52 protein-coding genes and 1 other annotated feature (2 of these 53 running past the window's edge) are annotated in these 57671 nt (G+C 49.9%); of the genes, 40 read left to right on the plus strand and 12 right to left on the minus strand.

Annotated elements, in window-relative coordinates:
• Nucleotides 1-2306, minus strand: the 5' portion of a protein-coding gene (locus HED65_RS05575; RefSeq protein ID WP_114977822.1) for a diguanylate cyclase. The gene continues 1024 nt to the left of window position 1, outside the view; the window shows 2306 of its 3330 coding nt (coding positions 1-2306); its start codon is at nt 2304-2306; its stop codon lies beyond the left edge, outside the window.
• Nucleotides 2307-2649: 343 nt separating this feature from the next.
• Here HED65_RS05575 and udk point away from each other — a divergent pair, with 343 nt between their 5' ends.
• The 3 genes from udk to asmA all read left to right on the plus strand — a co-directional run bounded on the left by udk (nt 2650) and on the right by asmA (nt 5838).
• Nucleotides 2650-3291 carry a uridine kinase gene (udk, locus tag HED65_RS05580; protein ID WP_008500855.1) on the plus strand — a complete coding sequence of 214 codons (642 nt, stop codon included), beginning with the start codon at nt 2650-2652 and terminating at the stop codon, nt 3289-3291.
• Between the two features lie 91 nt (nt 3292-3382).
• Nucleotides 3383-3964, plus strand: coding sequence for a dCTP deaminase (gene dcd / locus HED65_RS05585; protein ID WP_114977763.1), 582 nt, complete (start codon nt 3383-3385; stop codon nt 3962-3964).
• A 23-nt stretch (nt 3965-3987) separates the two neighbouring features.
• A complete protein-coding gene (gene asmA, locus HED65_RS05590; protein ID WP_114977764.1) occupies nt 3988-5838 on the plus strand; it encodes an outer membrane assembly protein AsmA in 1851 nt (616 codons plus the stop codon).
• Between the two features lie 42 nt (nt 5839-5880).
• Here asmA and HED65_RS05595 read toward each other — a convergent pair whose 3' ends face one another.
• The gene (locus HED65_RS05595) at nt 5881-7464 is read right to left on the minus strand and encodes a TerC family protein (RefSeq protein ID WP_114977765.1); all 1584 of its coding nucleotides are present in this window, start codon (nt 7462-7464) and stop codon (nt 5881-5883) included.
• Between the two features lie 692 nt (nt 7465-8156).
• Between HED65_RS05595 and HED65_RS05600 the strand changes: the two genes are divergently transcribed.
• The 34 genes from HED65_RS05600 to ugd all read left to right on the plus strand — a co-directional run bounded on the left by HED65_RS05600 (nt 8157) and on the right by ugd (nt 46597).
• Nucleotides 8157-9296 carry a polysaccharide export protein gene (locus HED65_RS05600; RefSeq protein WP_028016366.1) on the plus strand — a complete coding sequence of 380 codons (1140 nt, stop codon included), beginning with the start codon at nt 8157-8159 and terminating at the stop codon, nt 9294-9296.
• Nucleotides 9297-9302: 6 nt separating this feature from the next.
• Nucleotides 9303-9746: a low molecular weight protein-tyrosine-phosphatase Wzb gene (wzb, locus tag HED65_RS05605; RefSeq protein ID WP_114977766.1), complete on the plus strand. Its 444-nt coding sequence runs from the start codon at nt 9303-9305 to the stop codon at nt 9744-9746.
• A 2-nt stretch (nt 9747-9748) separates the two neighbouring features.
• The gene (gene wzc / locus HED65_RS05610) at nt 9749-11911 is read left to right on the plus strand and encodes a tyrosine-protein kinase Wzc (protein ID WP_114977767.1); all 2163 of its coding nucleotides are present in this window, start codon (nt 9749-9751) and stop codon (nt 11909-11911) included.
• Between the two features lie 63 nt (nt 11912-11974).
• Nucleotides 11975-12817: a colanic acid biosynthesis glycosyltransferase WcaA gene (gene wcaA, locus HED65_RS05615; protein WP_114977768.1), complete on the plus strand. Its 843-nt coding sequence runs from the start codon at nt 11975-11977 to the stop codon at nt 12815-12817.
• Nucleotides 12817-13308, plus strand: a complete 492-nt coding sequence (gene wcaB, locus HED65_RS05620; protein ID WP_023312402.1) for a colanic acid biosynthesis acetyltransferase WcaB — start codon at nt 12817-12819, stop codon at nt 13306-13308. Before wcaA ends, wcaB begins: the two co-directional genes overlap by 1 nt.
• Nucleotides 13305-14522, plus strand: coding sequence for a colanic acid biosynthesis glycosyltransferase WcaC (gene wcaC / locus HED65_RS05625; RefSeq protein ID WP_114977769.1), 1218 nt, complete (start codon nt 13305-13307; stop codon nt 14520-14522). The genes wcaB and wcaC overlap by 4 nt, the downstream gene beginning before the upstream one ends.
• Nucleotides 14497-15717 (plus strand): colanic acid polymerase WcaD, encoded by a 1221-nt coding sequence (gene wcaD, locus HED65_RS05630; RefSeq protein ID WP_028016371.1) that lies wholly within the window; start codon nt 14497-14499, stop codon nt 15715-15717. Before wcaC ends, wcaD begins: the two co-directional genes overlap by 26 nt.
• A 12-nt stretch (nt 15718-15729) precedes the next feature.
• Complete coding sequence (gene wcaE / locus HED65_RS05635) at nt 15730-16476, plus strand: colanic acid biosynthesis glycosyltransferase WcaE (RefSeq protein ID WP_114977770.1); 747 nt, start codon at nt 15730-15732, stop codon at nt 16474-16476.
• 16 nt (nt 16477-16492) lie between these two features.
• Nucleotides 16493-17041 (plus strand): colanic acid biosynthesis acetyltransferase WcaF, encoded by a 549-nt coding sequence (gene wcaF, locus HED65_RS05640; RefSeq protein ID WP_114977771.1) that lies wholly within the window; start codon nt 16493-16495, stop codon nt 17039-17041.
• Nucleotides 17042-17065: 24 nt separating this feature from the next.
• Complete coding sequence (gene gmd, locus HED65_RS05645; protein WP_028016374.1) at nt 17066-18187, plus strand: GDP-mannose 4,6-dehydratase; 1122 nt, start codon at nt 17066-17068, stop codon at nt 18185-18187.
• A gap of 2 nt (nt 18188-18189) precedes the next feature.
• The gene (fcl, locus tag HED65_RS05650) at nt 18190-19155 is read left to right on the plus strand and encodes a GDP-L-fucose synthase (RefSeq protein WP_028016375.1); all 966 of its coding nucleotides are present in this window, start codon (nt 18190-18192) and stop codon (nt 19153-19155) included.
• Nucleotides 19156-19157: 2 nt separating this feature from the next.
• On the plus strand, nt 19158-19637 hold the full coding sequence (locus HED65_RS05655; RefSeq protein WP_114977772.1) for a GDP-mannose mannosyl hydrolase: 480 nt from the start codon (nt 19158-19160) through the stop codon (nt 19635-19637).
• Nucleotides 19634-20857 carry a colanic acid biosynthesis fucosyltransferase WcaI gene (gene wcaI, locus HED65_RS05660; RefSeq protein WP_114977773.1) on the plus strand — a complete coding sequence of 408 codons (1224 nt, stop codon included), beginning with the start codon at nt 19634-19636 and terminating at the stop codon, nt 20855-20857. The genes HED65_RS05655 and wcaI overlap by 4 nt, the downstream gene beginning before the upstream one ends.
• A 3-nt stretch (nt 20858-20860) precedes the next feature.
• A complete protein-coding gene (gene cpsB / locus HED65_RS05665) occupies nt 20861-22297 on the plus strand; it encodes a mannose-1-phosphate guanyltransferase (RefSeq protein WP_028016378.1) in 1437 nt (478 codons plus the stop codon).
• 109 nt (nt 22298-22406) lie between these two features.
• Entirely contained in the window at nt 22407-23777 is a 1371-nt protein-coding gene (gene cpsG, locus HED65_RS05670; RefSeq protein WP_114977774.1) for a colanic acid biosynthesis phosphomannomutase CpsG, read from the plus strand.
• Between the two features lie 46 nt (nt 23778-23823).
• The gene (gene wcaJ, locus HED65_RS05675) at nt 23824-25218 is read left to right on the plus strand and encodes an undecaprenyl-phosphate glucose phosphotransferase (RefSeq protein WP_114977775.1); all 1395 of its coding nucleotides are present in this window, start codon (nt 23824-23826) and stop codon (nt 25216-25218) included.
• Nucleotide 25219: 1 nt separating this feature from the next.
• Nucleotides 25220-26698: a colanic acid undecaprenyl disphosphate flippase WzxC gene (gene wzxC, locus HED65_RS05680; protein ID WP_114977776.1), complete on the plus strand. Its 1479-nt coding sequence runs from the start codon at nt 25220-25222 to the stop codon at nt 26696-26698.
• A 17-nt stretch (nt 26699-26715) separates the two neighbouring features.
• The gene (gene wcaK, locus HED65_RS05685) at nt 26716-27996 is read left to right on the plus strand and encodes a colanic acid biosynthesis pyruvyl transferase WcaK (RefSeq protein ID WP_114977777.1); all 1281 of its coding nucleotides are present in this window, start codon (nt 26716-26718) and stop codon (nt 27994-27996) included.
• On the plus strand, nt 27993-29213 hold the full coding sequence (gene wcaL / locus HED65_RS05690; protein ID WP_114977778.1) for a colanic acid biosynthesis glycosyltransferase WcaL: 1221 nt from the start codon (nt 27993-27995) through the stop codon (nt 29211-29213). The genes wcaK and wcaL overlap by 4 nt, the downstream gene beginning before the upstream one ends.
• A gap of 12 nt (nt 29214-29225) precedes the next feature.
• The gene (gene wcaM, locus HED65_RS05695; RefSeq protein WP_114977779.1) at nt 29226-30617 is read left to right on the plus strand and encodes a colanic acid biosynthesis protein WcaM; all 1392 of its coding nucleotides are present in this window, start codon (nt 29226-29228) and stop codon (nt 30615-30617) included.
• A 176-nt stretch (nt 30618-30793) separates the two neighbouring features.
• The gene (galF, locus tag HED65_RS05700; protein ID WP_114977780.1) at nt 30794-31690 is read left to right on the plus strand and encodes a GalU regulator GalF; all 897 of its coding nucleotides are present in this window, start codon (nt 30794-30796) and stop codon (nt 31688-31690) included.
• A 352-nt stretch (nt 31691-32042) separates the two neighbouring features.
• Complete coding sequence (rfbB, locus tag HED65_RS05705; RefSeq protein ID WP_114977781.1) at nt 32043-33116, plus strand: dTDP-glucose 4,6-dehydratase; 1074 nt, start codon at nt 32043-32045, stop codon at nt 33114-33116.
• Nucleotides 33117-33983: a glucose-1-phosphate thymidylyltransferase RfbA gene (rfbA, locus tag HED65_RS05710; protein ID WP_114977782.1), complete on the plus strand. Its 867-nt coding sequence runs from the start codon at nt 33117-33119 to the stop codon at nt 33981-33983.
• Nucleotides 33984-33989: 6 nt separating this feature from the next.
• Complete coding sequence (locus HED65_RS05715; RefSeq protein WP_114977783.1) at nt 33990-35417, plus strand: lipopolysaccharide biosynthesis protein; 1428 nt, start codon at nt 33990-33992, stop codon at nt 35415-35417.
• A gap of 10 nt (nt 35418-35427) precedes the next feature.
• The gene (vioA, locus tag HED65_RS05720) at nt 35428-36528 is read left to right on the plus strand and encodes a dTDP-4-amino-4,6-dideoxy-D-glucose aminotransferase VioA (protein WP_114977784.1); all 1101 of its coding nucleotides are present in this window, start codon (nt 35428-35430) and stop codon (nt 36526-36528) included.
• A gap of 1 nt (nt 36529) precedes the next feature.
• Nucleotides 36530-37117, plus strand: a complete 588-nt coding sequence (locus HED65_RS05725; RefSeq protein ID WP_114977785.1) for an acyltransferase — start codon at nt 36530-36532, stop codon at nt 37115-37117.
• A 12-nt stretch (nt 37118-37129) separates the two neighbouring features.
• The gene (locus tag HED65_RS05730) at nt 37130-38089 is read left to right on the plus strand and encodes a glycosyltransferase family 2 protein (protein WP_114977786.1); all 960 of its coding nucleotides are present in this window, start codon (nt 37130-37132) and stop codon (nt 38087-38089) included.
• 11 nt (nt 38090-38100) lie between these two features.
• Nucleotides 38101-39261 (plus strand): EpsG family protein, encoded by a 1161-nt coding sequence (locus tag HED65_RS05735; protein ID WP_114977787.1) that lies wholly within the window; start codon nt 38101-38103, stop codon nt 39259-39261.
• 6 nt (nt 39262-39267) lie between these two features.
• Nucleotides 39268-40347, plus strand: a complete 1080-nt coding sequence (locus HED65_RS05740; protein ID WP_114977788.1) for a glycosyltransferase family 4 protein — start codon at nt 39268-39270, stop codon at nt 40345-40347.
• Nucleotides 40348-40356: 9 nt separating this feature from the next.
• Nucleotides 40357-41463 carry a glycosyltransferase gene (locus HED65_RS05745; RefSeq protein ID WP_114977789.1) on the plus strand — a complete coding sequence of 369 codons (1107 nt, stop codon included), beginning with the start codon at nt 40357-40359 and terminating at the stop codon, nt 41461-41463.
• Nucleotides 41453-42571, plus strand: a complete 1119-nt coding sequence (locus HED65_RS05750; protein WP_114977790.1) for a glycosyltransferase family 4 protein — start codon at nt 41453-41455, stop codon at nt 42569-42571. The genes HED65_RS05745 and HED65_RS05750 overlap by 11 nt, the downstream gene beginning before the upstream one ends.
• A gap of 25 nt (nt 42572-42596) precedes the next feature.
• Nucleotides 42597-43610 (plus strand): UDP-glucose 4-epimerase GalE, encoded by a 1014-nt coding sequence (galE, locus tag HED65_RS05755; RefSeq protein WP_114977791.1) that lies wholly within the window; start codon nt 42597-42599, stop codon nt 43608-43610.
• A gap of 160 nt (nt 43611-43770) precedes the next feature.
• Nucleotides 43771-45177, plus strand: coding sequence for an NADP-dependent phosphogluconate dehydrogenase (gene gnd, locus HED65_RS05760; RefSeq protein WP_114977792.1), 1407 nt, complete (start codon nt 43771-43773; stop codon nt 45175-45177).
• A 253-nt stretch (nt 45178-45430) separates the two neighbouring features.
• The gene (gene ugd, locus HED65_RS05765; RefSeq protein WP_114977793.1) at nt 45431-46597 is read left to right on the plus strand and encodes a UDP-glucose 6-dehydrogenase; all 1167 of its coding nucleotides are present in this window, start codon (nt 45431-45433) and stop codon (nt 46595-46597) included.
• Nucleotides 46598-46650: 53 nt separating this feature from the next.
• Here the strand turns inward: ugd and HED65_RS05770 are convergent, their stop codons facing one another.
• Nucleotides 46651-47655, minus strand: coding sequence for an NAD-dependent epimerase (locus HED65_RS05770; protein WP_114977794.1), 1005 nt, complete (start codon nt 47653-47655; stop codon nt 46651-46653).
• A gap of 192 nt (nt 47656-47847) precedes the next feature.
• On the opposite strand from HED65_RS05770, the gene wzzB reads away from it, so the two are divergent.
• Entirely contained in the window at nt 47848-48828 is a 981-nt protein-coding gene (gene wzzB / locus HED65_RS05775; RefSeq protein ID WP_114977795.1) for an LPS O-antigen chain length determinant protein WzzB, read from the plus strand.
• Between the two features lie 39 nt (nt 48829-48867).
• Here wzzB and hisIE read toward each other — a convergent pair whose 3' ends face one another.
• The 9 genes from hisIE to hisL all read right to left on the minus strand — a co-directional run bounded on the left by hisIE (nt 48868) and on the right by hisL (nt 56084).
• A complete protein-coding gene (gene hisIE / locus HED65_RS05780) occupies nt 48868-49479 on the minus strand; it encodes a bifunctional phosphoribosyl-AMP cyclohydrolase/phosphoribosyl-ATP diphosphatase HisIE (RefSeq protein ID WP_114977796.1) in 612 nt (203 codons plus the stop codon).
• On the minus strand, nt 49473-50249 hold the full coding sequence (gene hisF, locus HED65_RS05785) for an imidazole glycerol phosphate synthase subunit HisF (RefSeq protein WP_114977797.1): 777 nt from the start codon (nt 50247-50249) through the stop codon (nt 49473-49475). Before hisF ends, hisIE begins: the two co-directional genes overlap by 7 nt.
• The gene (gene hisA / locus HED65_RS05790) at nt 50231-50968 is read right to left on the minus strand and encodes a 1-(5-phosphoribosyl)-5-[(5-phosphoribosylamino)methylideneamino]imidazole-4-carboxamide isomerase (RefSeq protein WP_114977798.1); all 738 of its coding nucleotides are present in this window, start codon (nt 50966-50968) and stop codon (nt 50231-50233) included. The genes hisF and hisA overlap by 19 nt, the downstream gene beginning before the upstream one ends.
• Nucleotides 50968-51558, minus strand: coding sequence for an imidazole glycerol phosphate synthase subunit HisH (hisH, locus tag HED65_RS05795; protein WP_114977799.1), 591 nt, complete (start codon nt 51556-51558; stop codon nt 50968-50970). Before hisH ends, hisA begins: the two co-directional genes overlap by 1 nt.
• Complete coding sequence (gene hisB, locus HED65_RS05800) at nt 51558-52625, minus strand: bifunctional histidinol-phosphatase/imidazoleglycerol-phosphate dehydratase HisB (RefSeq protein WP_114977800.1); 1068 nt, start codon at nt 52623-52625, stop codon at nt 51558-51560. Before hisB ends, hisH begins: the two co-directional genes overlap by 1 nt.
• On the minus strand, nt 52622-53683 hold the full coding sequence (gene hisC, locus HED65_RS05805) for a histidinol-phosphate transaminase (protein WP_114977801.1): 1062 nt from the start codon (nt 53681-53683) through the stop codon (nt 52622-52624). Before hisC ends, hisB begins: the two co-directional genes overlap by 4 nt.
• Nucleotides 53680-54984: a histidinol dehydrogenase gene (gene hisD / locus HED65_RS05810; RefSeq protein ID WP_114977802.1), complete on the minus strand. Its 1305-nt coding sequence runs from the start codon at nt 54982-54984 to the stop codon at nt 53680-53682. Before hisD ends, hisC begins: the two co-directional genes overlap by 4 nt.
• Nucleotides 54985-54989: 5 nt before the next feature.
• Nucleotides 54990-55889, minus strand: coding sequence for an ATP phosphoribosyltransferase (gene hisG / locus HED65_RS05815; RefSeq protein WP_028018500.1), 900 nt, complete (start codon nt 55887-55889; stop codon nt 54990-54992).
• Nucleotides 55890-55934: 45 nt separating this feature from the next.
• Nucleotides 55935-56058, minus strand: a sequence feature (His leader region).
• Nucleotides 56034-56084 (minus strand): his operon leader peptide, encoded by a 51-nt coding sequence (gene hisL / locus HED65_RS05820; RefSeq protein ID WP_001364200.1) that lies wholly within the window; start codon nt 56082-56084, stop codon nt 56034-56036. It overlaps the preceding feature by 25 nt.
• A 175-nt stretch (nt 56085-56259) precedes the next feature.
• On the opposite strand from hisL, the gene HED65_RS05825 reads away from it, so the two are divergent.
• Both HED65_RS05825 and HED65_RS05830 read left to right on the plus strand, forming a co-directional pair.
• The gene (locus HED65_RS05825; RefSeq protein WP_114977803.1) at nt 56260-57084 is read left to right on the plus strand and encodes an SDR family oxidoreductase; all 825 of its coding nucleotides are present in this window, start codon (nt 56260-56262) and stop codon (nt 57082-57084) included.
• A gap of 41 nt (nt 57085-57125) precedes the next feature.
• Nucleotides 57126-57671, plus strand: partial view of a LysR substrate-binding domain-containing protein gene (locus tag HED65_RS05830; RefSeq protein WP_114977804.1) — the 5' portion only. 384 nt of this gene lie beyond the right edge of the window; only the first 546 of its 930 coding nucleotides appear in the window; its start codon is at nt 57126-57128; its stop codon lies beyond the right edge, outside the window.

Raw genomic sequence — 57671 nt, forward strand, 5'->3', positions numbered from 1 at the left:
AACAGCAAACCGAATTCGTCCCCGCCCAGACGCGCCAGTACATCGCTGGAGCGGAGCATGGTCAACATTAATGAAGAGAGCTCCCGGAGCAGGGCATCACCTGCGGCATGGCCTGCCGTATCGTTGACCGCTTTGAAACGATCAAGATCGATAAAGACCAGCGCATGACGCTGGCGCGTTTCGCGAACGGTCTGCAAGAGCCGTTTGAGATGATTTTCGAAGCTGACCCGGTTTGCCAGGTGGGTCAGGGCATCGTGGGAAGCGCTGTAACTCAACTGACGCAGCATTTTGCGCGACTCAGTCACATCCTGAATCACGATAACCGAGCCAATGTTTTGTCCGTCCAGTGTGCTGAGCGGCGTAATGCTGTAATGAATATCAAAATAACCGCCGGTGCGGCAGTTCAGGACCACGTCCTGATCGATATCGGAACGGGACATATCACCGCTATGAATGTTCTCCATCAGCGGCCCTTTTTCACCAAAGGTAATATGCAGCACCCGCAGGATGGGCTGACCGATAGCTTCGGTCTGCAGCCAGCCGCTCATTTTCTCGGCAACCGGGTTCATGAAGGTGACATTCATGTTGATATCGGTGCACAGCACCGCTTCGCCGATGGAGTCGAGGGTTATGTGCAGACGCTCTTTTTCCTGGAACAGGGCCTCGTTGAGTTGCTTAACTTCGGTCATGTCCATGTTGATACCGAGCAGGCGTTCGACTTCGCCCTGCTTGTTCAGCACCCGGTTCGCCAGAGAGCGGATATGTCTCACGCCTTCCTTCACGCGGATGCGGAATTCAAGCTTAAACGGCAGACGGGAAATCAGGGAGTCCCGCAGCACCTTTTCTGCATGCGCGCGATCTTCAGGCAGCATCGTTTCGTGCCAGAGTTGCCAGGTGGGCTTGATGTGCGGCGGTATTTCATACAGCTCGAACATCCGCTTATCCCAGCTGATAATGTCAGGCTCCAGATCCCACTCCCAGATGCCGATACCCCCCGCTTCGTTGGCAAGCGTAATACGCTCCATCAGGCGTCTGTTGACCCATTCGGTCTGTTTCAGGTCGTTAATATCTTCGATCTGGGCGATAAAATAGAGGGGTGAACCGTCGGTATGGCGCACGACAGAGACAGCAAGAAGCGCCCAGACCACCTCTCCATTGCGCGTGTAATAGCGTTTCTCAAGGGTGTAGGTATTAATCTCACCGTTGACCAGTTGCTCCAGTTGTTCCAGGTCGGTATGTAAATCTTCCGGCCAGGTTAACTGCTGGAAGGTGAGCGACTGGAGTTCCGTCTGGCTGTAACCGAGAAAGTTGCACAGAGCCTTGTTAGCCTGAAGCCATTTGCCCTCAATGCTGACCAGCGCCATACCGATGGCGGAATACTCCATCGCGTTACGAAAACGCTCCTCGCTCTCGGTAATATGTTTGCGTTCTGCACGGAAAGCATACATCACCATAGTCATCACGTTGGCAGGCAGGAGCAGCATCAGGAACGGTAGCCACGGCGCATTCAACATGGCGTTAGTATGCTGAGTGGTCAGCGCCACAGGGTTACGGGCGATCATCAGGGAAACTACCATGACGGTGACCAGAAACACCATGAACGCTTCCATTCGCGGCAGGCGCACGGCACTCCACATGAGCAGAACGATAACGCAGGTAAAGGGCCACGGCAGCCAGGTGATCGCTGCCCAACTGAGGACTAACGTCACTGCCATGGTGGTCAGCGTTTCCAGCAGCAATTTCGGGTCACGATGTCGCAGCAGATAATGCGGTTTAAACAGCAACCCTAATGGCACCAGCGCCAGCGCACCAATGGCTTCAGACAAGACCCAGACGAGGAAATTACGCAGTGGTTCTGGAGTGGGGGCCAGAAAATAGACCAGAACACCACCCACCAGTGGTGGCACCAGCGCGCTGCCAATGGCCAGACGGATCCAGTCATTCAGATTTTGCAGCGGGTTATACCACGGGAGCAATTTGCGCAGTAATAACGCACCAATGACAGCCTCAATAACGTTGATTAAGGGGTAGATGAAGCTTGTCGCCCCCCACGAAAACAGCATCCATGAAGCCAGAATATTGCCAAACGAACAGGCCAGGGCTATCCCCGGCCACATTTTTCCGGCGTGGCGGTAAAACGCCACCATCATGATGGCGGTGGGAAACCAGAGCGGCGCCAGCAGAGTACCGAAGCGAGTAAGCTCCAGCGAAAATAAGGTAAAGATAAAGGTGACCAGGCCCAGACAGACAAGTCGTAATAAAGGATGTGGGGTGGTAACCAAAACCCGCTGGTATTGTTTATTCATTACCGCTTTATCCAGAGACGCCATGCCGTCAGGAAAGAAGTCCGGACGAGTGAATTTGATAATTTGGTTTATGCTAGTACAAACAATTTACAATTCATATGGTGACTGCTCATAATTTGACATCATAGACTTATTAAATAGTTACTCTTTATAAAATTCATATTGATTGCTGAAAAAGTGTCCGTTTAAATTTCACTAAAGGAATAATACGTCACTTTTCAGGCTGTCTCGCAGAACCTGCGCTTTCGACTGGTATCACGCCCCCGAAATCCCTATAATTGCCGCGTTTGACGCTCCGGCGTCGTCCTTCCTTAACATCCAGGTTAATCAGGTCGCTAAATTTATGACTGATAAGTCTCATCAGTGCGTCATTATAGGCATCGCCGGCGCATCGGCTTCAGGTAAAAGTCTAATTGCCAGTACGCTTTATCGCGAACTGCGTGAACAAGTAGGTGATGAGCACATCGGCGTCATTCCCGAAGACAGCTATTACAAAGATCAATCCCATCTGTCGATGGAAGAGCGCGTAAAAACCAACTATGACCACCCAAATGCAATGGATCACAGTTTACTGTTCCAGCATCTGGAAGCACTTAAGAGTGGTCAGGCGATTGAACTGCCCGTTTACAGTTATGTAGAACATACCCGCACTCAGGAAACCATCCGCATCGAGCCGAAGAAGGTCATCATCCTTGAAGGTATTCTGCTCCTGACGGATGCCCGTCTGCGTGAATCCATGAACTTCTCGATTTTCGTCGATACCCCGCTGGATATCTGCCTGATGCGCCGCATCAAACGTGACGTTAATGAGCGCGGTCGTTCAATGGACTCCGTCATGGCGCAATACCAGAAAACAGTCCGTCCAATGTTCCTGCAATTCATTGAACCGTCCAAGCAATACGCCGATATCATCGTGCCACGTGGGGGCAAAAACCGCATTGCTATTGATATCTTAAAAGCGAAAATCAGCCAGTTTTTTGAATAAGCCGCGTGAATTGTGTACCGTTCAGCGATAACCTGGTTTTACCCTGAGTGTTTACCGCCTCAGGGTACGATGCATGAAAGGAGAAAGTGCCATGCGTCTTTGTGATCGCGATATTGAAGCCTGGCTGGATGAAGGCCGTTTGTCTATTACCCCGCGTCCACCGGTGGAGCGTATCAATGGTGTGACCGTTGATGTGCGGTTGGGGAATAAATTCCGTACCTTTAGTGGCCATACCGCGCCGTTCATCGACCTCAGCGGGCCGAAGGATGAAGTCAGCGCCGCGCTTGATCGCGTGATGAGTGATGAAATCGTCATCGACGAAGGCGAAGCCTTTTATTTGCACCCAGGTGAACTGGCGCTGGCGGTGACGTATGAATCCGTGACGCTGCCGGCGGACCTGGTTGGCTGGCTGGATGGCCGCTCTTCACTGGCGCGACTGGGGTTGATGGTTCACGTGACCGCGCACCGTATTGATCCCGGCTGGTCTGGCCGTATCGTGCTGGAGTTCTTCAATGCCGGTAAACTGCCTCTGGCACTGCGCCCGGGCATGATGATTGGTGCGCTGAGCTTTGAACCGCTGACTGGCCCGGCCGAGCGTCCTTATAACCGCCGTCAGGACGCAAAATATCGCGACCAGCAGGGTGCGGTTGCCAGCCGTATTGATAAAGACTGATCAGTTAGTCCACTGAGGATGCCATGAGAAGAGTTCTGACAACGCTGATGATTTTGCTGGTGGTGCTGGTTGCTGGCCTTTCAGCGTTGGTTCTGCTGGTTAACCCGAATGATTTCCGCGCTTATATGGTGCGGCAGGTCGAAGCTCGTAGTGGTTATCAACTGAAGCTTGATGGGCCGCTGCGCTGGCACGTCTGGCCACAACTCAGCATTCTCTCTGGCCGCATGTCATTAACGGCGCCGGGGGCATCTTTACCACTGGTCTCTGCAGACAACATGCGTCTTGATGTGGCGCTGATCCCTCTCTTTTCTCACCAGTTGCAGGTTAACCAGGTGATGCTGAAAGGCGCGGTGATCCAGCTCACTCCGCAGACCGAAGCTGTGCGGAACGCAAATGCGCCGGTTGCGCCGCGAGAAAATACCTTACCTGATGAACCGTCTGATACGGGCTGGTCATTTGATATCGGCAAACTGAAGGTGGCCGATAGTGTGTTGGTTTTCCAGCATGAAGGTGATGAGCAGGTCACCGTACGAAATATCAACCTGAATATGGAGCAGGATGAGCATCATCTTGCCTCGCTGGATTTTAGCGGCCGGGTGAACCGCGATCAGCGCGATCTGACCCTGTCACTGAATGCCAGCGTGAATGCGTCCGATTATCCGCATCAGCTTACCGCCGACATTCAACAACTGAACTGGCAACTGACGGGAGCCGATCTTCCCACTCAGGGAATAACCGGTCAGGGGACGTTGCAGGCCGTGTGGCGCGAAGAACAAAAACAGCTGGAACTGGATAACCTCAACCTGCAGGCGAATGACAGTAGCCTGAAAGGGCAGGCGAGTGTCTCTCTTGAGGAAAAACCTAAGTGGGTTCTGAATCTACAGTTTGACAAACTTAACCTTGAGAATCTGCTGCCCCCTCTGCCTGCAAGCGCAACAGACAGCGATGTCACGCAAACGGGGCAAAGCCAGGCACCCAAGTCGCGTCCGGTTATCTCGTCCAATCTCGAACAACCTGACTATAACGCGCTGCGCGGATTTACAGCAGATATCCTGCTGAAAGCCAATAGCCTGCGCTGGCGCGGTATTGATTTTACTGATGTAAGCAGCCAGATGTTTAACCATAACGGTTTGCTGGTGATCTCCGAACTGAGCGGTAAACTAGGGGCTGGACACCTCTCACTGCCGGGTACTCTGGATGTCCGTAAAGATGTTCCCAGCGCCGAATTCCAGCCGCGTCTCGATAACGTGGAGATCGGCACCATCCTGAAAGCATTTAACTACCCGATATCTCTGACCGGGCAGTTGACGCTGGCAGGCGACTTCTCCGGCACAAAAATTGATGCCGATGCTTTCCGTCGCGAGTGGCAAGGTCAGGCGCGTGTCGACCTGAAAGATTCCCGTATGGAAGGACTTAACTTCCAGCAACTGGTCCAGCAGGCAGTTGAACGCAGCAGTGATGTGAAAGCCCAGGAAAACTACGACAGCGCAACGCGACTCGACAGCTTCACCACCGACATGACGCTGGATAACGGACTGCTTACTCTGGACGGCATGGAGGGAGTCTCTTCCGTGCTGTCGCTGACGGGTGAAGGTTCACTGGATCTGGTGAAAGAAACGGCGGATACACGTTTTAATATCAGGGTACTTTCCGGCTGGCAGGGTGAAAGTAAGCTGATTGACTTCCTGAAAGAGACACCGGTTCCGCTTAGCGTATACGGCAAATGGCAGGCGCTGAATTACAGCCTTCAGGTGGATCAGATCCTGCGTAAGCATCTGCAGGATGAGGCCAAACGTCGGCTTAACAACTGGGCAGATCGTAATAAAGATTCACAGACAGGCAAGGATGTGAAGAAGTTGCTGGATAAGCTTTGATGTCCGATGTGCCGGGTAAGGCGTAGTCGCCACCCGGCTTTTTTACACCTCAAAATCCATCTCGTCCTCATCCCGCAGGGGGATGATCTGAACCTTCTGCACGCGATGGTTTTCAATCTGTAGCGTTTTGAGCCGATAGTCCCCCACCTGAACCTCTTCCCCCGGCTGCGGGATACGCTGCAAATACTCCATCAGCAGACCAGCAATGGTGTGATACTCACGTTTTTCATCCAGTGGCAGGGGAACGTACTGAATCAGGTCGTCAAGCGGCATATGGCCGTTGGCTGTCCATGAGCCATCTGCATTTCTCTGGATGTCATGGCGAGCATCAATCTCATCCACCTCGTTTGGCAAATTACCGGCGATGGTTTCCATCACGTCGCTGAGCGTGACCAGCCCTTCAACCGAACCAAACTCATCTACGACAAAAGCGAAGTGCGTGCGCGCGTTACGGAATTGCTCAAGGGCAGAGAGCAGATGCAGCCCCTCGGGGAACACCAGTGGCTGGCGCACCAGCACGCGCAGGTTTAACGCTTCACCGTGTAACTGTTGTTGCAGCAGGTCGATGACATGTACCACCCCCAGCAACTCTTCCTCTTCCTCACCGCCAGTCACGACCACACGGGTATGCTGGTTTCTATCCAGCAATGCGCGAATGTGTTCTTCCGGTGCTGTCAGGTCGATATGCTCGATATCGTGACGTGAGGTCATAATACTGCTGACTGAACGCTGATTCAGATTGAGCACCCGCTCAATCATTAGCCGCTCCTGCGGGTTAAAGATCTGCCCGTCGTTATGATCGGCCAGCATCGCAGAGGATTCGGCATCTAACTCTGCGTCCTCTTTTTGTCCGCTGAGCAGGCGCATCACGGTGTCGGCAGTGCGCTGACGCAGGCTCTGGTTTGCTGACAAAAAGCGACGACGGTTGAATATGGCGAGTTGGTTCAGTGACTCAATCATCACCGAGAAGCCGATCGCGGCGTACAGGTAGCCTTTAGGAATATGGAAGCCAAAACCGTCGGCTACCAGGCTAAAGCCAATCATCAGCAGGAAGCTCAGGCAGAGGATGACGATGGTCGGGTGGCTGTTCACAAACCGCGTCAACGCTTTGCTCGCCATTACCATCAGCGTGATGGCGATAATCACCGCAGCCATCATGACGGCAAGATGGTCCACCATCCCGACGGCTGTGATCACTGAGTCCAGAGAGAAGACCGCATCCAGTACCACAATCTGTGCCACTACCGGCCAGAATTTAGCTCCCCGTCGCTGGGTGGGATTTTCGCTGTCTTTCCCTTCGAGCCGTTCGTTCAGTTCTACTGTGGCTTTGAACAACAGGAACAACCCGCCGAAGAGCATGATCAGATCGCGGGCACTGAAGCTGAGATTATATAAAGTAATCAGCGGCTTAGTTAGTGTGACCAGCCAGGAAATTGACGCCAGCAGCAGCAATCGCATCGCCATCGCCAGCAGTAAGCCCGTCACGCGCGCGCGGTCGCGCTGGGAAGGGGGAAGCTTTTCAGCAAGGATGGCGATAAAGACCAGATTATCAATACCGAGAACTAATTCGATGACGACCAGCGTAACCAACCCGGCCCAGATTGATGGATCGGCAATCCATTCCATAGTAAGAGCAATACCTTCTGTTATATGACTAATGTCACACTTCGATCATGGATAAAGCTGAAAGAAATTGCAATGCCGGGATGCGATTTCTCTTAATACATTGTGCTAAACAGAGTGTCATAGATTCAAACTGTAAATAAGGTAAATACGTAGATTTAATTACAGAAAGAAATTTTAGGATATATCGCAGCTAATGGTTTTTATTTTTATATTGTCAATATAAAGAAAATCCTAAAAGGTAAAAACTTTGCTCTTAATATTAATCTTAAAAACAGATATTGAGAGAGATGTCTCCTTGCCTGCTATTAGGTAAGCTGCAACAATTCTCCCGGCACCAAATGTTAAATCTCGGTGTTGCAATTATTGTTTTGGTCTTCAGACAGGGTTATTCATTATCCGTTGGATGTTTCAGGCGGTTGATATATTTCCAGAAGACCATCCTCAAGAGGGTGTCTATCCATAACACATTGTTTAGTCAGTGGATTGGTAACTGAAAGCCAAGGGCGGTAGCGTGCCTGAAAGCGTGTGAATCAGCCCCGGTTATTCTGTCAAGAGCCAATGGATGAATAAGCTTTTTTTAGGACTGATGCCAGTTATATTTCTATTTGATTAACTGCATGCTGAAACCCAATACAGCTCGAGCTTATTTAAATTGAACGGGATAATTACTCTGCCAAAGTGATAAATAATCAATGATGAAATCCAAAATGAAATTGATGCCATTATTGGTATCTGCACTCTTGATGAGCGGTTGTACGGTCTTTCCCGGCAGCAATATGTCCACTATGGGCAAGGACGTGATTAAACAACAAGATGCCGATTTTGATCTCGACAAAATGGTGAATGTTTATCCACTCACGCCGCGTCTGGTGGAACAATTGCGTCCACGTCCAAATGTTGCCCAGCCGAATATGTCTCTGGACCAGGAGATTGCCGCTTACCAGTACCGCGTGGGGCCGGGTGACGTTATCAACGTGACCGTCTGGGACCACCCTGAACTGACCACTCCTGCGGGTCAGTACCGTAGCTCAAGCGACACCGGGAACTGGGTGCAGTCTGACGGCACCATGTTCTATCCCTATATCGGCAAAGTTCATGTTGCCGGCAAAACGCTTGCCGAGATCCGTAGTGATATTACCGGCCGCTTAGCGCAGTACATCGCTGACCCGCAGGTGGACGTTAATATCGCCGCATTCCGCTCGCAAAAGGCCTATATCTCCGGCCAGGTGAACAAATCAGGTCAGCAGGCCATCACCAACGTCCCACTGACTGTGCTGGACGCCATTAACTCTGCGGGTGGCTTAACCGATGGTGCCGACTGGCGCAACGTGGTGCTGACCCACAACGGTAAAGAGCAGCGTATTTCGCTGCAGGCGCTGATGCAAAACGGCGATCTGACCCAGAACCGGCTGCTCTATCCGGGGGACATTCTTTACGTGCCACGCAATGACGATCTGAAAGTCTTCGTGATGGGGGAAGTGAAGAAACAGAGCACCCTCAAAATGGACTTCAGCGGTATGACCCTGACCGAAGCGTTGGGCAATGCGGAAGGTATCGATCTGACCTCGTCTAACGCCAGCGGCATCTTTGTGATCCGTCCGCTGAAAGGTGAGGGCAGCGCGAAAGGCAAGATTGCCAACATTTATCAGTTGGATATGTCCGATGCGACATCGCTGGTAATGGCAACGGAGTTCCGTCTCCAGCCATACGATGTGGTGTACGTCACCACCGCGCCGGTTGCCCGCTGGAACCGCCTGATCAACCAGTTGCTGCCAACCATCAGTGGCGTTCGCTACATGACGGATACGGCGCGCGACATTCATACCTGGTAATCCATGATGTTTAACAAAATTCTGGTGGTATGCGTGGGGAACATTTGCCGTTCCCCCACGGCTGAACGGTTGCTGAAACAGTACCAGCCTGCATTGGTCGTTGAGTCCGCAGGGCTGGGGGCGCTGGTCGGCAAAGGTGCTGATGAGCGCGCAACGAGCGTGGCCCGGGATCATAACCTTTCTCTTGATGGACACATTGCCCGCCAGGTCACCGGCCGGATGTGCCGGGAGTATGACCTGATCCTGACGATGGAAAAACGCCATATTCATGCGCTATGCGATATCGCACCGGAGATGCGCGGGAAAGTGATGCTGTTTGGTCACTGGGAAAATGAACGTGAAATTCCCGACCCGTATCGCAAAAGCCATGAGGCCTTCGAGGCGGTTTACACCTTACTTGACCAGTCTGCCCAACAATGGGCGCAGGCACTGAAAGCTCAGCAGGGATAACAATGACAGAAAAAACAAGACTTTCTGCCGCCCCGACTTCGGGCAGTGATGAAATTGATATTGGGCGCCTGGTCGGCACGGTTGTAGAGGCAAAGTGGTGGGTGCTTGGGATCACCGCCGTGTTTGCCGCTGCCGCTGTCGTCTATACGCTGTTCGCAACGCCTATCTACAGCGCTGACGCGCTGGTGCAGATTGAACAAAATACCGGAAATTCGCTGGTGCAGGATATCGGTTCTGCGCTGGCGAACAAACCGCCGGCATCCGACGCTGAAATTCAGCTGATCCAGTCGCGTCTGGTTTTGGGTAAAACGGTACATGACCTCGGACTCGATATCTCCGTCACCAAAAATACCTTCCCGGTATTTGGTGCCGGTTGGGATCGTTTGATGGGGCGTAACAATGACACGGTGAAAGTCACTGACTTCGTGCTGCCGAAAGGGGCTGCCGATCAGACGTTTACCCTGACGGTGCTTGGCCCGAAACAGTACCAGTTGACCAGCGATGCGGGCTTTAGCGCGCGCGGCGAAGTGGGACAGATGCTGACCAAAGAGGGCGTCAGCATGATGGTCAGCGCGATTAACGCCCATGAAGGGGGAGAGTTTACCGTCACTAAATTCTCCACGCTGGGGATGATCAACAATCTGCAAAACAACCTGACCGTCACCGAAAACGGTAAGGACACCGGTGTTCTGAGCATGACCTTTACCGGTGAAGATAAAGATCAGATTCGCAATATCCTGAACAGCATCACCCGCAACTATCTTGAGCAGAACGTCGAGCGTAAGTCTGCTGAAGCAGCGAAAAGCCTGGCCTTTCTCGCGAAACAGCTTCCGGAAGTGCGTGCCCATCTGGATGAGGCCGAGAACAAGCTGAACGCCTATCGTCAGGATAAAGACTCTGTCGACCTGCCGCTGGAGGCGAAATCAGTTCTCGATTCGATGGTCAACATTGATGCTCAGCTTAACGAGCTGACTTTCAAAGAAGCCGAGATTTCCAAGCTCTATACCAAACGTCACCCGGCCTACCGCACGCTGCTTGAGAAACGCCGCACGCTGGAAGAGGAAAAGGCAAAGCTCAACGGCCGTGTGACCGCGATGCCGAAAACGCAGCAGGAAATCGTGCGTTTGACCCGCGACGTGGAATCGGGCCAGCAGGTTTATATGCAACTGCTGAACAAACAGCAGGAGCTGAAAATCACCGAAGCCAGTACCGTCGGGGACGTCCGTATTGTTGACCCGGCCATTACTCAGCCCGGTGTGTTGAAGCCGAAGAAAGCGCTGATTATTCTCGGCAGCATTATTCTCGGCCTGATGCTCTCCATCGTTGGCGTGCTGCTGCGTTCGCTGTTCAACCGCGGTATCGAAAGCCCGCAGGTGCTGGAAGAGAATGGTATCAACGTCTACGCCAGCATCCCGCTGTCTGAATGGCAAAAGTCCCGTGACAGCGTCAAAACCATCAAAGGCGTTAAGCGTTACAAACAAAGCCAGTTGCTGGCGGTGGGTAACCCAACCGACCTTGCCATCGAAGCGATCCGTAGCCTGCGCACCAGTCTGCATTTCGCCATGATGCAGGCCAAAAACAACGTCCTGATGTTAACCGGTGTTAGCCCGTCAATCGGTAAGACCTTTGTCTGCGCCAACCTGGCGGCGGTGGTCAGCCAGACTAACAAGCGTGTTCTGCTGATCGACTGTGATATGCGCAAAGGCTATACCCATGAACTGCTGGGCACCAACAACACAAATGGTCTGTCGGAAATCCTGCTCGGCAAAGGTGAGATCAGCCAGAGTGCGAAACCGACAACGATCCCGAAATTCGACCTGATCCCACGTGGACAGGTACCACCGAACCCATCTGAACTGCTGATGAGCGAGCGTTTTGCCGAGCTGGTGGAGTGGGCAAGTAAGCATTACGACCTGGTGCTAATTGATACCCCGCCAATTCTGGCCGTGACCGATGCCGCCGTGGTTGGCCGTCTTGCAGGTACCACGTTGATGGTCGCGCGCTATGCGGTGAACACCATTAAAGAAGTGGAAACCAGCCTGAGCCGCTTCGAACAGAACGGGATTGAGGTCAAAGGGGTGATCCTGAACTCCATCTTCCGTCGCGCGAGCGGGTATCAGGATTACGGTTACTACGAGTACGAATACAAATCTGACAGCAAATAAAAATCCCCCTCACCCCGCCCTCTCCCTCCGGGAGAGGGCGGGGTGAGGGATAAGGGGAAGACCATGACCACACAACGCCCTTTAGTTTCTATCTATATGCCGACATGGAATCGTCAGCAACTGGCGATCCGCGCGATTAAATCCGTCCTGCGACAGGATTACGATAACTGGGAGCTGATCATCGTAGATGACTGTTCCTCTTCGTATGAGCAGTTGCAAAAGTTTGTCACTGACCTCAATGACCCGCGCGTTAGCTATACCCATAACGCGATCAACTCCGGCGCGTGTGCGGTGCGTAATCAGGCGATTATGCAGGCGAAAGGGCAATATCTGACCGGAATTGATGACGATGACGAATGGACGCCGAACCGTCTGTCGACATTCCTGTCGCACAAGGAACAGTTGGTCACGCATGCTTTCCTGTATGCCAACGATTACGTCTGTCAGGGCGAAGTCTACTCGCAGCCTGCCAGCCTGCCGTTGTACCCGAAATCACCGTACTCCCGCCGCCTGTTCTACAAGCGCAACATTATTGGTAACCAGGTCTTTACCTGGGCGTGGCGCTTTAAAGAGTGCCTGTTCGATACCGAACTCAAGGCCGCGCAGGATTACGACATCTTCCTGCGGATGGTGGTGGAATACGGTGAGCCATGGAAAGTGGAAGAGGCCACGCAGATCCTGCATATCAACCACGGGGAGATGCAAATCACCTCCTCGCCGAAGAAATTCTCGGGTTACTTCCATTTTTACCGCAAGCACAAGGACAAGTTTGACCGTGCCAGCCGGAAGTATCAGCTCTTTACTCTTTATCAGATCCGCAACAAGCGCATGAACTGGCGCACGTTGCTGACATTGCTGTCCGTGCGTAACGGCAAGCGTCTGGCTGACGGGCTTCGGGGGAAATAATGTTTCTGGAAGATTGCCGCGCAAACAGCTGGAGCCTGCGCCCGTGCTGCATGGTCCTGGCATACCGCATCGCGCACTTTTGCTCGGTGTGGCGCAAGAAAAATGTGCTGAACAATATCTGGGCGGCACCGGTGCTGGTGCTATACCGCATCATCACTGAATGCTTTTTTGGTTACGAGATTCAGGCCGCTGCCACCATTGGCCGCCGCTTTACCATCCACCACGGCTATGCGGTGGTGATCAATAAATTCGTGGTCGCCGGGGATGATTTCACTATTCGTCATGCGGTCACCATCGGTAACCGTGGGCCAGACAGTCTTGCCTGCCCGGTTATCGGCAATAACGTCGAGCTCGGCGCGAACGTGGTGATCATTGGCGATATCACGATTGGTAACAACGTCACCATTGGCGCTGGCAGTGTGGTGCTGGACAGCATTCCGGATAACGCGCTGGTGGTGGGAGAAAAAGCCCGCGTGAAGGTAATTAAATGAATATTTTGCAATTTAACGTACGCCTCGCAGAAGGCGGGGCGGCTGGCGTGGCGCTGGATCTGCACCAGCGCGCGCTGCAAAAAGGGTTACAGTCCCGTTTTGTCTATGGCTATGGCAAAGGGGGTAAGAAAAGCGTTAGCCACGATCGCTATCCGCAGGTGTTGAAACAGACCCCACGATTGACGTCGATTGCCAACATTGCCCTGTTCCGCCTGTTTAACCGCGATCTGTTTGGCAACCTGAATAACCTCTACCGCACCGTGACGCGAACCACCGGTCCGGTGGTGCTGCATTTTCATGTGTTGCACAGCTACTGGCTCAACCTGGAAGAGGTGGTGGCGTTTTGTGAGAACGTGCAGGCACATAAACCGGACACCCGTTTTATCTGGACGCTGCACGATCACTGGAGTGTAACGGGCCGCTGCGCGTTTACCGACGGTTGCGAAGGCTGGAAAAATAACTGCCAGAAATGCCCGACATTAAATAACTACCCGCCAGTGAAAGTGGATCGTGCTCATCAACTGGTGGCAGGAAAGCGCCAGCTGTTCCGCGACATGCTTTCGCTGGGGTGCACGTTTATTTCCCCAAGCCAGCATGTGGCGGATGCGTTCAACAGCCTTTACGGGGCAGGGCGCTGCAAGATTATCAACAATGGCATCGATGTGGCGACGGAAGCCATTCTTGCCGAGCTGACACCGGTGGCCGAAACCACGGGCAAACCGAAAATCGCTATCGTTGCACATGACCTGCGTTACGACGGTAAAACCAATCAGCAACTGGTGCGCGACATGCTGGCGCTGGGTGACAACATTGAGCTGCACACCTTCGGTAAGTTTTCCCCGTTCGAAGGGGCAAACGTGGTCAATCACGGGTTTGAAACTGACAAACGCAAACTGATGAGCGCACTCAACGGAATGGATGCGCTGGTGTTCAGCTCCCGCGTGGATAACTACCCCCTGATCCTCTGCGAGGCGCTCTCTATCGGTGTGCCCGTGATTGCCACCCACAGCGATGCAGCGCGTGAAGTGCTGGAAAAATCGGGCGGTAAAACGTTCGCTGAAAACGAGGTGCTGCCGCTGGTGCAACTGCCAAAAGCCGATATCGCGCAGGCCGTATTTGGTACTGACCTGGAATCGTTCCGCAAGCGCAGCCGCAAGGCCTACAGTGGACAACAGATGCTGGAGGAGTATGTCTCGTTCTATCAGAATCTGTAGTTATCTGTTGCTGCCGCTGATCTACCTGCTGGTTAACGTTAAGATTGCCCAGCTCGGCGAAAGCTTCCCGATAACTATCGTTACTTTCTTGCCTGTCCTGCTTCTGCTGTATGTCGATAAAATCAACCTTAAGAAGCTGATGATTGCCCTGGGGATGGGCACGGGCCTGACGCTATTTAACTACATCTTTGGTCAGTCACTGGATGCCAGTAAATACGTCACCTCGACCATGCTGTTTGTTTATATTGTTATTATTATCGGTATGGTCTGGAGTATTCGTTTTAAAACGATTTCTCCGCACAATTATCGGAAAATCCTTAGGTTCTTTTATATTGCCGTTGCGTTAATTGTTATGCTTGCTGCACTGGAAATGGCGCAAATTATTTTGACCGGTGGCAGCAGTCTGATGGAGATAATTTCGAAGTATCTCATTTACAGTAACAGCTATGTATTGAACTTCATCAAGTTTGGCGGGAAGCGTACCACAGCCCTCTATTTTGAACCGGCGTTTTTCGCTCTGGCGTTAATCTCAATTTGGCTCAGCATCAAACAGTTTGGTATCAAAACGCCTAAGACCGATGCTATGATTCTTGCAGGAATTGTTCTGTCAGGATCGTTCTCAGGGGTAATGACATTTATCCTGTTTTACCTGCTTGAGTGGGCGTTCCAGTATCTGAACAAAGAGGCGATTAAGAAAAAACTGCCGCTGGCGATTATCTCCCTGACGGTATTTATGGTAGGCGTGATATTTGCTTTTCCTTACATCTCAGAACGTCTGGGTGATTTGGGAACAGAAGGGTCTTCGTCTTATTATCGCATCATTGGTCCGCTGGTGATGGTGGGTTATTCCTTAACCCATATTGATGGTGTAGTAAGATTCGGCTCACTTTACGAATATGTTGCATCATTCGGAATCTTTAACGGTGCGGATGTCGGTAAAACCATAGACAATGGTCTGTATCTGTTAATTATTTATTTTTCGTGGTTTGCAGTACTGTTGACAATTTGGTATCTGTTTAAAGTTTTCAAAATGATGATTAACGCGTTTGGTGATAACCAGAACTTTCGCGTGCAACTTTATCTGTTTACGCCAGTGTCGCTGTTTTTTACCGGTTCAATATTTAGCCCGGAATATGCTTTCTTAATTGTTTGTCCGTTTATTCTGCGTAAAGCGCTTAATATTACGAATTCATGACGAGGTGGTCTTATGTTTCTAAGCGTCATTACTGTCGCTTTTCGTAATTACGAAGGGGTGGTAAAAACCTGGCGCTCGCTGCGCAATCTGGCGCGCGATCCAAGCCTCACTTTTGAATGGATCGTGGTTGATGGCGGGTCGAACGATGGCACGGCGGAGTTTCTGGAAAAACTCAACGGTGAGTTCAACTTACGCTACATCAGTGAGAAAGATAAAGGCATCTACGATGCGATGAATAAAGGCATTGAGATGGCGCAGGGGCGCTATGCGATCTTCCTGAACTCTGGCGATGTGTTCCACGACGACGTGGCGCAATTTGCTCGTCAACTGTCACGACAGAAAGATGATGCCATGGTGATCGGTGATGCGCTGCTGGATTTCGGAGATGGCCATAAAGTTTGCCGTAGCGCGAAGCCGGGTTGGTATATCTACCATAGTTTACCCGCCAGTCATCAGGCCATTTTCTTTCCGGTAAAAGGTCTGAAAAAGCAGCCGTACGACTTGCAATATAAAGTGTCATCCGATTATGCGCTGGCAGCCAGTTTATATAAGTCCGGCTACCCGTTCCGTCGAATTAAAGGCCTGGTGTCTGAGTTTTCCATGGGCGGTGTGTCAACCTCGAATAATCTGGAATTGTGTAAGGATGCAAAAAGCGTACAGCGTAAAATATTGCGCGTGCCAGCTTTCTGGGCAGAACTGTCTTATTTATTGCGTCTGAAGACCACGGGTAAAACCAAAGCCTTATATAACAAAGCCTGAAATATAAGGAAACGCAATGCAGGATCTTAAAGGATTCACCGTGCCGAAAGGCTTTCGCGGTGGTAATGGTATTAAGGTGCAGTTGTGGTGGGCCGTTCAGGCAACGTTATTTGCCTGGTCGCCGCAAATATTGTACCGCTGGCGGGCATTTTTATTACGCCTGTTTGGCGCAAAAATCGGAAAAAACGTAGTCATCCGACCTTCAGTGAAAATTACCTATCCGTGGAAATTAACACTTGGGGATTACGCATGGGTAGGGGATGACGCGGTGTTATATACCCTTGGCGAAATTACGATTGGCGCAAATTCGGTGGTTTCACAGAAGTGTTATCTGTGCACCGGTAGCCACGACTTTATGAGTCAGCATTTTGATATTACCGCGTCGCCCATTGTGATCGGTGAAAAATGCTGGCTGGCGACAGATGTTTTTGTTGCACCGGGTGTTTCTGTTGGCGATGGCACGGTAGTGGGTGCCCGCAGCAGCGTTTTTAAATCGCTACCGGCAAATAAAGTTTGCCGTGGCAACCCCGCAGTGGTGATACGCGAACGCGTTGAAACTGATTAAATTCATAAGTAGAGGAATATAAACATGTCTAAAGTCGCTCTCATCACCGGCGTTACCGGGCAGGATGGTTCTTACCTGGCAGAGTTACTGCTGGAAAAAGGGTATGAAGTGCACGGTATTAAACGTCGTGCGTCTTCTTTCAACACTGAACGTGTGGATCATATTTATCAGGATCCACATGCGGCGAACCCGAAATTCCATCTGCACTACGGCGACCTGACCGATACCTCAAACCTGACCCGTATTCTGCAGGAAGTGCAGCCGGATGAAGTGTACAACCTGGGGGCGATGAGCCACGTAGCCGTTTCTTTCGAATCCCCGGAATACACCGCTGACGTTGATGCCATGGGCACGCTGCGTCTGCTGGAAGCGATTCGTTTCCTTGGTCTTGAGAAGAAAACCCGTTTCTACCAGGCATCTACCTCTGAGCTGTACGGTCTGGTGCAGGAAATCCCGCAGAAAGAGACCACGCCGTTCTACCCACGTTCACCCTACGCGGTAGCAAAACTGTACGCCTACTGGATCACCGTAAACTACCGTGAATCCTATGGCATGTACGCCTGTAACGGCATTCTGTTCAACCACGAATCTCCACGCCGCGGCGAAACTTTCGTGACCCGTAAAATCACCCGCGCAATTGCCAATATCGCTCAGGGCCTGGAGTCTTGCCTGCACCTCGGCAACATGGACTCCCTGCGTGACTGGGGCCATGCCAAAGACTACGTGAAAATGCAGTGGATGATGCTGCAGCAGGACAAACCTGAAGACTTCGTCATTGCGACCGGCGTGCAGTATTCCGTCCGTCAGTTCGTTGAAATGGCTGCGGCACAGCTGGGCATCAAACTGCGCTTCGAAGGCACTGGTGTGGATGAGAAGGGCATTGTGGTTTCCGTCACTGGCCACGACGCACCGGGCGTGAAACCAGGCGACGTGATTGTTCAGGTTGACCCGCGTTACTTCCGTCCTGCTGAAGTGGAAACCCTGCTGGGTGACCCAACCAAAGCGCACGAGACCCTGGGCTGGAAACCAGAGACCACTCTGCAGGAGATGGTTTCCGAGATGGTAGCCAAAGATCTTGAAGCAGCGAAAAAACACTCCCTGCTCAAGTCTCATGGCTACGAGGTTGCCATCGCGCTGGAGTCCTGAGAATGACAAAACAACGTATTTTTGTCGCCGGTCATCGCGGAATGGTGGGTTCCGCGATTGTTCGCCAGCTGGAGCAGCGCGGTGACGTTGAAGTGGTTGTCCGCACGCGTGACGAGCTGAACCTGCTCGATAGCCGTGCGGTACAGGACTTCTTTGCCAACGAACGCATTGACCAGGTGTATCTGGCGGCGGCGAAAGTGGGTGGCATCGTCGCCAACAACACTTACCCGGCAGATTTCATCTACGAGAACATGATGATTGAGAGCAACATCATTCACGCGGCGCACCTGCACAACGTGAATAAGCTGCTGTTCCTCGGCTCATCCTGTATCTACCCGAAAATGGCGAAGCAGCCAATCGCCGAAAGCGAACTGCTGCAGGGGACGCTGGAAGCGACCAACGAACCCTACGCCATCGCCAAGATTGCCGGGATCAAGCTGTGCGAGTCTTACAACCGTCAGTATAACCGCGACTATCGCTCGGTGATGCCGACCAACCTGTACGGGCCGCACGACAACTTCCACCCGAGCAACTCGCATGTGATCCCGGCGCTGCTGCGTCGTTTTCACGAGGCGACCGCCGAAAACGCGCCTGATGTGGTGGTGTGGGGCAGTGGCACGCCAATGCGTGAATTCCTGCACGTGGACGACATGGCGGCCGCCAGCATTCACGTGATGGAGCTGGATCGCGAGGTGTGGCAAGAGAACACCGAGCCAATGCTGTCGCACATCAACGTGGGCACTGGCATTGACTGCACCATCCGCGAGCTGGCGCAAACCATCGCGCAAGTGGTGGGCTACAAAGGCCGCGTGGTGTTTGACGCCACCAAACCGGACGGCACGCCGCGCAAACTGCTGGACGTGACTCGTCTGCATCAGCTGGGCTGGTACCACGAGGTGTCACTGGAGCAGGGGCTGGCCAGTACTTACCAGTGGTTCCTGGAAAACCAGCACCGCTTCCGGGGGTAATGATGTTTTTAAGTCAGGAAGATTTTGCCACGGTAGTGCGTTCCACTCCGCTCATCTCAATAGATTTGATTGTGGAGAACGAACGCGGCGAGTTCTTGCTGGGGAAACGAACCAACCGTCCTGCACAGGGCTTCTGGTTCGTGCCCGGCGGGCGCGTGCAGAAGGATGAGACGCTTACAGATGCCTTTGAGCGCCTCACTCTGGGCGAACTGGGTCTGCAACAGCCGATGGCTGCGGGCCAGTTTTTCGGGGTCTGGCAGCACTTCTATGACGATAACTTTTCGGGCTCCGGGTTCAGCACGCACTACATCGTGCTGGGGTTCCGCCTGAAGGTGCGTGAGGCAGACCTGCGTCTGCCTGATGCTCAGCATGACGACTACCGCTGGCAGACGCCAGAGGCGTTGCTCGCGAGCGACAACGTCCACGACAACAGTCGGGCGTATTTCCTTGCGGATCGTCAGGCTGGAGTGCCGGGCTTATGAAAATTTTGGTGTATGGAATTAACTACTCGCCGGAATTAACCGGTATCGGGAAATACACCGGCGAGATGGTCGAGTGGATGGCGAGCCAGGGACATGACGTGCGGGTCATTACCGCGCCGCCGTACTACCCGGAATGGAAAGTGGGCGAGCGCTACTCAAGCTGGCGCTACCGTCGCGAAGAGGGTGCGGCGACTGTCTGGCGTTGCCCGCTGTATGTGCCTAAGCAGCCGTCAACGCTGAAACGCTTGATTCACCTTGGCAGCTTTGCCCTGAGCAGTTTTTTCCCGCTGATGGCGCAACGTCGCTGGAAGCCGGATCGCATCATCGGTGTGGTGCCAACGCTGTTTTGCACGCCAGGTATGCGCCTGCTGGGCAAACTCTCCGGCGCGCGCACCTTGCTGCATATTCAGGATTATGAAGTGGACGCCATGCTTGGCCTGGGGATGGCAGGCAAAAGTAAAGGCGGCAAAGTGGCGAAACTCGCCAGCGCGTTTGAGCGTAGCGGTCTGCTTAACGTGGATTATGTCTCGACCATCTCGCGCTCAATGATGAACAAAGCGCAGGAGAAGGGCGTTCCGGCTCAGAAGGTGATCTTCTTCCCCAACTGGTCCGAAGTGGCGCGTTTTCGCGACGTAACTGAAAGTGACGCTCAGGCGCTACGCACCCAGCTAGGTTTGCCTGATGATCAAAAAATCATTCTTTATTCAGGCAACATCGGTGAAAAGCAGGGGCTGGAGAGCGTGATTGAAGCGGCCCAGTTGCTCAGCAAGCAGCCGTGGATGTTTGTGATTGTCGGGCAGGGCGGTGGAAAGGCGCGGCTGGAAAAAATGGCAAGCGAACGCGGCCTGACCAACGTGAAATTTTTCCCGCTTCAGTCCTACGAAGCTCTGCCTGCACTGCTGAAGATGGGAGATTGCCATCTGGTTGTGCAGAAGCGCGGCGCGGCGGATGCGGTGCTGCCGTCCAAACTGACCAACATTCTGGCAGTGGGTGGTAACGCGGTGATTACGGCAGAAGCCGAAACAGAATTAGGCCAGCTGTGTGACAGCTATCCGGGGATCGCGGTGTGCGTGGAGCCGGAATCGGTCCCGGCGCTGGTCACCGGCATTGAACAGGCACTTGCCATGCCAAAAGTGAACACGGTGGCACGTGAATATGCCGAACGCACGCTCGAAAAAGAGAACGTGTTGAGCCAATTTATTGCAGATATACGGGGATAAATCATGAGTCAAACCACTTTGTATCCGGTTGTGATGGCTGGTGGCTCTGGTAGCCGGTTGTGGCCGCTGTCCCGCGTGCTCTATCCAAAACAGTTCCTCTGCCTGAAAGGGGATCTCACCATGCTGCAGACCACGGTGAACCGTCTGCATGGCGTGGAGTGTGAAAGCCCGGTGGTGATTTGTAACGAACAGCACCGTTTTATCGTGGCTGAGCAATTGCGCCAGCTGAATAAACTCACCGAAAACATCATTCTGGAGCCGGCCGGTCGTAACACCGCGCCTGCTATCGCTCTGGCTGCACTGGCAGCAAAACGCAGCAGTCCGGATTGCGACCCGCTGATGCTGGTGCTGGCGGCAGACCACGTTATTCAGCAGGAAGAGGCGTTTCGCAATGCAGTGCGTGCGGCCATTCCTTATGCCGAGAGCGGCAAACTGGTGACGTTCGGCATCGTGCCGGATCTCCCGGAAACTGGCTATGGCTACATCCGCCGTGGCAGCGTGACACCAGGTGAAGGCGACAGCGTGGCGTTTGACGTGGCGCAGTTTGTTGAAAAACCGAATCTGGAAACCGCGCAGGCGTATGTCGCCAGCGGTGAATACTACTGGAACAGTGGGATGTTCCTGTTCCGCGCCGGACGCTATCTGGAAGAGCTGGAAAAATATCGCCCGGATATTCTGAACGCCTGCGAAAAAGCAATGGCAGTGGTGGACCCGGATCTCGACTTTATCCGCGTGGATGAAGAGGCTTTCCTCGCCTGCCCGGAAGAGTCTATTGACTATGCGGTGATGGAACGCACGGCTGACGCCGTTGTGGTACCGATGGATGCGGGCTGGAGCGATGTTGGCTCCTGGTCATCACTTTGGGAGATCAGTGCCCACACCCCGGAGGGAAATGTCCACCATGGTGATGTAATCAGCCATAAGACGGAAAACAGCTACGTTTACGCTGAATCCGGGCTGGTTACCACGGTGGGCGTGAAAGATCTGGTGGTGGTGCAGACCAAAGACGCAGTGTTGATTGCCGACCGTAACGCGGTGCAGGACGTTAAAAAAGTGGTGGAGAAGATTAAGGCCGATGGCCGTCATGAACACCACATTCACCGCGAAGTGTACCGTCCGTGGGGGAAATATGACTCCATCGACGCGGGCGACCGCTATCAGGTGAAACGCATCACCGTGAAACCGGGTGAGGGGTTGTCGGTGCAGATGCATCATCACCGCGCCGAGCACTGGGTGGTGGTGGCGGGTACCGCTAAAGTCACCATTGACGGTGAAGTCAAACTGCTGGGTGAAAACGAGTCCATTTATATTCCCCTGGGGGCGACCCACTGTCTGGAGAACCCCGGGAAAATTCCGCTCGACTTAATTGAAGTGCGTTCTGGCTCTTATCTGGAAGAGGACGACATTGTGCGCTTCCAGGACCGCTACGGGCGCGTGTAACACCGTCTTTAACGCCGGATGGCGCTTCGCTTATCCGGCCTACGAATGAATAAAAACAATTTTGCCTGTTAATCGGGCGGGCTGACTGTTGCCTGAAAAAGGGGTCATCATGGAAAAGTTAACTTGTTTTAAAGCCTACGATATTCGCGGCAAGCTGGGTGAAGAGCTGAATGAAGACATCGCGTGGCGCATTGGCCGCGCGTACGGTGAATATTTAAAACCGCAGACCATCGTGCTGGGCGGTGATGTGCGTCTGACCAGCGAATCCCTGAAGCTGGCGCTGGCGAAAGGGCTGCAGGATGCGGGCGTGGACGTGCTGGACATCGGTCTCTCCGGGACCGAAGAGATTTACTTTGCCACCTTCCACCTGGGCGTGGATGGCGGTATCGAAGTGACGGCCAGCCACAACCCGATGGACTACAACGGCATGAAGCTGGTGCGCAAGGGCGCGCGCCCAATCAGCGGCGACACCGGCCTGCGCGACGTGCAGCGTCTGGCGGAAGCTAACGATTTCCCGCCGGTGAACGACACGAAGCGCGGCAGCTACAAAAAAATCAACCTGCAAAAAGAGTACATCGACCACCTGCTGGGCTACATCAACGTGGCGAACCTGAAGCCGCTGAAGCTGGTGATTAACTCCGGTAACGGCGCGGCCGGCCCGGTTGTCGATGCCCTGGAAGCGCGCTTTAAAGAGCTGAACGTGCCGGTGACCTTCGTCAAAGTGCACAACACCCCGGACGGCAATTTCCCGAACGGTATTCCTAACCCACTGCTGCCGGAGTGCCGCGACGACACCCGCAACGCGGTAATTGAGCACGGCGCGGATATGGGTATCGCCTTTGATGGCGATTTCGACCGCTGCTTCCTGTTCGACGAGAAAGGACAGTTCATCGAGGGCTACTACATCGTCGGCCTGCTGGCGGAAGCGTTCCTCGAGAAAAACCCGGGGGCGAAAATCATTCATGACCCGCGTCTCTCCTGGAACACCGTCGACGTGGTGTCCGCGGCAGGCGGCACGCCGGTGATGTCCAAAACCGGCCACGCCTTTATCAAAGAGCGCATGCGCGAAGAAGACGCTATTTACGGCGGCGAGATGAGCGCACACCACTACTTCCGTGATTTTGCCTACTGCGACAGCGGGATGATCCCGTGGCTGCTGGTGACGGAATTGCTGTGCCTGAAGGGGCAGACCCTGGGCGAGCTGGTGCGCGACCGGATGGTGGCCTTCCCGGCGAGCGGGGAGATCAACAGCAAGCTGGCACAGCCAGCCGAGGCCATTGCCCGCGTGGAGCAGCACTTTGCTATTCACGCGCTGGAAATTGACCGCACGGACGGTATCAGCATGGCGTTCCCGCAGTGGCGCTTCAACCTGCGCTCGTCCAACACCGAGCCGGTGGTGCGCCTGAACGTGGAATCCCGTGCGGATACTGCGCTGATGGAAGCACGAACGAAGGACATTCTGGCGCTGTTGAATCAGTAAAAATTGCCCCTCCCGGCGGGAGGGGGAACCGAAAACAGGAACAACGATGACGAATCTAAAAAAACGCGAGCGAGCGAGAACGAATGCATCGTTAATCTCTATGGTGCAGCGTTTTTCTGATATCACCATCATGGTCGGTGGATTATGGGCGGTGTGTTGGATTAGCGGGCAATCGTTCTTATACATGCATCTGCTGATGGCACTGATTGCGCTGGTCGTGTTTCAGATGATCGGTGGGATGACCGATTTTTATCGCTCGTGGCGCGGTGTGAAAATGACCACCGAACTGATGCTGTTGCTGCAGAACTGGACCTTAAGCCTGATCTTCAGCGCGGGCCTGGTGGCGTTCAGCCATGATTTCGATAATCGTCTGGTGACGTATCTGTGCTGGTATCTGCTGACCAGCGTCGGCATGGTGGTGTGCCGTTCCCTGATCCGCTTTGGCGCGGGCTGGCTGCGTAACCGGGGTTATAACCGTCGCTTTGTCGCCGTAGCAGGAGATTTGCCGGTGGGGCAGGTGCTGCTCGACAGCTTCCGCAAAGAGCCGTGGTTAGGTTTTGAAGTGGTGGGGATCTACCACGACGCCAAACCGGGTGGCGTGCCGTCGGACTGGGCGGGCAACTACGATCAGCTTATTGACGATGCGAAAGCCGGCAAAATTCACAACGTCTACATTGCCATGCAGATGAAAGACGAATCCCGTATTAAGAAACTGATGCGTGAACTGGCGGACACCACCTGTTCGGTGATCCTGATCCCGGACGTCTTTACCTTCAACATTCTTCACTCCCGCATTGAAGAGGTGAACGGTGTGCCGGTCGTACCGCTGTACGACACGCCGCTGTCGGGTATTAACCGCGTGCTGAAGCGCCTGGAAGATATCGTGCTCTCTTCGCTGATTTTGCTGCTGATCTCTCCGGTACTGTGCTGCATTGCCCTGGCGGTGAAACTGAGCTCTCCGGGGCCGGTCATCTTCCGCCAGACCCGCTACGGTATGGACGGTAAGCCGATCATGGTGTGGAAATTCCGCTCCATGAAGGTGATGGAGAATGACAAGGTGGTGAAGCAGGCAACGCAGAACGATCCGCGCGTCACCCGTGTGGGCAACTTCCTGCGTCGTACCTCTCTTGATGAGCTGCCGCAGTTTATCAATGTGTTCACCGGCGGGATGTCGATTGTCGGCCCGCGTCCGCACGCGGTGGCGCATAACGAACAGTACCGCTCGCTGATTGAAGGTTACATGCTGCGCCATAAAGTGAAGCCAGGTATTACCGGCTGGGCGCAGATCAACGGCTGGCGCGGAGAAACCGACACGCTGGAAAAAATGGAAAAACGCATCGAGTTCGACCTGGAATACATTCGCGAATGGAGTCTGTGGTTCGATATCAAGATTGTTTTTCTGACCATCTTCAAAGGTTTCGTGAACAAAGCGGCGTACTAAGATGAGCTTACGTGAAAAAACCATCAGCGGCGCCAAGTGGTCAGCGATGGCGACCATCGTCATCATTGGCCTTGGCCTGGTGCAGATGACCGTGCTGGCGCGCATTATTGATAATCACCAGTTCGGCCTGCTGACCGTCTCGCTGGTGATTATTGCCCTGGCCGATACGCTGTCTGACTTTGGTATCGCCAACTCGATTATCCAGCGCAAAGAGATCAGCCATCTTGAACTGACCACGCTCTACTGGCTGAACGTGGGGCTGGGGATTTTCGTGTTTGTGCTGGTGTTCCTGCTGAGCGATACCATCGCCAGCGTGCTGCATAACCCGGATCTGGCTCCGCTGATGCGTACGCTGTCGTTTGCCTTTGTGGTGATCCCCCACGGGCAGCAGTTCCGCGCGCTGATGCAAAAAGAGCTGGAATTCAACAAGATTGGGATGATCGAGACCAGTGCCGTTCTGGCGGGCTTTACCTTCACGGTGGTCAGTGCTCATTTCTGGCCGCTGGCGATGACCGCGATTCTGGGGTATCTGGTTAACTCTGCTGTACGTACACTGCTGTTCGGTTATTTTGGCCGCAAGATTTACCGTCCGGGACTGCATTTCTCACTGGCCTCCGTCTCCTCCAACCTGCGTTTTGGCGCGTGGCTGACGGCAGACAGCATTATCAACTACGTCAACACCAACCTTTCCACGCTGGTGCTGGCGCGTATTCTCGGCGCGAGCGTAGCAGGCGGCTACAACCTGGCCTATAACGTCGCGGTCGTTCCTCCGATGAAGCTCAACCCGATTATTACCCGCGTGCTGTTCCCGGCGTTCGCCAAGATTCAGGACGACACCGAGAAGTTGCGCGTCAACTTCTACAAGCTGCTCTCTGTGGTGGGGATCATTAACTTCCCGGTGCTGCTGGGGTTGATGGTGGTATCCAGCAATTTCGTACCGCTGGTGTTTGGCGAGAAGTGGAATGGCATCATCCCTATCCTGCAACTGCTGTGCGTGGTGGGGCTGTTGCGCTCTGTGGGGAACCCTATTGGGTCTTTGCTGATGGCGAAGGCGCGCGTGGATATCAGCTTTAAGTTCAACGTGTTCAAAACCTTCCTGTTTATCCCGGCGATTATTGTTGGCGGACATATGGCGGGGGCCATTGGCGTTACGCTGGGCTTCCTGCTGGTGCAGATCGTCAATACCGTTCTGAGCTACTTCATCATGATTAAGCCGGTGCTGGGCTCCAGCTACCGTCAGTACATCCTGAGCCTGTGGCTGCCGTTCTATCTGTCACTGCCTACCCTGGCGGTGAGCTACGGCCTGGGTGTGCTCCTCACTGGTCATCTGCCGCTGGCCGCGCTGCTGGCGGTGCAGGTAGTGGCGGGTGCGCTGGCATTCGGCGTGATGATTGTGCTGTCACGTAATGCGCTGGTGGTGGAGATGAAACGTCAGTTTTGCCGTAACGAAAAAATGAAAACGCTGCTTCGCGCAGGCTAGTTATTTAAGAGGCCATTATGAAATTACTTATTCTTGGCAACCATACCTGCGGCAACCGTGGCGACAGCGCCATCCTGCGCGGTTTACTGGATGCAATTAACACCCTTAAGCCTGAGACCGAAGTGGATGTGATGAGCCGTTATCCGGTGAGTTCATCCTGGCTACTGAACCGCCCGGTAATGGGTGACCCGCTTTACAGCCAGATGAAACAACACAACAACGCCGCAGGCGTGATGGGACGCGTGAAGAAAGTCCTTCGTCGTCGTTACCAGCACCAGGTGCTGCTTTCCCGTGTGACCGATACCGGCAAGCTGCGTAACATCGCTATCGCGCAGGGCTTTACTGATTTCGTTCGTCTGCTGTCGGGGTATGACGCGATTATCCAGGTCGGCGGTTCGTTCTTCGTCGATCTCTACGGCGTGCCGCAGTTTGAGCATGCGCTTTGTACGTTCATGGCGAAAAAGCCGCTGTTTATGATTGGTCACAGCGTCGGGCCCTTCCAGGAACCGCAGTTTAACCAGCTGGCAAACTATGTTTTCGGCCACTGCGATGCCCTGATTCTGCGCGAGTCGGTCAGCCTTGAGATGATGAAGCGCAGCGAAATTGATACGTCAAAAGTTGAGCACGGCGTGGACACGGCCTGGCTGGTGGATCACCAGGACGACAGCTTCCAGGCAAGCTACGCGGTGCAGCACTGGCTGGATGTGGCGGCAAAACAGAAGACGGTCGCCATAACCCTGCGTGAGCTCGCTCCATTCGATAAACGTTTAGGCACGACGCAGGCAGCGTATGAAAAAGCGTTCGCTGACGTGGTGAACCGCGTGCTGGAGAGCGGCTATCAGGTGCTGGCGCTTTCCACCTGTACCGGTATCGACAGTTACAACAAAGATGATCGCATGGTCGCGCTGAATCTGCGCAACCTGGTTAATGACCCGTCCCGTTATCACGTGGTGATGGATGAACTGAACGATCTCGAGATGGGCAAGCTGCTCTCTGCCTGCGACCTGACGGTAGGTACCCGTCTGCACTCGGCGATTATCTCCATGAACTTCGGTACGCCAGCCATTGCCATTAACTATGAGCACAAGTCAGCCGGGATTATGCAGCAGCTTGGAATGCCGGAAATGGCCGTGGATATTCGTCATCTGCTGGATGGTTCGCTCGGGGCGATGGTGGGGGACACCCTGGGTCAGTTACCTGCCATCAATGAACGCCTGGCCGTGGCGGTGAAAGCCGAGCGCGAGAAGGGCATTGGGATGGTGAAGTCGGTACTGGATCGCGTCCGGGAGGGGAAATGAAGGTTGGTTTCTTCTTACTGAAATTTCCGCTGTCGTCTGAAACGTTTGTCCTGAACCAAATCACTGCGTTTATCGATATGGGGTATGACGTGGAGATTATCGCCCTGCAAAAGGGCGATACCAAAAACACCCATGCGGCCTATACCCAGTATGGGCTGGAGGCGAAAACCCGCTGGCTGCAGGATGAGCCGTCCGGGAAGCTGAATAAGCTACGCCACCGCGCCAGCCAGACTTTACGTGGATTCCATCGCGCATCGACATGGCGGGCGCTGAATATTTCCCGCTATGGGGCGGAGTCGCGCAATCTGATCCTGTCGGCCATCTGCGGACAAACGGCGCAGCCGTATCGTGCGGATGTGTTTATCGCCCACTTTGGCCCGGCGGGCGTCACCGCCGCGAAATTGCGTGAGCTGGGAGTTATTGACGGTAAGATTGCCACAATCTTCCACGGTATCGACATTTCCAGCCGTGAGGTGCTGAACCATTACACGCCGGAGTATCAGCAGCTTTTCCGGCGCGGAGATATGATGCTGCCCATCAGCGACTTGTGGGCCGGGCGCCTGAAAAATATGGGCTGTCCGGGGGAGAAAATTACCGTTTCGCGGATGGGCGTTGATTTAGAGCGGTTTACCCGCCGCCCGGTGAAGGTGCCGGGTAAACCGCTGCAGATCATTTCTGTTGCGCGTTTGACGGAGAAGAAAGGTCTGCATGTGGCCATCGAAGCCTGCCGCCAGTTGAAAGCGCGCGGGGTGGATTTCCACTATCGCATTCTCGGCATTGGGCCGTGGGAGCGTCGACTGCGCACGCTGATTGAACAGTATCAACTGGAAGACGTCATCGAGATGCCAGGCTTCAAGCCAAGCCACGAGGTGAAGGCCATGCTTGATGAGGCGGATGTGTTTCTGCTGCCTTCCGTAACGGGAACCGATGGCGATATGGAAGGTATTCCGGTGGCGCTGATGGAGGCGATGGCCGTTGGTATTCCGGTGGTTTCTACCCTGCACAGCGGGATCCCGGAGCTGATTAAGTCTGACCATTCCGGCTGGCTGGTGCCGGAGAATAATGCTATGGCGCTGGCCGATCGATTAGCGGCATTTAGCGACATCGACCAGCAGGCGCTGGAGCCTGTGCTCCACAATGCCCGACAAAAAGTTGAAACTGATTTTAACCAGCAGGTGATTAATCGCCAGTTAGCAAGCCTGCTGCAAACGCTGTAACGCCGAGGTTGTATGCTGAAAAAGATTACCCGACGCACCTTTGTCTCTTCTCTGTCCGTTCTGGCGGCCACGCCGCTGCTGTCGTCCCGCATTGCGCGGGCGGCAACCGGAAGAACGGTCTCTGTTAATCAGTACAATAACAACGACTGGATCGCCGCCTTTAAGCAGGCGTTTAACGACGGTGATACCGTCGTTGTGCCTGCGGGACTTACCTGCGAAAACATCAATACGGGCATTTTCATTCCTGACGGTAAAACGCTGCTGATCCGCGGGGCATTAACCGGTAATGGCCGCGGCCGGTTTGTTCTGCAGGAAGGCAGTAAAGTGATCGGTGAAAACGAGGGACGGACAGAGAATATCACTCTCGATGTGCGTGGCTCCGACTGCGTTATTAAAGGGCTGGCCATGAGCGGTTTTGGCCCTGTGGCGCAGATCTACATCGGCGGTAAGAAACCCAGCGTGATGCGCAATTTGCTGATTGATAACATCAGCGTGAGTCAGGCCAATTACGCCATCCTGCGCCAGGGCTTCCATAACCAGGTGGACGGTGCCCGTATCACCAACAGCAAATTCAGCCATCTGCAGGGCGACGCGATCGAGTGGAACGTGGCCATCAACGATCGCAATATCCTGATCTCCGACCATGTTATCGACAACATCAACTGCACTAACGGCAAAATCAACTGGGGCATCGGCATTGGCCTTGCCGGGAGCACTTACGATAATGACTACCCGGAAAAGCAGACAGTTAAGAACTTTGTAGTGGCAAACATCACTGGCAGCAACTGTCGTCAGTTAGTGCATGTTGAAAATGGTAAACATTTTGTTATCCGCAATATCAAGGCCAAAAATATTACCCCCGATTTCAGTAAAAAGGCGGGAATAGACAACGCCACGGTAGCCATTTACGGCTGTGATAATTTCATTATTGATAATGTCGATATTGTCAATAGTGCCGGAATGTTAATCGGCTATGGGGTAATAAAAGGCGATTATTTATCCATCCCGCAGAACTTCAAGCTTAACAATATCCACCTTGATAATCGCCAGTTGGCGTATAAGCTGCGCGGAATCCAAATTTCATCCGGTAACGCGACGTCGTTTGTGGCGATTACCAACGTCGAGATGCAGCGTGCTACCCTGGAGCTGCATAACAAACCGCAACATCTCTTTTTACGTAATATCAATGTGATGCAGGAGGCTGCCGTGGGGCCTGCCCTGAAGATCAATTTCGATCTGCGTAAAGATGTGCGCGGTAAGTTTATGGCAAAAGACGAAACCTTACTGTCACTGGCGAACATCAAAGCCGTTAATGAGAAGGGACAAAGCTCGGTGGATATTGACCGGGTGGACCAGCAGGTTGTGAATGTGGAACGACTGAATTTTGCGCTTCCGCACAGATAATCGACAATCGTCGGTTTTGGGACTATTCCTGGCATAAAAGCGTGATCGAATCAGATTACAACTACAGAAATTTATGGGGCTAAGGCGTAACATGACCCGAGAATTACGGCAAATCATGCTGGTGAAAACAGGTTTAAGAGCTATAATTCGTCAACCATTTTAAGGTGGAAGAAATAATGATTAATTTGAAAGCAGTCATTCCGGTAGCAGGCCTGGGCATGCATATGCTGCCAGCCACAAAAGCCATTCCAAAAGAGATGCTGCCGATCGTCGACAAGCCAATGATTCAGTACATTGTTGACGAGATTGTTGCTGCAGGGATCAAAGAAATCGTCCTGGTTACGCACTCTTCCAAGAATGCGGTAGAAAACCACTTCGACACCTCTTACGAACTCGAAGCGTTGCTTGAGCAGCGCGTTAAGCGCCAACTGCTGGCGGAAGTGCAGTCTATTTGCCCGCCAGGCGTGACCATCATGAACGTGCGTCAGGCTCAACCGCTGGGTCTGGGTCACTCCATTTTGTGTGCCCGCCCGGTCGTGGGTGATAACCCGTTCATCGTCGTTCTGCCAGACATCATCATTGATACCGCTTCAGCTGATCCACTGCGTTACAACCTGGCGGCATTGGTGGCCCGTTTCAATGAAACAGGCCGCAGCCAGGTGCTGGCGAAACGCATGAAAGGCGATCTCTCCGAGTACTCCGTAATTCAGACGAAGGAAGCGCTGGAGACGGAAGGGCAGGTGAGCCGCATCGTTGAGTTCATCGAAAAACCGGATCAGCCGCAGACGCTGGATTCAGACCTGATGGCGGTTGGCCGTTATGTGCTGAACGCCGATATCTGGGCCGAACTGGAAAAAACCGAGCCAGGTGCCTGGGACCGTATTCAGCTCACCGATGCGATAGCTGAACTGGCGAAGAAGCAGTCCGTGGACGCGATGCTGATGACTGGCGACAGCTATGACTGTGGTAAGAAAATGGGCTATATGCAGGCATTTGTGAACTATGGGCTGCGTAACCTGAAGGAAGGGGCGAAGTTCAGAAGTCGTATTGAGAAGTTGCTGGCTAACGACTGATTTTATCTTACTTGATTTGCACAAGCGGCAGTCATCATTTGGGTATGTTGAAACATAACCAAAATGATAGCTGCCGTTTTTTGTTATTAATTCTAATAATAACATGGGTTTATCTGATTTAAATCTGGTCAGATTTGTAACGATTTGTGCTTGTTTCTGTGGTCATTTAGGACGACAATTAGCGCCAGCTTTTGTCTGATTCCAGACAAAATACCCAATTTCAAATTTCGCTCAGTGCACTGGTAGCTGTTAAGCCAGGGGCGGTAGCGTGCTTAATTTCTGAAACCGGACTTAAATATCAGGGTTTCAGAGCGCCAGTATCTCGACATATTCAATATACGGAACAGATAACGTGAAAATTCTTGTGACGGGCGGGGCCGGCTTTATCGGCTCAGCGGTTGTGCGACATATTATTAAAAATACCCAGGATGCAGTCGTCAATGTGGATAAGTTGACGTATGCCGGTAACCTGGAGTCGCTTACCGAAGTCAGCGATAGCGATCGATATGCCTTTGAGCATGCGGATATCTGTGACAAGGCGGTTATGGATCGTATTTTTGCTGAGCACAAACCCGATGCGGTGATGCACCTGGCAGCGGAAAGCCATGTTGATCGTTCCATTACCGGCCCTGCTGCGTTTATTGAGACCAATATCGTGGGCACCTATGTGCTCCTTGAAGCGGCTCGCGCGTACTGGTCAACTCTGGATGATAACGCGAAGAAAGCATTCCGTTTCCATCACATCTCGACCGATGAAGTTTACGGTGATTTGCCTCATCCTGATGAACACCCGGCAGCAACCGATTTACCGCTGTTTACTGAAACGACGGCCTATGCGCCAAGTAGCCCGTACTCTGCTTCGAAGGCCTCCAGCGATCATCTGGTTCGTGCCTGGTTGCGTACTTATGGGTTCCCGACCATCGTCACTAACTGCTCTAATAACTACGGCCCGTACCATTTCCCTGAGAAACTGATTCCGCTGGTGATCCTGAACGCACTGGACGGTAAAGCGCTGCCTATCTACGGCAAAGGCGATCAGATCCGTGACTGGCTGTATGTTGAAGACCATGCGCGAGCGCTGTACACCGTCGTAACCCAGGGTAAACCGGGTGAGACTTATAACATCGGTGGACATAACGAAAAGCAGAATCTGGATGTTGTGCATGCTATTTGCGATCTGCTGGATGAAATTGTCCCTAAAGAGGGCTCTTATCGCGATCAAATCACCTACGTTGCTGACCGTCCAGGCCACGATCGCCGCTATGCGATTGATGCGCATAAAATCGGTGTTGAGCTGGGATGGAAGCCAGTTGAAACATTTGAAAGTGGCATTCGCAAGACCGTGGAATGGTATCTGAATAATAAAAAATGGTGCATTCGAGTGCAGGATGGAAGTTATCAACGTGAGCGTCTGGGGTTAGTATAAATGAAAGGTATTATTTTAGCGGGTGGTTCGGGAACCCGACTCTATCCAATTACGATGGGTGTCTCAAAGCAGCTATTACCTATTTATGATAAACCGATGATCTATTATCCGTTATCAGTATTAATGCTTGCAGGTATAAGAGATATTTTAATAATTACCACTCCCGAAGACCGGGAAGGATTTATACGTCTTCTTGGAGATGGTTCAACCCTCGGTTTGAAGTTGCAATATGCCATTCAACCTTCTCCGGATGGACTCGCTCAGGCATTTATTATTGGTGAAGAGTTTATCGGCAACGATTCTGTTTGTCTGGTGTTAGGAGACAACATTTTTTATGGTCAAGGCTTTTCTCCAAAATTAAAAGAGGCTGCAGTCCGGGCAACAACAAAAGCAACTGTTTTTGGTTATCAGGTTAAAGACCCTGAACGATTTGGTGTTGTAGAATTTGATGAAAACCGCAATGTACTCTCAATAGAGGAAAAGCCGGCTAAACCTAAAAGTAATTATGCAGTGACAGGTTTGTATTTTTATACAAACGAAGTCGTTGAATTTGCGAAAAAAGTCAAACCCTCTGAGCGAGGTGAACTTGAAATAACATCAATCAACCAAATGTATCTTGAGAAGGGCGATCTGGTTGTTGAGATGCTGGGGCGTGGTTTTGCCTGGCTGGATACGGGCACTCATGAAAGTTTATTACAGGCTGCACAATTTGTTGAAACAATCGAGGTCCGGCAGGGCTTTAAAGTCGCATGTCTGGAAGAAATTGCTTATAACAATGGATGGTTGGCAAAGGAAGACGTGCAGAAGCAGGCTGTCTTAATGTCGAAAAATGGTTATGGTCAATATCTTTCTCAACTCATTAAGTAATGTATAGTGTCTGAACTTAAAACAAAGACCGTGAATGGTCTAAAATGGAGTGCTTTGGAGAGAATACTCTCACAGGGTGTTCAGCTCATTTTGATGCTGATATTGGCGCGTCTATTAGGACCAAAAGCCTTCGGTCTCATCGGGATGTTAGCTATCTTCATTGCGATAGGTCAGGTCTTTATTGATAGCGGATTTAGTTCAGCACTGATAAGAAAGACCGATCGTACTGATGTAGATTACTCAACAGCATTTTATTTTAATATTGTTGTAGCTTTTTGCTTCTATATTTTTCTTTATTTAAGCTCAGGCTACATCGCTGAGTTCTATCAACAACCTGAATTAACCTTATTAACAAAAGTAATAGGGTTAACGCTTCTGGCAAACTGCTTCTCAGTGGTGCCCAGAACAATTTTGACAGTCTCGATGAATTTTAAAGCGCAAGCAAAAGCATCGATCTGTTCTGTTGTTTTGGGAGGATTTGTTGCCTTAATTATGGCGTGGAATGGTTTCGGTGTTTGGGCGCTGGTAGCGCAGACGCTAACCACAGCCGTGTTCAGCTCTGTTTTTCTTAATCTCATCACACGCTGGGTCCCAGTCTTTTGCTTTTCAAAAAAGTCGTTTAACTATCTCTTTGGTTTTGGAGGGAAATTATTAATTTCTGGTTTGCTAGATACGGCTTACAATAATCTCTATCAAATCATTATCGGTAAAAAATTTAATGCGGAAAATGTTGGGCAGTTCACTCAGGCCAACCAGATATCCAGCATTCCCGCAATGACCATGACCAATATTATTCAACGTGTCACCTATCCTATGTTTAGTCATATGCAAAGTGATCAGCATAAGATGGATGAGTATTATTTGTTGACAATGAAAGTGGCTGCTTTATTTATTTTTCCGCTAATGGCTGGGGTTGCCATTCTTGCTCAACCACTATTGCAACTAGTGTTAGGTGTACAATGGAGTGAGGCTGCAAAACTTGTTACCGTTTTGGCTTTAGCATATATGCTTTACCCTATTCATGCAATTAACCTGAATGTGCTACAAGTCAAAGGCCGCAGTGATCTTTTCCTGAAGCTAGAGATTATTAAAAAAATCATAGGTATTTCTATCATAGCTGTAACGATGAATTATAGTATTTATTTTATGTGTGTCGGGCTATTAATTCATTCTTATTTGGCTCTCCTGTTAAATACTTATTATACGGGGAAGCTAACCGGATTAACGGTATGGCGTCAATTCAAAGAAGTATCGCCTATCTGGTTGATTACCATGATATCATGTTTAATTGCCAAAATTATTGCTGTCTATCTCACGGTGCATGATATTTGGCAGATCGTAACAATGTTAACTTTAGCGCCTGGTATATATGTAGCCTTGATTTACCTCACGCAAAGAAAATTATTTAAGATTGTGTTGTCTATCAAAGAATAGAGAAAACTAAATGAAAAATATACCAGTGACTCAACCTTTTCTTCCTGAACTCAGCGAGTTTATTCCTTACCTGGAACAAATTTGGGATAATAAATGGTTAACTAATAATGGTCCCTTCCATCAGCAACTCGAAAAAGAACTGTGTGAGTATTTGGGAGTTGAGTACATATCTCTTTTTAATAATGCAACAATTGCACTCATCACTGCTCTTCAGGCACTTCGCATTTCTGGTGAAGTGATCACTACCCCATACTCCTTCATTGCGACCAGTCATTCGATTTTATGGAATGGATTGAAGCCGGTATTCGTTGATATTGACCCTAAAACATTCAATATCGATCCAAAGAAAATCGAAGCTGCCATTACGCCAAATACAACAGCTATCATGCCTGTCCACTGCTATTCCAGTCCTTGTGATGTCGAAGCTATTCAGGACATTGCGGACAATTACGGGCTGCGTGTGATATACGATGCTGCTCATGCATTTGGAGTCAATTACAAAGGCCAGAGTATTCTACGATTTGGCGATATGTCTATCCTCAGTTTCCATGCCACCAAAGTCTTCAACACATTTGAAGGTGGAGCCATTATTTGTCAGGATGCCAAGACTAAGCAACGCATTGACAGATTAAAGAATTTTGGTATTGCTGATGAACTCACCGTAACGGCACCTGGAATCAACGGCAAAATGAGTGAAATCAACGCTGCCTTCGGTCTGGTTCAGCTCAAGCATATTAATAGCGCAATTGAGCAGCGTAAAAAAATCGACATAGCATACCGAGAAGCACTCTCGAGTATCGAAGGGATAACAGTTCCTGAGCCATCAGAATATTCAAACAGTAACTATTCTTATTTCCCGGTGTTGATTGAACCTGAATTCCGCCTTTCCAGAGATGAGCTTTATCTTGAGCTAAAACGAAATGATATACTGTCTCGTCGCTATTTCTATCCATTGATCAGTAACATGCCAATGTACAGAGGAATCGAATCAGCTGCCGTCGAGAATCTTCCTTTATCAAATGCTATTTCTGATAAAGTGCTGTGCTTGCCAATTTTCAACGAATTAAATGAAAATGATTTCTCTCGCATTATAAATGTTATTCGAGGGTAAAATGGCTATCTTAACCCGTGAAGAAGTAGAACAGATGGGATTTGCCTCTGTTGGAGAGAATGTCTTTATCTCAACGAAAGCATCTTTCTATGGTGTGTCAAAAATCCATATTGGTCATAATGTTCGAATAGATGATTTCTGCGTCATTTCTGCAGGAGAGGGGGGGGTGTATATTGGGAATTATATTCATATCGCAGTGTACTCTTCTCTGATTGGCTCAGGCAGAATTACATTGATGGACTATTCAAATATTTCTTCGCGGGTTTCTATTTACTCAAGCAATGATGACTACTCAGGTAATTATATGAGTAACCCGATGGTGCCTGATGAATTTACTAATGTTACGCATGCACCTGTAATTATTGGCATGCATGTGATAATCGGGTCGGGTAGCGTTATATTACCTGGTGTGCTTATAGGGGATGGAGTTGCAATCGGTGCACTTTCTCTGGTAAAAGAGAATTGTGAAGACTTTTATATTTACGCTGGCAACCCTTTAAAAAAGATAAAAGCACGAGCACGTGATTTACTTAAAAAAGAAAATTTATTAGCATCACTTGTTGAAAAATCAAATGAGCTTAAAGAATGAAAGGAAGTAGATATGGTTGGTGATATAATAGTTTCAGTATGTTGTATTACTTATAACCAAGAGTCTTACATAGATAATTGTATAGAAAATATCCTGGCTCAGGAAACAACTTTTAAATTTGAAATTGTTATTGGGGATGATTGTAGCACCGATGCGACGCGAGAAAAACTTGAAGCATGGAGGTTAAGATTTCCTGACCAAATCAATGTAATCTATAATGAAAACAATCTAGGTCCTAATGGCAATATCCTTTCAGTTTTCCATCAAGCAAGAGGCGCATATATTGCCTTTTGTGAGGGTGATGATTATTGGATTGATAATAAAAAACTTCAAAAACAATATGATAGTTTAAAACTAAATCCGAATATCGATTTTTGTTTCCATAGTGCCTTTATGGAGCAAAATGGTCAAAGAAAGTTATCATTTAACTATGGTTCGGTTCAAAAGATATTTTATATAAACGATGTCTTAAATGTAGTTGGACAATTTGCACCTACTGCATCTTATATGTTTAAACGAAATATATGCGAAAAACTACCATCTTGGTTTTCTGAATGCTGCATTGGGGATCTTTTTCTCGAGTTATATTCCATGGGTAATGGTGGTATTTATCTTCCTGAGCCTATGTCAGTGTATAGAGTCAATGCAGTTGGTTCCTGGTCTGAAGCAATTAAAAATGATATACATAAATTTACTTCTCGGCATTTAAATATTGCAAAGTATTTGCTGTTGGCAAAATCACAGTTCGCAAAATATGATGCTGATTTTGATAAGAAAATTGCTAATGTATATTTGAATATGTGTACAAGATTTATTTTTGAACGAAATGATAAGTTATTCCTTTGTTATTTAAATGAAGCAAACAGAGTAAGTGAAAAATTTACAGCAAAACAAAAACTATATAATAGGCTAAAATATTTTCCGCGGATTATATATTTTATCCATTATCTCAATTCATTTTTTCGAAAATAAGAGTCATCAATATGTATTGGATTTACTCTTTGGCCTTACTTTTGATAACATCACTTTTAGACCGTGGTCGTTATTCAACGATTATATACAAATTATCACTTTTTATCTTCTTTATTGCGGTAACAGGTAATTATTATAATGGAATAGACTGGATAAATTACCAACACCATTATTCTTCATTAATTCATAATGGCACGTCGGTGGGTTATTTGACTTACGAGCCTGGTTTCATGCTCGTTATGTATTTTTTTGGCTATATTATCGGGTTTGAAAATTTTCACTCGGTAGTTTTCTTTTCGTGCGCAATTTCCGTACTTGCTTTTTCTAAATTTATAAATAATGTTCCGTATAAATTTAATCGCAGTTTATTTATATTTATAACCTTAGCCTTTATTTACCCTCTTTTTAATGATGCCATAAGGCAATTGTTAGCTTTTAGCATATTGCTTCCATTTCTCCCTAATATCGATAAGTGCACGGGAAAGAAAATAATTTTAATTTGCATTTGCGCTTCGATGTTTCATGCGTCAGCAATTTTAATGATTCCTGTTTTAATCTTACTGAAAATGCGTTTGTCTAAGCAAAATATGCTAATTATGCTAATTTTTGCTTCGGTCTTTATAATTATCCTGCTAAGTCTTAATGCAATTGTTTCATCTTTAGGAAGCATTCTACCACAATTGCTATATGCAAAATTAATAAGTTATCTTTCAAAAATCTCTGATCTTAAATTAGGGTTCTTTGCTGTAATTGACTGCCTGGGACTGTTGTTAATCTATTTTATCTCGCGTAATGACAATGAAGAGTGTGGCAGGAATGTTTATGCAATGGGAGGGTATATATTCTTCCTTTTCCATTTAGCCTTCTACACAGCTCCGTTCCTTCAGCGTTTGTTATATTATATTTTTCCTCTTTTGGTTATTCATGCACAACTTATCTTCTTCCGTGGTAATATAAGTTCGATAACCAAGCTATTATTACCTGTTACTTTTGTTATGGCTATTTCTGTATTTATGCGTAACATAACAAATCCTTACTATGCATCTGATTTCTTCCAACCAAAATTCTTCTATACCAACATTTTGAGCAGCAATCCATATGATATCGATCTATTAAAATCTAAAAAATGCATAGTAATAGATGAGTTTGATCCGGAGTTTTGTCCAAGATAGAATATTATGAATGTATTAATTTTAACTGATGAGTATTATCCGTACCATATCGGTGGTGCTGGCGTAGTCGCATCTCAGACAGTTCAGGCATTAGATGCGAGAAATATAAAATGTAAAGTAAATTGTGCCAATCCAAAGAATAGATATTTCCAAAAAATATTCAATGCGATCTGGCCTTTTTGGGCTTTGTTGAACTATTTATTTTCATTATTTAAAAAGAATGACATAATTATTGTAAATGATTTGCGATCGGCCTATATCTTAGGTTTGATCGGAAATAAAAGACTCCTTAATAAATGTGTGTATATTATACATGGAACTGAGATTGATATAGTATTTCGTTCAAGAAGTAGAAAAAACTCCCTAATTTTGCTCCCTTTGTTTTATGGCATCTTTTTAAAACATTGTAAAAAAGTAATATATGTTAGTCAGTATGTTGCTTCACGTACACACAACGAACTGCAGAATAGGAAAATCAAACCTAAAAGTGAAATTGTTAGCTACGCAGGTTTGAATGCTGGAATGCAACATCTAGTTAAAAATATTATTGAGCTACATGCAGAAAATACATATTCCATTCGTTTGGTATCGTTTTCTCGTTTAGAGAAACGCAAGGGTTACCTCGATATGATTTCTATTTTTGAGGCACTTATAAATAGCGGATGCGATCTTACCTGGGATATATATGGCAAAGGTAGCTTAGAAAACGAAATTGTTAAGATCATTAAAGATAAAAAGCTTGATAATCGGATTCATATGATGGGTAAACTCGACCGTAATATGCTATCAAATAAGATAGATCCGAATTCGTATGATGCTTACTGGCTCCTTCCGAACCAACCTGAAGCTTTTGGTCTCACATTTATAGAATCAGCAGCTGCTGGAATTCCAACATTTGGTCCAGAAAAGTATGGCATTACAGAGGCAATCTGTGAAAATCAAAGTGGTTTTTTCTATAAGGATAATGAGAAATTTATACGTGATTTGATTATTATAAAGAATAACAAGAGGGAGTTTATGATGTCTTGTAAGAGATGGGCTTCAAAATTCAATACGAATAGTTTTATTAATGACATAATAGATTGAGGTAAAAGAATGAAAATAGTTTATGTCATTACTGGCTTAAGTATGGGGGGAGCAGAAAAACAAGTTTGCTTGCTTGCTGATAAAATGGCCGAAAGAGGAAATAAGGTTACGCTCATATCATTAGGTAAAAATGCTAAAACGTTGCCCGAAAATAGCTGTGTCGTTCTTCATCAAATGTCTTTATCCAAGAATCCTTTTTCATTCTTAAAAGTTTACTTTAAAATAAGAAAAATTATCAAAGATGTAAATCCTGATGTTGTACACAGCCATCTTTTTCATGCGAATTTACTTTGTCGATTACTGCGTTGTACTACAACACTGAAATGCCTGATATCATCATCCCATAGTAGATATGAAGGTGGGGTGCTAAGGATGTTTTTATATAAAATAACATCACCATTATGTGATTTAATCACTAATGTCAGTGCAGATGCAGTAAAGGAAAATATTCGAACTAAAATCGTAAAGCCGGAAAAGATAATTGCTGTTTCGAATGGCATTGATACAAGTAAATTTAAGTTCATACCATCGGCAAGAAAAACAATAGTTGATGAACTCTCCCTGTCTGACGAGCATATAATAATGCTTGCAGTTGGTCGATTTACCGAAGCTAAAGATTATCCAAATTTGCTTGAGGCTTTTCGCATTCTCGTTCATGAAAGAAATCTAAGTCATTTGAGGTTATTGATAGCAGGTGAAGGGGCCTTGTTTTTTCAGATGGCAGAATTAAGAAAGAAACTTAACCTCGAATCGCATCTTTTTTTCTTAGGGGTTCGCCACGATATACCAGCATTGATGAGTGCTGCTGATATTTATATAATGTCATCTTCTTGGGAAGGATTGCCGTTAGTCATTGGAGAAGCCATGGCTTGCAATTCACTTATAATTACTACCAATTGTGGTGGGGTTTCTGAAATTCTAGGTGATTGCGGCACAATCGTCCCCGTTCATTCCTCTAATCACCTGGCTGAAGGCGTAATTAAAATACTTGCAATGAATGACAGCGAATGTATCGATTTAAAATCGAGGGCAAGAGCACGCATCGAAGATAAATTCTCTATTAATGCTGTGGTGGATAATTGGTTACAAATTTATCAGAATAAATATGAAAGATAAAATAATTGCTATTACAGCAAATACTTGCTGGTATATATATAATTTTCGTAAGAATACAATCATTTCTTTAATCGAACATGGTTACCATGTTATTGCTTGCGCACCCAGAGATGATTACACCTCCTTATTAGAAGAACTTGGGTGTGCTTATGAAGAGGTTAAAATTGATAAAAGTGGTATAAATCCTTTAAATGATATTTATACAGTTATTAATTTTTATAAAATTTTCAAAAGGAATAATGTTGTTATTGTATTGAATTTCACACCAAAAAACAACATTTACAGCACAATTGCAGCTAAAATATGCAAAGTCAAAGTCATAAATAATATTGCAGGTTTAGGTGCCGCATTTGGTCATTCTGGATGGCTGAATCTTATAGTCAAAACGTTATACAAATTTAGTCAAAGTAATGCAGATTTTATTTTCTTTCAAAATGAAGATGATTCTAATATTTTTAGAAGGTTAGGCATTTCTGGTGTTAATACGGATATATTACCTGGTTCTGGTGTTGATCTTAAACGTTTTACGGTCACACGCCCCCGCATGGATGGAGTTACGCGGTTTGCGTTAATTGCCAGAATGCTAACTGACAAAGGAATATTACAATATGTCGGTGCAGCAAAGAACCTTAAATCAAAATATAATAATGTGGAATTTTTACTTGTTGGTTTTATTGATGATAAAAACCCAAGATCAATTACTACAACGCAGATGAATGGATGGGTAAGTGAGGGGCATGTAAAATATCTCGGTGTATCAGATAGCATTGAAAAAATACTCGGTGATGTTGATTGTGTCGTTTTGCCCTCTTTTTATCGTGAAGGAGTCCCAAAGTCTCTGCTTGAAGCTGCAGCAATGGGTAAGCCACTTATTACCACAGACAATGTTGGTTGTAAGGAAACTCTCGAAGACGGAGTTACCGGATTTTTGTGTGAACCTCGCTCAGTGGAGAGTTTGTCCGACAAAATGGAACTTATTATCAATATGCCTGAACATGAAAGAATAGCGATGGGTACAGCTGGTCGCAATTTTATTGAGACTAGGTTTGACGAACAAATAGTAATCAATAAGTATTTGAACGCTATTGAAACTATTATGTGGAAATGATCCAATATTGTTATAGGTAAACCGGATGAGTATTTTAATTACTGGTGGTGCGGGTTATATTGGTTCACATACTTTAATCGATTTGTTACTTAATGACTATGATTTAGTTGTTATCGATAATTTATCCAATTCATCTTTCGAATCCATAAAAAGAGTTGAAGTTTTATCTGGAAAAAAAATTGATTTTTACGATATGGATTTGCGAGATAAGAGTCAGTTAGAATCATTATTTAAAAGGTATAATTTTGAGTGTGTTATTCATTTTGCAGGTTTGAAATCTGTTGGTGAATCAGTTGTAGAACCTTTAAAATACTATGATAATAATTTAACTGGCTCTCTGAATTTATTATCGGTAATGAAAGAGAATGGAGTTAAAAAAATCATTTTCAGTTCATCAGCAACTGTATATGGTTTCCCAGAGCAAATTCCACTTGTTGAAGGTTGTCGTACCGGTGGCACTACCAACCCTTACGGAACTTCAAAATTGTTTCTGGAGCAGATTTTAAAAGATGTAGCTTCATCGGATAGAGACTGGAATATTATTTCTTTGCGTTATTTCAATCCTGTTGGTGCACACCCATCAGGTTTAATTGGTGAAGACCCTTCAGGCATTCCTAATAATCTTGTTCCGTATATTACTAAAGTTGCAATAGGCAAATTAGAGAAATTATCAATCTATGGGAATGACTACCCTACCAAGGATGGTACAGGGGTGCGAGATTTTATTCATGTGCAGGATTTGGCATCAGGACATACTGCAGCACTTAAAAAAATTGATGTCTTAGCGGGTTACCATGTGTTTAATTTAGGAACAGGTAAACCTCATTCTGTTCTAGAGCTAATTTCCTGTTTCAAAAAAGTCACTCATAAAGATATATCATTTGTATTTGTCCCAAGGAGACCAGGCGATGTCGGTGAATGCTGGTCTTCTCCTGAACTAGCAAATGAAGTACTTGAATGGAAAGCAAAATACTCTCTTGAAGAGATGCTTCGAGACTCATGGAACTGGCAAATTAAAAATCCTGATGGTTATAAATAGAACTATATGATTGAGCTTCTAAAATAAGTGCAGTCCGATAATTTCTTTGGACTTATAACGCACATATTAAACTATCCATGCGACATAAAGTTGAGTTAACATTGTTGATACATTCAAGCCGCGCATAAGTCGCGGTGACCACACCTGACAGGAGTATGTAATGTCCAAGCAACAGATCGGCGTTGTCGGTATGGCAGTGATGGGGCGCAACCTGGCGCTCAACATCGAAAGCCGTGGTTATACCGTCTCCGTTTTCAACCGCTCCCGTGATAAGACCGAAGAAGTGATTGCCGAGAACCCAGGCAAGAAACTGGTTCCTTTCTACACGGTTAAAGAGTTTGTTGAGTCCCTGGAAACGCCTCGTCGTATCCTGTTAATGGTGAAAGCGGGTGCAGGTACCGATGCTGCCATCGATTCCCTGAAACCTTACCTGGATAAAGGCGACATCATCATTGATGGCGGTAACACCTTCTTCCAGGACACCATCCGTCGTAACCGTGAACTGTCTGCCGAAGGCTTCAACTTTATCGGTACCGGTGTTTCCGGCGGTGAAGAGGGGGCGCTGAAAGGCCCATCCATCATGCCTGGTGGTCAGAAAGAAGCGTACGAGTTGGTTGCTCCGATCCTGACTAAAATTGCCGCTGTTGCTGAAGATGGTGAGCCATGCGTGACCTATATCGGTGCAGACGGTGCGGGCCATTATGTGAAGATGGTTCACAATGGTATCGAATACGGCGACATGCAACTGATCGCTGAAGCGTACTCCTTACTGAAAGGCGGCCTGAACCTCTCTAATGAAGAACTCGCAGAGACCTTCAGCGAGTGGAACAAGGGCGAGCTGAACAGCTACCTGATCGACATCACCAAAGATATCTTCACCAAGAAAGATGAAGAGGGTAATTACCTGGTTGATGTGATTCTGGATGAAGCAGCAAACAAAGGTACTGGTAAATGGACCAGCCAGAGCTCTCTGGATCTGGGCGAACCACTGTCTCTGATTACTGAATCCGTATTCGCTCGCTACATCTCTTCTCTGAAAGAGCAGCGCGTTGCGGCATCCAAAGTGCTGTCTGGCCCGCAGGCCAAGCCAGCTGGTGATAAAGCTGAATTCGTTGAGAAAGTTCGTCGCGCTCTGTATCTGGGTAAAATCGTCTCTTATGCACAAGGTTTCTCTCAGCTGCGTGCCGCTTCAGACGAAAACAACTGGGATCTGAACTACGGCGAAATCGCGAAGATCTTCCGTGCTGGTTGCATTATTCGTGCGCAGTTCTTGCAGAAAATCACCGATGCCTATGCTGAAAATGCGGGTATCGCGAACCTGCTGTTGGCTCCATATTTCAAGAAAATCGCTGACGAATATCAGCAGGCGCTGCGTGATGTAGTTGCCTATGCTGTACAGAACGGTATTCCGGTTCCAACCTTCTCCGCTGCAGTGGCTTACTACGACAGCTATCGTGCTGCCGTTCTGCCTGCCAACCTGATTCAGGCACAGCGTGACTACTTCGGAGCGCATACCTACAAACGCACCGATAAAGAAGGTGTGTTCCACACTGAATGGCTGGATTAATCTGATTTAACGTCATCAGATAGCAGGGCCCGGTGAATCTCACCGGGCTTTTTTTATCGCGCTTTTGCCCATGTTGACTCGCTTTGCCGGACAAGAGCCTTTTAATCCCTTCTAAACCACTGCATTTTCTCAATTCTATAGCCAGGCGTTTACCTTGACAGCTGCTCAACATAAGAGGTAAAAACCTCAACAGTTGTTTATTGCGGTGGTGTACTGACGCCTCCTGAAACTCAAACTTGAAGAAGTTGAACGAATGAAAATAACCATCTCCGGAACAGGCTATGTCGGTCTTTCAAACGGCATACTGATTGCTCAAAACCACGAAGTGGTTGCGCTGGATATCGTGCAGGCCAAAGTGGACATGCTTAACCAGAAGAAGTCCCCGATCGTCGATAAAGAGATCCAGGAGTATCTGGCTAACAAGCCACTGAATTTCCGTGCAACAACGGATAAAGAAGACGCCTATCGTGATGCGGATTTCGTTATCATCGCGACACCAACGGACTACGATCCAAAAACCAACTACTTCAACACCTCTACGGTGGAAGCGGTGATCAAAGACGTTATCGCGATTAATCCAAAGGCGGTGATGGTTATCAAATCAACTATTCCTGTTGGTTTCACACAATCTATTAAAGAAAAGTTCGGTATCGATAATATCTTCTTCTCACCGGAATTCCTCCGTGAGGGAAGGGCGCTGTACGACAACCTGCATCCTTCGCGTATCGTTATTGGGGAGCGTTCAGAGCGTGCCGAGCGTTTTGCAGCACTGCTTCAGGAAGGTGCAGTCAAAAAGGATATTGCGGTACTGTTTACCGACTCCACCGAAGCTGAGGCGATCAAGCTCTTCGCAAACACCTACCTGGCAATGCGTGTCGCTTATTTTAACGAGCTGGACAGCTACGCAGAGAGTCTGGGTTTGAACTCCCGACAGATCATCGAAGGCGTGTGCCTTGACCCACGCATCGGTAACCACTATAACAACCCGTCATTTGGTTATGGTGGCTACTGTCTGCCAAAAGATACCAAGCAGCTGCTGGCCAACTATCAGGCCGTACCTAACAACCTGATTTCAGCGATTGTTGATGCAAACCGCACGCGTAAGGATTTCATCTCTGATTCCATCCTCGCGCGTCAGCCGAAAGTGGTGGGCGTGTATCGTCTGATTATGAAGAGCGGTTCCGATAATTTCCGCGCCTCTTCCATTCAGGGGATCATGAAGCGTATTAAGGCGAAGGGTGTTCAGGTCATTATTTATGAACCTGCAATGCAGGAAGATGAGTTCTTCCACTCCCGCGTGATTCGCGATCTGGATGCTTTCAAGAAGGAAGCAGATGTGATCATCTCTAACCGCATGGCAGAAGAGCTGGCGGACGTGGCGGATAAAGTGTATACCCGCGATCTGTTCGGTAGCGATTGATTACCCTTAAAGCGCGTAAAAAAACCCGGTCATATAACCGGGTTTTTTTATTTTCAGACTTTGTAGAAGGCGCGATACCAGTCGACAAAGTTTTTAACCCCATCTTTGACCGAGGTCTGCGGTTTAAAGCCAATAACATCATACAACGCTTTCGTATCTGCGCTGGTCTCCAGCACGTCACCCGGTTGAATTGGCATCATGTTTTTCTCAGCTTCTTTACCGAGCGCCTCTTCCAAAGCTGTAATGTAATCCATTAGCTCGACCGGGGAGCTGTTACCAATGTTGTAAACACGATAAGGCGCGGAGCTGGTCGCCGGGGAGCCGGTTTCGACGGTCCAGTCTGCATCGGCCTGAGGAATAACATCCTGCAGACGAATAATGGCTTCGGCGATGTCGTCAATGTAAGTGAAGTCGCGCTTCATCTTGCCGTAGTTGTAAACGTCGATGCTTTTGCCTTCAATCATCGCTTTGGTGAATTTAAACAGCGCCATATCCGGACGTCCCCACGGACCGTATACGGTAAAGAAACGCAGGCCGGTGGTTGGCAGGTTATACAGATGGGAATAGGTATGCGACATTAGCTCGTTGGCTTTTTTGGTCGCCGCATAGAGTGACACCGGGTGGTCTACGGAGTCATCTGTTGAGAACGGCATCTTGCGGTTCAGACCATAAACGGAGCTTGATGACGCATACAGCAGGTGCTGTACCTTGTTATGACGACAACCTTCCAGCACGTTAAGGTGACCGACCAGGTTAGCATCCGCATAAGCGTGTGGATTTTCAAGCGAGTAGCGCACGCCTGCCTGCGCGGCCAGATGAATCACGCGATCAAACTTCTCGTTGGCGAACAACGCCGCCATCCCTTCACGATCGGCCAACTCCATTTTGTGGAAGGTGAAATTGCCGGATTTCAGCAAGTCCAGACGTGCCAGCTTGAGATTGACATCGTAGTAATCATTCAGATTATCAATCCCGACGACCTGGTATCCGGCGTCCAGTAAGCGTTTGCTGACATGAGACCCGATAAAACCTGCCGCGCCAGTAACTAAAAATTTCATATCTTCCCTCGTTAACTTTTCGATCTTGTCTATGCCAGAGGCATTAGAATTGCTATATGATAGCGCGTTGGCCGCGAGTTACATAACCCATCTTTCCGATATAACTCATCGGATTCTGATAGAAAAATCGCTGGCAACAGATACACTATGTAGACATGATTTTTTTGCCCTTTTTTATCTGTTAGGGATTGTATGACGCAGAACAACAATACTCCGGTTAATAGCAGTAATGGTCCGGAGCAAATTGATTTACTTGATTTAGTGCTTCAACTTTGGCGTGGAAAGTGGGTAATTGGCGCTTTTGTTGCTGTTTTTATCGTCCTGGCGGGTATTTATATCACGGTCGCAAAAGAGAAATGGACCTCTTCCGCAATCATTGCTCAGCCGGATGCGGCGCAGATTGCCACTTATGCCAACGCACTGAATATCCTTTACGGTGGTGCAGCGCCTTCGATGCTGGACATCCAAAACCGTGCCATTAACCGTTTCAACTCTTCTTTTTCTGCTTTAGCTCAGTCGCTCGAAAACCAGAAAATACCAGAGAAGCTGACTATCGACACTACCGTTAAAGGCCAGCCGTTGCCGTTAAGCGTCTCCTATCAGGGGGAATCTGCAGAGGCGGCTCAAAAACAGCTGGCGCAGTACATTCAGCAGGTAGATGAGCAAACGGCGAAAGAGCTCTCTCTCGACCTCAAAGACAACATCAAGCAGCAGATCACAACGCTTAATGACTCGCTGGAAAACCAGGAGAAGGTTGCTCAGGAGCAGAAAGATCTGCGTATCAAACAGATCTCTGAAGCGCTCAAGAATGCGGAAGCGGCGAAAATTAGCTCACCGCAGATCCAGCAAACCCAGGATGTAACCCAGGAGACGATGTTCCTGCTGGGAAGTGAAGCGCTGAAATCGATGATTGATAACGAAGCGTCCCGTCCACTGGTCTTCTCAGGCGCGTATTATCAGACAAAACAAAACTTACTCGATATCGAGAAGTTGAACGTGAATCCGGACACCATCCACGTATATCGTTACGTCATGAAGCCGGACCTCCCTGTCTATCGTGACAGTCCGAAAAAGGCCATCACATTAATTCTGGCGGTCTTGCTGGGTGGGATTATCGGTTCCGGAGTGGTGCTGGGGCGCAATGCGTTGCGCAACTACAAACCCGAAGCCTGATTTGCAGATAAAAAAAACCGGGGAAATTCCCCGGTTTTTTTATTTATGACGCTTACGAAGATTTTCTATCACTGCCGTCAAATCCAGCTCCTGATCCTGCAGCAGCACCAGCAGGTGATACATCAAATCAGACGCTTCATTGGTCAGTTCCTCGCGGTCATGCACCGTCGCGGCCAACGCAGTCTCAACACCTTCCTCTCCCACTTTCTGCGCAATACGCTTGGTGCCGCTGGCGTACAGCTTCGCGGTATAAGAGCTCTCAGGATCCGCCGTTTTACGCTCTGCCAGCAGTTGCTCCAGTTGATATAAAAACAGCCACTGGTGGCTAGCCTCACCGAAGCAGCTGCTGGTTCCTTTGTGGCACGTTGGCCCAATCGGGTTTGCCAGAACCAGCAGGGTATCGTTATCGCAATCCGGCGTTATGCTGACCACGTTCAGAAAATGGCCTGAGGTTTCCCCTTTGGTCCACAGACGCTGTTTAGTGCGTGAGAAAAAGGTGACTTTGCCGCTGTCGAGCGTTTTTGCCAGTGCGTCCTGGTTCATATACCCCAGCATCAATACTTCGCCGGAAACGGCATGCTGGACAACCACGGGCAGTAATCCATCCGTTTTTTCCCAGTCCAGCTGTGCCTGTTGTTGCTCTGTTAACATACCCTGATCTCCACGCCCTGGCCGGCCAGGAACGTTTTTAACTCACCAATATTAATAATCTGCTTGTGGAACACGGACGCCGCCAGTGCGCCATCGACGTTTGCATCGCGGAAGGCTTCCAGGAAGTGTTCCATGGTGCCCGCGCCGCCGGAGGCGATCAGCGGGACGTGGCAAACCGCACGCACTTTTTTCAGTTGTTCGAGGTCATAACCGTTACGCACCCCGTCCTGGTTCATCATGTTGAGGACAATCTCGCCCGCGCCACGCTTCTGCACTTCCTGCACCCAGTCGAGGGTTTCCCATTGGGTCACACGGGTTCGACTTTCATCACCGGTATACTGATTAACGTGATATTTGCCCGTTGCGTCGTCATACCAGGTGTCGATCCCAACGACAATGCACTGCACTCCAAAGCGCTCGGCCAGGCGAGTAATCAGCTCCGGGTCTGCCAGGGCAGGGGAGTTGATGGAAATCTTGTCGGCACCAAACGAGAGAATTTTGGCCGCGTCTTCAGCTGATTTAATCCCACCCGCCACGCAGAATGGAATATCGATCACTTCTGCTACGCGTGCTACCCAGCTTTTATCGACCACTCGGCCATCACTGGAGGCGGTGATATCGTAAAACACCAGCTCGTCAGCCCCTTCATCAGCATAGCGTTTTGCCAGCGGGACGATGTCGCCAATGATCTCGTGGTTGCGGAACTGCACGCCTTTCACCACCTGGCCAGCGCGCACGTCCAGGCAAGGGATTATCCGTTTTGCCAGCATTGAATCGCCTCCGTCACAGTAAATTTTCCTTCCAGTAGGGCGCGTCCAACGATCACGCCCTGCACACCGGTACCGCGCAGCGCGGCGATGTCGGCTAAATCACCAATTCCGCCGGACGACTGGAAAGCCACCTGCGGAAAACGTGCACAGACCTCGTCATACAGCGAGACGTTAGAGCCCGCCAGTGTGCCGTCGCGGGAGATATCGGTGCACAGCACGTGCTTCAGGCCAACGGGCTGATAAATAGCAACCAGTTCTTCCAGCGTCACGCCAGAGTTCTCCTGCCAGCCGCTCACCGCAACCTGTTTGCGGCCCTGTTCGTCGATACGCACATCCAGCGCTAGTACCAGCGCATCCGCGCCGAAACGGCGGAACCAGCCTTTGACCATTTCGGGGTCTTTTACGGCGGTAGAGCCAACGACAACGCGCGCCACACCAGCTTCAAGCAGAGCCGCAACGTCCTCTTCAGTGCGCACGCCACCACCTACCTGAACGGGGACATTCACGCCAGCGACCAGCTTTTTGAGTAGCGGGATCTGGCGTTTCGCCGGGTCTTTCGCGCCCGTGAGATCCACCAGGTGCAGCACTTCTGCACCCTGAGCCGCGTAATCCTGCAGACGTGGCAGTGGGTCGTTCCCGTAGTCACGTTGCTGCCCGTAATCGCCCTGATGAAGACGAACAACCGTGCCGTCAATTAAATCTAAAGCGGGAATAATCATCACATCTCCAGGAAGTTTTTCAGCAGCTGCGCGCCGGCGGCGCCAGAGCGTTCCGGGTGAAACTGCACGCCGAAGAAGTTATCTTTCTGCACCGCTGCGGTAAACGCTTCACCATAATTGCACTGAGCGATGGTGTACGGATTCACTGGCATAGCGTAGCTGTGCACGAAGTAAAAATACGCGCCGTCTTCAATGCCGCGAAATAACCGATCACCTGCTTTGGCGTAAACGCGGTTCCAGCCCATATGTGGCAAAGGCAGGCCGTGGTCGTTCATTTTCGGCACGTCTTCTTCAATAATGCCCAACAGGTCGACGCCGTTGCTCTCTTCACTGCGGCGGCCCAGGATCTGCATACCCAGGCAAATGCCCAGAACTGGCTGGGTACAGGCTTTGATCAGGTCGACCAACTCGCGTTCGCGAATCTGATCCATCGCGGCCTGCGCGGTTCCCACGCCCGGTAAAAAGAGTTTGTCGGCGCGCAGCACCACGTCCGGGTCACGGCTCACCACCGGCTCATAGCCGTGACGCGCAATCGCCGATTTCACGGAGTTCAGGTTGGCGCATCCGGTATCCAGAATCACCACATTCATTACAGCACTCCTTTCGATGAAGGCAGGGCGTCACCTTCCACGCGGATCGCCTGGCGAAGGGTACGGCCAAAAGCCTTGAACAGACTCTCCACGCGGTGGTGGTCGTTTTTGCCCTTGGTCTTAAGGTGCAACGTCAGGCCCATGGTGTAGGACAATGAACGGAAGAAGTGCTCAACCATTTCAGTGCTGAGATCGCCCACGCGCTGGTAGTTGAAATCGGCTTTATATTCCAGGTGCGGACGTCCGGAGATATCCATCGCGCAACGCGCCAGGCACTCGTCCATCGGCAGGACAAAGCCAAAACGGTTGATGCCACGTTTATCACCGAGCGCCAGCTTCAGGGCTTCACCTAACGCCAGGCCGGTATCTTCCACGGTGTGGTGATCGTCAATATAAAGGTCGCCTTTTACGGTAATTTCCATGCGGAAACCGCCGTGGGTGGCAATCTGATCCAGCATATGGTCGAAGAATCCCACACCTGTGTGGATCTTGCTGCCGCCTTCGCGATCCAGCCAGACCTTCACATCAATCTGCGTCTCTTTGGTGTTACGTTCAACGTGGGAATAGCGGTCACGTTTGGTTAGCTGCTCACCAATTTTCGCCCAGTTAAGACCGTTACGGTCATAGCGCAGCCCCACGATGCCCATGTTTTCCGCCAGCGTAATATCGGTGATGCGATCGCCGATGACATAGCAGTTAGTTTTATCCAGCAAATCTTCCGCCAGATAGCGCTCCACCAGTTTCACTTTCGGCTTCCGGCAGTCGCACTCATCGGCTGGCATATGCGGGCAAATCAGCACTTCATCAAAGACTACACCCTGTGAGGTTAATACCTGCATCATCAGATTATGTGGGCCGTCAAAGTCCGCCTGCGGGAAGCTGTCGGTACCCAGACCGTCCTGATTGGTGATCATCACCAGCTTATACCCGGCTTTTTGCAGCTTAAGCAGTACGGGGATCACGTCCGGTTCAAAAGCCAGCTTGTCGAAACGATCGACCTGAAAATCGGCTGGTGGCTCCGAAATAAGGGTGCCGTCACGATCGATAAAAAGGATCTTCTGGGTCATACTTTCTCCGCTTTCAGGGCGTCAATCACGCGCTGGCTCTCTGCGCGGGTGCCTACGGTAACGCGCAGGCAGCCGCTCAGGGAAGGTTGTTTATTCTGGTCTCGTAAGATAATGCCCTGATCCCATAAAGATTTAAATACGGCACTGGAGGCAGTGAAACGCACCAGAATGTAGTTGGTTTCCGAATCGAACACCTGCTCCACGCAAGGGATATTCTTCAGAGCGGTCACCAGATACTGACGTTCCTCCAGGATTTGCGCCACACGATCGCGCATCGCGTTGATCCCCTGTGGGGTCAGCGCCTGTGCTGCAATATCGGCAACTGGCGTCGAAAGCGGGTAGGGTGCAATCACTTTCAACAGCAGGTCGATGACCTCTTTATTGGCCAGCGTGAATCCACAGCGCAGACCGGCGAGGGCAAAGGCTTTCGACAATGTACGCAGCACGACAAGGTGCGGATATTCTTCCAGCCAGCCTGTCAGCGTCGCCTGCGGGCAGAACTCAATGTAGGCTTCGTCAGCGACCACCAGGGCTTTCCCACGCGTCATCTCCAGCAGGGTACGGATGTCCTGCGGGTTGATAATCTGTCCGGTCGGGTTGTTTGGGCTACAGACAAACACCACCTTTACACCATCGAGATTATCGGCAATGCCCTGCAGATCCAGCTGCCAGTTGTCGAGAGAAAGGACGTTGCGACACGCCACACCGAAGGTTTCCGCGCTGACGCTATACATGCCGTAGGTAGGCTGGCAGTACATCACCGCATCTTTACCCGGCTCGCAGAAGGCACGGATCAGCAGCTCAATACCTTCATCGGCTCCACGGCTAACCAGCACCTGCTCCGGCTTCACTCCTGCATACTGCGCGTAGTTTTCGATAACGGCCTTTGGCTGACACTCCGGGTAGCGGTTCAGCGTTTGCTGAGACAGTTCGAACTGCACTGCTGTCGGGAATTCGTTAGCGTTCAGCCAGACATCACCTTTACCACCTAAACGACGTGCAGACTGATACGGAGTCAGTTGACGGACATTTTCACGGGCTAATTCTTCAATGCTCATGCTTGCTCCTTCAGGGCTGCAACGCGCAGCGTAACGGCATTTTTGTGGGCGGTCAGGCGTTCAGCAGCAGCCAGTGTCTCAATGGTGGACGCCAGTGAGGCAAACCCTTCGCGGGACAGCTCCTGCACAGTCATGCGTTTCTGGAAATCCGCCAGGCCGAGGCTTGAACAGGTTGAGGTATAACCATACGTCGGCAGAACGTGGTTGGTGCCGGACGCGTAATCGCCAGCGGATTCAGGTGACCAGTCACCCAGGAAAACCGAACCTGCGCTGGTGATGCTGTCGACCAGGTCGCGTGCATTTCGGGTCTGAATAATCAGGTGCTCCGGGCCGTACTGATTAGAGATGGCTATACACTGCGCCAAATCGCGCGCCACAATCAGACGGCTGGCGGCTAACGCCTGACGTGCCGTTTCGGCGCGGGGCAGGTCAGCAAGCTGGCGCTCAACGGCTTCACCGACGCGTGTTGCCATATCGGCATCCGGCGTCAACAGAATGACCTGCGAGTCAGGGCCGTGTTCCGCCTGAGACAGCAGGTCGGATGCGACGAAGTCCGGCGTAGCGCCGCTGTCGGCAATGACCAATACCTCAGACGGACCGGCAGGCATGTCGATTGCCGCACCGTCCAGACGCTGGCTGACCTGGCGCTTGGCTTCGGTCACGAAGGCGTTGCCCGGGCCAAAAATTTTGTCGACCTTTGGAATGGATTCGGTGCCAAACGCAAGGGCAGAAATCGCCTGTGCGCCACCCACTTTATAGACCGCCTGTACGCCGCACAGCTTTGCTGCGTAGAGGATCTCATCAGCAATCGGTGGCGGAGAGCAGAGCACCACTTTCTGACAACCCGCGATACGCGCCGGGGTTGCCAGCATCAATACGGTAGAGAACAGTGGAGCCGAACCGCCAGGGGTATACAGCCCAACGGACGCTACCGGGCGGGTCACCTGCTGGCAACGCACACCAGGCAGGGTTTCAACATCCACCGTTTGCAGCTTTTGCGCGGTGTGGAAGGTCTCGATGTTTTTTACCGCGATGGCCATTGCCTGCTTGATGTCATCACCCAGACGATCACTGGCATCAATGATTTCCTGTTCGGTAACCTTCAGTACACCCACTTCAGTCTTATCAAATTTGGCACTGTATTCACGCAGCGCGTCATCGCCACGGGCTTTGACGTTCTCAAGGATCTCCGCTACGGTGCGTGAAATGCTTTCGGAGGCGGAAATCGCCGGGCGCATCAGCAACTCACGTTGTTGTGCGTCGCTACAATTATTCCAGTCGATGATTGTGTTAAAACCCATGGCCGTTACTCCATCATCTTCTCAATCGGCAGCACCAGGATAGAGCTTGCCCCCAGCGCCTTCAGTTTTTCCATGGTTTCCCAGAACAGGGTTTCGCTACTGACCATATGCATCGCCACGCGCTGCTGATCGCCCGCCAGTGGCAGGATGGTTGGGCGCTCGGCACCTGGTAACAGAGCAATCACTTCATCCAGACGCTCGGTTGGCGCGTGCATCATGATGTATTTGGATTCACGTGCCTGGATCACGCCCTGAATACGGGTCAGCAGTTTGTCGATCAGCTGCTGCTTGGCATCGGCCATGTCGCCGTCACGCTGAATCAGGCAGGCTTTTGAGCGGTAGATAACTTCCACTTCTCGCAGGCCGTTCGCTTCCAGCGTTGCGCCAGTAGAGACGAGGTCACAGATGGCGTCCGCCAGACCCGCACGCGGTGCGACTTCAACAGAGCCGTTCAGCAGACAGGATTTAAACTGCACACCTTTTTGATCCAGGTAACGCTTTAACAGGTGAGGGTAGGAGGTGGCGATACGTTTGCCGTTTAGTGCAGCCGGGCCGTCCCAGGCTTCATCGACCGGCGTTGCCAGTGACAGGCGGCAACCGCCGAAATCCAGCCGACGCAGGGTGAAGTAACGCGGGTCTTCGCCTTGTGCACGGCGGGTGAGAAGCTCTTCTTCCAGCACGTTTTCACCGATGATGCCGAGGTCAACGACGCCATCCATCACCAGGCCAGGGATATCGTCATCACGCACACGCAGAATGTCGATGGGCATGTTTTCAGCCAGAGCAATCAGGCGCTGGGTGTGCAGGTTAATTTTGATCCCGCAGCGGGCTAGCAGTTCGCGTGAATCGTCACTCAAACGACCTGATTTTTGAATAGCTATGCGTAAACGTGAGTTATCTAACATTCTTTATTCCTCGTTAACCTGTTTTAACCTGTCTGAATTTGGTCCAAAAAAAAGCCCCCGGAAGAAGATCTTCCGGGGGCTTTTTCATGCGTTCATGCACCACTGGAAGATCCAAACGTCTTCCAGCACACATCGCCTGAAAGACTAGTCAGGATGATGGTGATGATGGTGGTGTTTAAATTGAACGCGTGTCATATAAATTCTCGATGAATGCTTATTCATTTGATGCCTTTTAACCTAAACCAGTTGTGCAACATATTGCAAGGGCTTTTTTTGATCATTAATTCATTTCATATTGATGCTATGAATTGTGTGTTCTGCCGGGCTGGCGTAGCCTTATGAAAGACGAGTACGAGTCAGGAGAATTCGCATGAAAAAGGTCGCGATTGTCGGTTTAGGATGGCTGGGAATGCCGCTGGCGATGTCATTAGCCGCGAAAGGCTGGCAAGTGACCGGGAGTAAAACCACAGCGGATGGGGTAGAAGCAGCGCGCATGTGCGGTATTGATGGTGTCGAACTGCGTCTGGAACCCGAGCTGGTGTGTGATGCTGACGATCTGGACACGCTGATGAACGTCGATGCGCTGGTGATTACGCTACCCGCGCGGCGCAGTGGCCCGGGTGAGTCGTTTTATCTGCAGGCGATGCAGGAAATTGTCGACAGTGCGCTGGCACACCATGTTCCGCGCATTATCTTTACCAGCTCGACGTCAGTCTATGGCGATGTCGAAGGTGTGGTGAAAGAGAGCTCCGGGCGCAATCCTGTTACCGCGAGCGGCCAGGTACTGAAAGAGCTGGAAGACTGGCTGCATAATCTCCCTGGCACGCAGGTTGATATCGTCCGTCTGGCGGGTCTGGTGGGGCCAGGGCGTCATCCAGGACGTTTTTTTGCCGGAAAGTCAGCGCCAGACGGGCAACATGTTGTCAATCTTGTGCATCTTGACGATGTTATTGGCGCAATTGAGCTACTCTTACAAGCTCCCAAAGGTGGACACATCTATAATATATGTGCGCCTTCTCATCCTACGCGTAGTACGTTTTACCCGCTTATGGCACGTCAGTTGGGCCTGGCTCCGCCGGTTTTTGGTGAGACAAAGGATGAAAGTAAAGGCAAAATTGTTGATGGCAATCGCATTTGTCATGAGCTGGGGTTTGAGTATCAGTATCCCGATCCGCTGGTGATGCCCATGGAATAAGTCTCGCAGCGGAGACGATCGCACACCAGAAGGGGGCGAGCATGAAACCGCTGCTTGATGTTCTTATTATTCTGGATGCACTGGAAAAAGAAGGGAGCTTTGCAGCCGCCTCAGCAAAGCTCTACAAAACCCCTTCGGCGCTGAGCTACACCGTTCAAAAACTGGAAAGCGATCTCAATATTCAGATCCTCGATCGCTCCGGGCACCGCGCACGTTTTACCCGTACCGGACAGATGCTGCTGGAAAAAGGACGTGAAGTCCTCCATACCGTTCGCGAACTGGAAAAACAGGCCATCAAACTTCATCAGGGATGGGAAAATGAGCTGGTTATAGGAGTCGATGATACCTTTCCGTTTTCGCTTCTTACGCCGCTGATTGAGGCATTTTATCAACACCACAGCGTGACCCGGCTTATCTTTATAAACGGTGTGCTGGGCGGTTCATGGGATGCGTTAATTCAGGGAAGGGCGGATATTTTCGTCGGTGCGCTGCATGAACCTCCTCAGTTGAGTGATTTTGGTTTTGCCCGTCTGGGCGTGCTGGAGCAGGTTTTCGCCGTTGCGCCGCATCATCCGCTTGCTCAGGAG

Origin of the sequence: Pantoea sp. LS15 (genome assembly GCF_012241585.1) — a bacterium.
Classification (GTDB): Bacteria; Pseudomonadota; Gammaproteobacteria; order Enterobacterales; family Enterobacteriaceae; genus Enterobacter.

What these genes read in the sequence shown, in the direction of transcription:
- HED65_RS05740 (WP_114977788.1), top strand. Translation starts at nt 39,268, where the DNA reads ATGAATGTATTAATTTTAACTGATGAGTATTATCCGTACCATATCGGT.
- hisA (WP_114977798.1), bottom strand. Translation starts at nt 50,968, where the DNA reads ATGATTATTCCCGCTTTAGATTTAATTGACGGCACGGTTGTTCGTCTT.
- wcaD (WP_028016371.1), top strand. Translation starts at nt 14,497, where the DNA reads ATGTCTCGTTCTATCAGAATCTGTAGTTATCTGTTGCTGCCGCTGATC.
- HED65_RS05745 (WP_114977789.1), top strand. Translation starts at nt 40,357, where the DNA reads ATGAAAATAGTTTATGTCATTACTGGCTTAAGTATGGGGGGAGCAGAA.
- wzb (WP_114977766.1), top strand. Translation starts at nt 9,303, where the DNA reads ATGTTTAACAAAATTCTGGTGGTATGCGTGGGGAACATTTGCCGTTCC.
- wzc (WP_114977767.1), top strand. Translation starts at nt 9,749, where the DNA reads ATGACAGAAAAAACAAGACTTTCTGCCGCCCCGACTTCGGGCAGTGAT.
- HED65_RS05600 (WP_028016366.1), top strand. Translation starts at nt 8,157, where the DNA reads ATGATGAAATCCAAAATGAAATTGATGCCATTATTGGTATCTGCACTC.
- wcaJ (WP_114977775.1), top strand. Translation starts at nt 23,824, where the DNA reads ATGACGAATCTAAAAAAACGCGAGCGAGCGAGAACGAATGCATCGTTA.
- wcaK (WP_114977777.1), top strand. Translation starts at nt 26,716, where the DNA reads ATGAAATTACTTATTCTTGGCAACCATACCTGCGGCAACCGTGGCGAC.
- wcaF (WP_114977771.1), top strand. Translation starts at nt 16,493, where the DNA reads ATGCAGGATCTTAAAGGATTCACCGTGCCGAAAGGCTTTCGCGGTGGT.
- HED65_RS05750 (WP_114977790.1), top strand. Translation starts at nt 41,453, where the DNA reads ATGAAAGATAAAATAATTGCTATTACAGCAAATACTTGCTGGTATATA.
- hisC (WP_114977801.1), bottom strand. Translation starts at nt 53,683, where the DNA reads ATGAGCATTGAAGAATTAGCCCGTGAAAATGTCCGTCAACTGACTCCG.
- wcaC (WP_114977769.1), top strand. Translation starts at nt 13,305, where the DNA reads ATGAATATTTTGCAATTTAACGTACGCCTCGCAGAAGGCGGGGCGGCT.
- dcd (WP_114977763.1), top strand. Translation starts at nt 3,383, where the DNA reads ATGCGTCTTTGTGATCGCGATATTGAAGCCTGGCTGGATGAAGGCCGT.
- wcaA (WP_114977768.1), top strand. Translation starts at nt 11,975, where the DNA reads ATGACCACACAACGCCCTTTAGTTTCTATCTATATGCCGACATGGAAT.
- gnd (WP_114977792.1), top strand. Translation starts at nt 43,771, where the DNA reads ATGTCCAAGCAACAGATCGGCGTTGTCGGTATGGCAGTGATGGGGCGC.
- wcaB (WP_023312402.1), top strand. Translation starts at nt 12,817, where the DNA reads ATGTTTCTGGAAGATTGCCGCGCAAACAGCTGGAGCCTGCGCCCGTGC.
- ugd (WP_114977793.1), top strand. Translation starts at nt 45,431, where the DNA reads ATGAAAATAACCATCTCCGGAACAGGCTATGTCGGTCTTTCAAACGGC.
- galE (WP_114977791.1), top strand. Translation starts at nt 42,597, where the DNA reads ATGAGTATTTTAATTACTGGTGGTGCGGGTTATATTGGTTCACATACT.
- udk (WP_008500855.1), top strand. Translation starts at nt 2,650, where the DNA reads ATGACTGATAAGTCTCATCAGTGCGTCATTATAGGCATCGCCGGCGCA.
- HED65_RS05655 (WP_114977772.1), top strand. Translation starts at nt 19,158, where the DNA reads ATGTTTTTAAGTCAGGAAGATTTTGCCACGGTAGTGCGTTCCACTCCG.
- HED65_RS05735 (WP_114977787.1), top strand. Translation starts at nt 38,101, where the DNA reads ATGTATTGGATTTACTCTTTGGCCTTACTTTTGATAACATCACTTTTA.
- hisF (WP_114977797.1), bottom strand. Translation starts at nt 50,249, where the DNA reads ATGCTGGCAAAACGGATAATCCCTTGCCTGGACGTGCGCGCTGGCCAG.
- hisD (WP_114977802.1), bottom strand. Translation starts at nt 54,984, where the DNA reads ATGGGTTTTAACACAATCATCGACTGGAATAATTGTAGCGACGCACAA.
- wzxC (WP_114977776.1), top strand. Translation starts at nt 25,220, where the DNA reads ATGAGCTTACGTGAAAAAACCATCAGCGGCGCCAAGTGGTCAGCGATG.
- wcaM (WP_114977779.1), top strand. Translation starts at nt 29,226, where the DNA reads ATGCTGAAAAAGATTACCCGACGCACCTTTGTCTCTTCTCTGTCCGTT.
- cpsB (WP_028016378.1), top strand. Translation starts at nt 20,861, where the DNA reads ATGAGTCAAACCACTTTGTATCCGGTTGTGATGGCTGGTGGCTCTGGT.
- cpsG (WP_114977774.1), top strand. Translation starts at nt 22,407, where the DNA reads ATGGAAAAGTTAACTTGTTTTAAAGCCTACGATATTCGCGGCAAGCTG.
- gmd (WP_028016374.1), top strand. Translation starts at nt 17,066, where the DNA reads ATGTCTAAAGTCGCTCTCATCACCGGCGTTACCGGGCAGGATGGTTCT.
- wcaE (WP_114977770.1), top strand. Translation starts at nt 15,730, where the DNA reads ATGTTTCTAAGCGTCATTACTGTCGCTTTTCGTAATTACGAAGGGGTG.
- wcaL (WP_114977778.1), top strand. Translation starts at nt 27,993, where the DNA reads ATGAAGGTTGGTTTCTTCTTACTGAAATTTCCGCTGTCGTCTGAAACG.
- wcaI (WP_114977773.1), top strand. Translation starts at nt 19,634, where the DNA reads ATGAAAATTTTGGTGTATGGAATTAACTACTCGCCGGAATTAACCGGT.
- fcl (WP_028016375.1), top strand. Translation starts at nt 18,190, where the DNA reads ATGACAAAACAACGTATTTTTGTCGCCGGTCATCGCGGAATGGTGGGT.
- HED65_RS05730 (WP_114977786.1), top strand. Translation starts at nt 37,130, where the DNA reads ATGGTTGGTGATATAATAGTTTCAGTATGTTGTATTACTTATAACCAA.
- galF (WP_114977780.1), top strand. Translation starts at nt 30,794, where the DNA reads ATGATTAATTTGAAAGCAGTCATTCCGGTAGCAGGCCTGGGCATGCAT.
- HED65_RS05595 (WP_114977765.1), bottom strand. Translation starts at nt 7,464, where the DNA reads ATGGAATGGATTGCCGATCCATCAATCTGGGCCGGGTTGGTTACGCTG.
- vioA (WP_114977784.1), top strand. Translation starts at nt 35,428, where the DNA reads ATGAAAAATATACCAGTGACTCAACCTTTTCTTCCTGAACTCAGCGAG.
- wzzB (WP_114977795.1), top strand. Translation starts at nt 47,848, where the DNA reads ATGACGCAGAACAACAATACTCCGGTTAATAGCAGTAATGGTCCGGAG.
- HED65_RS05770 (WP_114977794.1), bottom strand. Translation starts at nt 47,655, where the DNA reads ATGAAATTTTTAGTTACTGGCGCGGCAGGTTTTATCGGGTCTCATGTC.
- hisB (WP_114977800.1), bottom strand. Translation starts at nt 52,625, where the DNA reads ATGACCCAGAAGATCCTTTTTATCGATCGTGACGGCACCCTTATTTCG.
- hisIE (WP_114977796.1), bottom strand. Translation starts at nt 49,479, where the DNA reads ATGTTAACAGAGCAACAACAGGCACAGCTGGACTGGGAAAAAACGGAT.
- rfbA (WP_114977782.1), top strand. Translation starts at nt 33,117, where the DNA reads ATGAAAGGTATTATTTTAGCGGGTGGTTCGGGAACCCGACTCTATCCA.
- asmA (WP_114977764.1), top strand. Translation starts at nt 3,988, where the DNA reads ATGAGAAGAGTTCTGACAACGCTGATGATTTTGCTGGTGGTGCTGGTT.
- HED65_RS05825 (WP_114977803.1), top strand. Translation starts at nt 56,260, where the DNA reads ATGAAAAAGGTCGCGATTGTCGGTTTAGGATGGCTGGGAATGCCGCTG.
- HED65_RS05725 (WP_114977785.1), top strand. Translation starts at nt 36,530, where the DNA reads ATGGCTATCTTAACCCGTGAAGAAGTAGAACAGATGGGATTTGCCTCT.
- hisH (WP_114977799.1), bottom strand. Translation starts at nt 51,558, where the DNA reads ATGAATGTGGTGATTCTGGATACCGGATGCGCCAACCTGAACTCCGTG.
- hisG (WP_028018500.1), bottom strand. Translation starts at nt 55,889, where the DNA reads ATGTTAGATAACTCACGTTTACGCATAGCTATTCAAAAATCAGGTCGT.